This window comes from Kitasatospora sp. NPDC005748, assembly GCF_040630735.1.
Taxonomy (GTDB): Bacteria; Actinomycetota; Actinomycetes; order Streptomycetales; family Streptomycetaceae; genus Kitasatospora.
This window is the reverse complement of record NZ_JBEXYD010000059.1, coordinates 1-48,143: the sequence shown is the minus strand read 5'-3', so window position 1 is coordinate 48,143 and position 48,143 is coordinate 1. Positions and strand designations below refer to the sequence as shown.

The following is a 48,143-nucleotide window of genomic DNA, read 5'->3' as shown; positions in this document are numbered from 1 at the left end:
AGCTACCTCGCAGGCCTTCACCTCCGCGCCTCGATGATCTGGATAGACGACCTCGTACGACCGCTCCACTGATCACAACATCACACAGGCCCTAGGGCCGCCAGTCGCCGGCCAGGGCGGGGCCGAGCTGGTCGAAGTGACGGGTGATCAGCGCGATCATGCCCTCCAGGCCGGACGCCTCGTGGTCGGCGCTCCAGGACAGGTGGGCCGCGCGCAGCACGCTGCCGAAGACCGCGGCCATCACGGTGGGGCGCAGGTCCTCGGCCGGGTCGAGGCCCTCGCGGGCGGCCAGCACCTGGACCACCACCCGCTCCTGCTCGGTGACCCGGCGCAGGTGGGCGGCGAGCAGTGTGGGGGTGTCCTCGATCATCTGCATCAGTTCCAGCGCGCTGGTCACCGAGCCCGGGCCGGTCCGGTGCCGGGAGCCGAGGTCGTGCCAGGACTCGACGATCGCGGCCCGCAGAGCCTGCAGCGGGTTCTCGTCGGCGGGGCGGGCCCGTAGCCGGTCGATGAAGTAGTCCTCGGCGTCGGCCATGACGGCGAGGGCGACCTCGTCCTTGTTGGCGAAGTAGCGGAAGAAGGTGCGCTGCGAGACGTCGACGGCGGCGGCGATCTCGTCCACCGTCGTGCCGGCGAACCCCTGGCTGAGGAAGAGCCGGTGGGCGGCCTCGATCAGGGCGTCCCGGGTGCGCTGCTTCTTGCGCTCGCGCAGGCCGGGACCGGCGCCCTCGGCCGGCCGGAGGGCCGGGGCGGTGGCGAGGGGCGAGCGCTGAGCGGCCATGGCGGGGGCCTTCCGGACGGCGAGGCGGAGGGGGGTACTGGTGCACAACTGTAGCGGTCTGACAAATGTCAGTCCCCGCAACAAGGCAGAGTTTGCCAAATGTCAGTTGCTGACATAATCTCCGGAGCGTGGCGCCCCCAGGCCGGGTAACTCGTGGGGACGGGTGGGCCCGGGGCGCCACGACCACGTCTGTTCGCTGCCATGCCCCCGGAGGGCCCCAGATGAGCCAGTCCGTCGTCAAGAGCACCAAGGCGGACGACCCGCCGCAGCCCGACTCGTCCTCCGGGGGCGGCCTGAAGGGGCATCCCTGGCTGACCCTGCTGACCGTCGCCGTCGGCGTGATGATGGTCGCGCTGGACGGCACGATCGTCGCGATCGCGAACCCCGTCATCCAGGCCGACCTCAAGGCCGCGCCGTCCGAGATCCAGTGGGTGACCAGCGGTTACCTGCTCGCCCTCGCGGTCTTCCTGATCACCGCCGGCAAGATCGGCGACCGCTTCGGCCACAAGCGGACCTTCCTGGTCGGCGCGGCCGGCTTCGCCGCCACCTCGGCCGCGATCGCCTTCGCGGGCAACATCGAGACGGTGATCGCCTGCCGCGTCCTGCAGGGCCTGTTCGGCGCGCTGCTCCAGCCGGCCGCGCTCGGCCTGCTGCGCGGGGCCTTCCCGGTCGAGAAGCTCAACATGGCGATCGGCATCTGGGGCGGGGTGATCGGCGCGTCCTCGGCGGCCGGTCCGATCGTCGGCGGTCTGCTGGTCGAGCACGTCAGCTGGCAGTCGGTGTTCTTCATCAACATCCCGGTCGGCCTGCTCACGCTGGCCCTCGGCATCTGGATCCTGCGGGACGTCCGGGCCGAGAAGGCGGCCAAATCCTTCGACGTCCCCGGCATCGTGCTGCTCTCGCTGGCGATGTTCGCGCTGGTCTTCGGCATCATCAAGGCGCCCGAGTGGGGCTGGGGCGACACCAGCACCCTGCTCTTCCTGGGCGGCGCGCTGGTCCTGATGACGGCCTTCGCGCTCTGGCAGCGGGTCGCCCGCGAGCCGCTGATCCCGCTCAGCCTGTTCCGCTCCGTCCCGCTGTCGGCCGCCACGCTGCTGATGGTGCTGATGGCCTTCTCGTTCTTCGGCGCGATCTTCTTCGTGACCTTCTACCTGCAGAACGTCCACGGGATGGCGCCGGTCGAGGCCGGCGTCCACCTGCTGCCGATGACCGGCATGATGATCATCGGCTCGCCGGTGGCGGGGCTGGCCATCGGCCGGCTCGGCCCGCGGGTCCCGATCGTGGCCGGCATGCTGATCACCACCGTGGCGATGTTCGGGATGTCCACCCTGGACGAGGGCTCCGGCGCCGGGGTGATGTCGCTGTGGTTCGTCCTGATGGGCCTGGGCATGAGCCCGGTCATGGTCGGCGCCACCGAGGTGATCGTCGGCAACGCGCCGATGGAGCTCTCCGGCGTGGCCGGCGGCCTCCAGCAGGCCGCGATGCAGGTCGGTGGCAGCCTCGGCACCGCGGCGCTGGGCGCCCTGATGGCCGCCAAGGTCGGCGACGTGCTGCCCGGCAAGTGGGCCGAGGCCGGCCTGCCGCCGGTCCAGGGCGCCGAGGCCGAGGGCCTCAAGCAGGCGGCCCAGCTCGGCTTCGCCCCGCCCGCCCCGGAGGGGACCCCGGCCGAGGTGGTCGACGCGATGGCCGGCGCCGTCCACCAGTCCTTCCTCAGCGGGATGTCGCTCGCCTTCGCGGTGGCGTCCGTGGTGGCCTTCGCCGCCGCCCTGCTCGGGCTGCTCGCCCGCCGGGGCAAGGGCGAGGCCGGCCCGGCCGTCCACATCTGACCGCCCGCGCACCGCGAAGCCGGTGGCCCCGGACTCCCTCGGGAGTCCGGGGCCACCGGCTTCGCGCGTCGGCCTTCCGGGTCAGCCCGCCGCGCGGCGCAGCTCCACCAGCGGCACCACGCGCCCGGCCCGCGCCCGGTAGGCGGCGAACGCCGGCTGGGCGGCGATCTGGGCCGCCCAGAGGGCCTCGTACCGCTCGCCGCCGGTCACCGGGACGGCCAGCGCCGGGTAGCGCTCGGCGCCGAGCTCGACGGTGACCTCGGGGCGGGCGGCCAGGTTGCGGTACCAGTCCGGATCGGCCGGGGCACCGCCGTTCGAGGCGAAGACGACGGGTCGGCCGCCCTCCGTCAGATGGACCAGCGGGGTGGTGCGCGGCTCGCCGCTGCGCCGGCCCCAGGTGGTGAGCAGCAGCAGCGGGGTGCCCGCGAAGGAGCCGCCGACCGCGCCGGCCGAGGCCCGGAACTCGGTGATCACACCGCGGTTGTACGCGTTGCCGCCGACGGCGGGCTCGGGGTGGACGGCGTTCATGGGAGACCTCCTGGGGTGGTCCGGTTCGTCTGGGAACGACCCTAGGAGCTCACACCTGTGTGAGGTTCAAGGGGATGTGACGGAGGTCACGCCGGGGATCCGGCGGCGGGAACGGCGAAGGGCCGGACCTCCACGGAGGAGGTCCGGCCCCTGGGTTCACCGGTTCACCGGCTCACCGAGCGCTCAGGCGTCGCCGCCGGCGGCACCCGGGTCGGCCGCGGCCACGTCCAGCAGCTGGTAGCGGTCGATCGCGTCCTTCAGGGCGCTGCGGTCGATCTTGCCCTGCTTGGCGAGCTCGGTGAGCACGCCCAGGACGACCGACTGCGCGTCGATGTGGAAGAAGCGACGGGCCGCGCCACGGGTGTCGGCGAAGCCGAAGCCGTCGGCACCCAGCGACTGGTACTGCCCCGGCACCCAGCGCGAGATCTGGTCCGGCACCGCGCGCATCCAGTCGGAGACGGCGACGAACGGGCCCTCGGAGCCCTGCAGCTTCTGCGTCACGTAGGGGACGCGCTGCTGCTCCTCCGGGTGCAGGAGGTTGAACTCCTCGGCCTCCACCGCGTCGCGGCGCAACTCGTTCCAGGAGGTCGCGGACCAGACGTCGGCCTTGACGTTCCACTCCTCGGCGAGGACGCGCTGGGCCTCCAGGGCCCACGGCACCGCCACGCCGGAGGCGAGGATCTGGGCCGGGATCTGCCCGGCGGTCGCCGGGGCGTACCGGTGCAGACCCTTGAGGATGCCCTCGACGTCGACGTTCTCCGGCTCGGCCGGCATCTTGATCGGCTCGTTGTAGACGGTCATGTAGTAGAAGACGTCCTCGCCGTGCGGGAACTCCGCCGACGAGCCGTACATCCGCCGCAGGCCGTCCTGGACGATGTGCGCGATCTCGAAGCCGTACGCGGGGTCGTACGCGACGACGCCCGGGTTGGTCGAGGCCAGCAGGTGCGAGTGGCCGTCCGCGTGCTGCAGGCCCTCGCCGGTCAGCGTGGTCCGGCCGGCGGTGGCGCCGATCACGAAGCCGCGGGCCAGCTGGTCGGCCATCTGCCAGAACTGGTCACCGGTGCGCTGGAACCCGAACATCGAGTAGAAGACGTAGACCGGGATCAGCGGCTCGCCGTGGGTGGCGTAGGAGGAGCCCGCGGCGATCAGCGAGGCCGTGCAGCCCGCCTCGGAGATGCCGTCGTGCAGCATCTGGCCGGTCGGGGACTCCTTGTACGCCAGCAGCAGCTCGCGGTCGACCGACTCGTAGGTCTGGCCCAGCGGGTTGTAGATCTTCGCCGACGGGAACAGCGAGTCCATGCCGAAGGTGCGGTACTCGTCGGGCGCGATCGGCACGAAGCGGTTGCCGATGCCCTTGTCCCGCATCAGGTCCTTGAGCACCCGGACGAACGCCATGGTGGTGGCGATGGTCTGGTTGCCCGAACCCTTCTTGACCGCCTTGTACGCGTCGTCGCCCGGCAGCTCCAGCTGACGCGGCCGCACCTTGCGGGTCGGCACGTAGCCGCCCAGCTCCTTGCGGCGGTCGTGCATGTACTGGATCTCCTCCGAGTCACGGCCCGGGTGGTAGTAGGGCGGGTAGCCCTCCTCCAGCTGCTTGTCCGTGATCGGGATGTGCAGGCGGTCGCGGAAGCGCTTCAGGTCCTCGACCGTCAGCTTCTTCATCTGGTGCGTCGCGTTGCGGCCCTCGAAGTTGGGGCCGAGCGTCCAGCCCTTGACCGTCTGGGCCAGGATGACCGTCGGCTGGCCCGTGTGCTCGCGGGCCGCCTTGAACGCCGCGTAGACCTTGGCGTGGTCGTGGCCGCCGCGGCCCAGGTGCTGGATCTGCTGGTCGGTCATGCTCTCGACCATCTTGCGCAGCCGCAGGTCGCCGCCGAAGAAGTTCTCGCGGATGTACGCGCCGGTCTCGGTGGCGTACGTCTGGAACTGGCCGTCGACCGTGGTGTTCAGCTTGTTCACCAGGACGCCGTCGCGGTCCTGTGCGAGCAGCGGGTCCCAGCTGCGGTCCCAGACCAGCTTGATGACGTTCCAGCCGGCGCCCCGGAACTGGGACTCCAGCTCCTGGATGATCTTGCCGTTGCCGCGGACCGGGCCGTCCAGGCGCTGCAGGTTGCAGTTGACCACGAAGGTCAGGTTGTCCAGGCCCTCACGCGCGGCGAGCGACAGCTGGCCCAGCGACTCCGGCTCGTCCATCTCGCCGTCGCCGAGGAAGGCGTACACGTGCGAGGCGGAGGTGTCCTTGATGCCCCGGTGCTCCAGGTAGCGGTTCATCCGGGCCTGGTAGATCGCGCCGAGCGGGCCGAGGCCCATCGAGACGGTCGGGAACTCCCAGAAGTCCGGCATCAGCCGCGGGTGGGGGTAGCTGGAGAGGCCGTACGGGGCCTTCGACTTCTCCTGGCGGAAGGCGTCGAGCTGCTGCTCGGACAGTCGGTCCAGGAGGAAGGCGCGGGCGTAGATGCCGGGGGAGGCGTGACCCTGGAAGAAGATCTGGTCGCCGGACTCGCCCTCGGCGTCCTTGCCGCGGAAGAAGTAGTTGAAGCCCACGTCGTAGAGCGACGCGGAGGAGGCGAAGGTGGCGATGTGGCCGCCGACGCCGATGCCCGGACGCTGCGCCCGGGAGACCATGACGGCCGCATTCCAGCGGGTCGCGTTGAGGACCTTGCGCTCGATCTCCTCGTTGCCGGGGAAGAACGGCTCGTCCTTGGTGGCGATGGTGTTGATGTAGTCCGTGCTGCGCATCTCGGGCACGGCGACACGCTTCTCGCGGGCGCGCTCGATCAAGCGGAGCATCAGGTAGCGGGCACGCTCGCGCCCCCGCTCGTCGATGGCCGCGTCAAGCGACTCCAGCCATTCCGCGGTCTCCTCGGGATCGAAGTCCGGGACCTGACTCGGAAGGCCGCCAATGATGATCGGGTTGCGATCGGATCCGGAAGCCACGCTGTTCCTTCACTGTCGGTCGAAACTGAGGTGTGTCGCGCCGCCTCCATCGTGCTACCGCGCTCGGAGATCCGTCATCTCTACCGATCGGTAACCGCTGCGCCCGGTAGGCGGAGCGGTCTGGCGGCGCGCGGAGCAGGCGCTATTGCCTGCGCCCCGCACCACCGGGTGTTACGAACAGAGGTGGTCCGACCTGGTTGCCCGATCGTCCGATGGCGGGCGGTCGGGGTGAGGGCCAACAGGAGACTCTACGCCCGCGCACGCGCGGACCCGAATGCCGTTCGCATCTCGGGCACGCGTACGGCCTGTGGACCGGGGTCACCCGAAGCATCCTTGTCCCATGCAGAGAAGGGCAAATCGGTGTGATTCACGACACGTCGACCGGCGTGTCCCCCTGTGGCACGTCAACCTTTGGAGGGGATCGGGGGTCGGGTACTTGCGCGAACCGCCGCGCCCGTGTGGACTACGGCCACAGCCTCGGCATGGATGCCGAGCCGAATACTGGAGGTTATTCCCGTGAGCGCGACCGCGGACCCCGCGGACAAGTCCAACCCGGCCCACCGTCTCGGATTCGAGAAGGACCAGATCATCCAGGAGCTGGGGTACGACGAAGACAGTGACCAGGAACTCCGCGAGGGCATCGAGGAGATCACCGGGACAGATCTCGTCGACGAGGACTACGACGACGTCGCCGACGCCGTCCTGCTGTGGCACCGCGACGACGACGGCGATCTCACCGACACCCTCGTCGACGCCCTGGAATACCTGGCCGAGGGCGGCCTGATCTGGCTTCTGACGCCCAAGACCGGCCGGGACGGCCACATCGAGGCGTCCGACATCGCCGACGCGGCCCGGACCGCCGGCCTCTCGCAGACCAGCTCGATCGCCATCGCCAAGGACTGGGCCGCCACTCGGTTGGCGACCAAGGCCGCCAAGGCGGGCAAGCGCTGAGCGCCCCTCGCGCCTGAGCCGCGATCCAGGGCCGGGCCCCGTTGGAGCTTCCTCCAGCGGGGCCCGGCCGTTTCGCGTTCCGGGCTGGATCTCCTGCCGGGGGTGGCGTTCGCCGAGGGCGAAAGGAGGCGCCCCGAGCGCCGGCCGCCTCACCCGTTCGGCCGAATCGGGGTCGGCGAATGCAAGGATGGCGCTCGCCGCGCCCGCCGCGCGGCCCTGTCGCGTCAGAAAGGTCCCACCATGGCCATCGAGGTCGGCACCGAGGCTCCGGACTTCGAGCTGAAGAACCAGCACGGCGAGCTGGTCAGGCTCTCCGACTTCCGGGGCGAGAAGAACGTCGTCCTGGTCTTCTACCCGTTCTCCTTCACCGGCGTCTGCACCGGCGAGGTCTGCGCGATCCAGAAGGAGCTGCCGCGCCTGCAGAACGACGAGGTCCAGGTGCTCGGCGTCTCCAACGACTCGCCGTTCACCCAGCGCGTCTTCGCCGAGCAGGAGGGCCTGGAGTACCCGCTGCTCTCCGACTTCTGGCCGCACGGCGAGGTCTCCCGCGCCTACGGCGTCTTCAACGAGGAGAAGGGCTGCGCGGTGCGCGGCACCTTCGTGATCGACAAGGCCGGCGTGGTCCGCTGGAGCGTCGTCAACGACCTGCCGGACGCCCGTGACGAGCAGGAGTACCTGAAGGTCCTCGGCGCGCTCTGAGGCCCCCGCGCGCCCCTTCCCGGGGGCGCCCGACGGGCCCGGCGGGCTGCGGACGGACCGCGGGGCGGGCCCCCGCGCGGATTCGAACAGCCACGCCGGGCCCGTTCTCCGCCCAGGACGGGAACCCGGCACTACGATCGGTCCGTTGGCTGGTCAGAGGCTCGGCGCAATCCTCGCCGCACCTCCGACCGCACCACGGGGGCACCAGTGCGTGCCTCCCGAATCTTGGAGGACAAGTGGGTGTCAGCCTGAGCAAGGGCGGCAATGTCTCGCTCACCAAGGAAGCCCCCGGCCTGACCGCCGTGGTCATCGGCCTTGGCTGGGACGTCCGTACCACCACCGGCACGGACTTCGACCTGGACGCCAGCGCCCTGCTCTGCAACGACCAGGGCAAGGTCGACAAGGACGGCAACTTCGTCTTCTTCAACAACCTGAAGAGCCCCGAGGGCTCGGTCGAGCACACCGGCGACAACCTGACCGGTGCCGGCGAGGGCGACGACGAGGCCATCAAGGTCGACCTGGCGACCGTGCCGGCCGATGTGCAGAAGATCGTCTTCCCGGTGTCGATCTACGACGCCGAGAACCGGACCCAGAACTTCGGCCAGGTCCGCAACGCGTTCATCCGCGTGGTGAACCAGGCCGACAACAAGGAGCTGGCCCGGTACGACCTCTCCGAGGACGCCTCGACCGAGACCGCGATGGTCTTCGGCGAGCTGTACCGCAACGGCGCCGAGTGGAAGTTCCGCGCCATCGGCCAGGGGTACGCCTCCGGCCTGCGCGGCATCGCCCAGGACTTCGGCGTCAACGTCTGAGCCGGGCGGCGGGCCCGCCGGGCCTGACGGAGTACCACCGGGCCGGGGTCGGCCGCGGACGCGAGGGCGTCGGCGGCCGCCCCGGCTTCGTGCTGTCCGGGGCCGTGTCGCTCGGGTTCGTGCTGTGCGGCTTCGTGGCGCCCGGGGCGGGCGGCGGGTGGGGCCCGGCCGGGGGGCACCGGTTCGTGCGCCCCGGCTTCGAGCCGGTCCGGCGCACTGGAAGGATAGGAGTTCAGGAAGTTCAGCCGGCCGAAGGAGGCCGGGCGGGGCCACGGGGGAATAGACCTTGAGATGCGCCCCGGGAGGAAAAGGGAGGAAGGACAGCCATGAGTGTCACGCTCGCCAAGGGTGGAAACGTCTCGCTCACCAAGGCCGCGCCGAATCTGACGCAGGTCCAGATCGGTCTCGGCTGGGACGCCCGCTCGACCACCGGTGCGCCGTTCGACCTCGATGCGAGCGCGCTGCTCTGCTCGGGAGGCCGGGTGCTCGGTGACGAGTACTTCGTCTTCTACAACAACCTGAAGAGCCCCGAGGGCTCGGTCGAGCACACCGGTGACAACCTCACCGGCGACGGCGACGGCGACGACGAGGTCGTGCTGGTCAACCTGGACCTCGTCCCCCCGCAGGTGGACAAGGTGGCCTTCCCGGTGTCGATCTACGACGCCGAGTCGCGCCTGCAGAACTTCGGTCAGGTGCGCAACGCCTACATCCGGGTGGTCAACTCCCTGGACGGGCAGGAGATCGCGCGGTACGACCTGACCGAGGACGCCTCCAGCGAGACCGCGATGATCTTCGGCGAGCTGTACCGCTACGCGGGCGAGTGGAAGTTCCGCGCGGTGGGCCAGGGGTACGCCTCGGGTCTGCGCGGCATTGCCCTCGATTTCGGCGTGAACGTACAGTAACGGCGGCCCGAGACCCGCGTCCGACGCGGTCGACGTCCTCGGCGCCATGAACTCGAAAGGTAACCAAGTCCCGTGTTCCTCCGCACCTTCGGCTGGTCATTCGCGATCACCGTCATCGGGCTGATCGCAGCCGGCCTGCTCTGGGGAGCTGAAGGATTCGGCATCGTGCTGATCCTCTCCATCCTGGAGATCTCCCTGTCGTTCGACAACGCGGTGGTCAACGCCACGGTGCTGAAGCGGATGAACCCGTACTGGCAGAAGATCTTCCTCACCGTCGGCGTGCTGATCGCCGTCTTCGGTATGCGGCTGATCTTCCCGCTGCTGGTCGTCGGCCTCACCGCGCACCTCAGCCCCGCGACCGTCATCGACCTCGCGCTCAACTCCGACAAGACCTACGAGGGTTCCACCTACGCCCAGTACCTGGAGGCCGCCAACCCGGCCATCGCGGCGTTCGGTGGCGTCTTCCTGCTGATGATCTTCCTCGACTTCATCTTCGAGGAGAAGGACTACAACTGGCTGGCCTGGATCGAGCGTCCGCTGGAGAAGGTCGGCAAGCTGGAGGCCTTCTCGACGGTCGTCGCGCTGGTCACGCTGTTGCTGGCGTCCAACTTCTTCGCCGGGGAGCACGCCGAGACGGTGCTGCTCGCCGGAGTGCTCGGCCTGGTCACCTACCTCTCCGTCAACGGGCTCTCCTCGATCTTCGAGGCGGGCCTGGAGGAGGAGGCCGAGGAGGAGGAGGAGAAGTCCGGCAAGTCCGGGAAGTCCATCGTCCAGGTGGGCGGCAAGGCCGCGTTCTTCCTCTTCATGTACCTGGAGGTGCTGGACGCGTCGTTCTCCTTCGACGGCGTGGTCGGCGCGTTCGCGATCTCCAGCGACATCTTCCAGATCACCCTGGGCCTCGGCATCGGCGCGATGTACATCCGCTCGCTGACCGTCTACCTGGTCCGTCAGGGCACCCTCGACGACTACGTCTACCTGGAGCACGGCGCGCACTACGCGATCGGCGCGCTTTCGGTGATCCTGCTGGTCGGCATCGAGTACCACATCCCGGAGATCGTCACCGGCCTGATCGGTGTCGCCTTCATCGGCCTCGCCCTCGGCTCGTCGATCCTGCGCAACCGCAAGGAGGCCGCCGCGGGCGGCGGCGGGGACGACCACGAACTGGCGAGCGCCGGCAAGTAGCGCTCCGCACCCGGGGCCGTCGCCCCGGGGCCCGACGAGAACGGCCGCCCCCTCCGGTGAGGGGGCGGCCGTTCTGCGTGCGTGGTGCTCGGTTCGGTTGTCCCCGCTGCGGGAGGGTCAGCCGAGCTGCTGCTCGATGGCGCGCAGCTTGCGCTCCAGCGAGTCCAGCTTGGGCATCGACAGGGTGTCGTCGTCGGCCGTCAGGTCGATGGTCGAGCTGCGGTAGGAGGACGACGAGGAGCCGCTGCCGAGGTAGGACGAGTCGCCGAACGGGTCGGTCGAGGAGGACCCGACGGCGGCCCGCGGGCGGCGGCCGGCCTCCAGGGCGCTCAGCGAAGCGGGCTCCAGCACGGAGCGGCCGGTCTGGGAGGTGGCGTCGGCGTCAGCGGCTAGGGCAGGCTCCGAAGCGTTCGGGCCGTCTCCGGCAGCGGTGAGCGCGGGCACCTGACGGCCGCCGCGGGCCCGGGCCAGCATCCCGCTCTGGCGGGAGATGGCCTTGAGCTCGGCGCGCTCGCGGCGGTCGGCGCTGCGGGCACGCAGCTTGGCGGCCTCCTTCGTCTGGCGCTCCTCGCGGACCTCCTCGACCGCCTCGTCCAGGCTGCGGACGTTCTCCAGCAGCATCAGCGACCAGGCGGCGTAGGTCTCGCGGGGGGCGCGCAGCCAGCGGACGATCCGGATCTGCGGCAGCGGACGCGGGACGAGGCCCTGCTCGCGCAGCGCGGCCTTGCGGGTCTGCTTCAGCGCCCGGTCGAACAGGATCGCGGCCGAGATGGACATCCCGGAGAAGAACTGCGGGGCGCCGTCGTGGGACACGCCGCGCGGGGCGTGCACCCAGTTGAACCAGGCCGAGGCGATCGCGAACACCCAGACCAGCAGGCGCGAACCGAGCGCCGCGTCACCGTGGCTGGCCTCGCGCACGGCGAGCACGGAGCAGAACATCGCGGCGCCGTCCAGGCCGAACGGGACGAGGTACTCCCAGCCGTTGGACAGGCCCAGGTTCTCCTTGCCGAAGCCCACCAGGCCGTGGAACGAGAGCGCGGCGGCGACTCCGGCGCAGCAGAACAGCAGGACGTAGGAGGAGATTCCGTAGATCATCTCCTTGCGCCGGCGGCGCTCCTCGGTGCGCTCCCAGGAGTCACCCGAGTCCTCGTTCTTGGTCGTGTTCTTGAAGCGCAGCGTCGCCACCAGGATGGCGGTGAACAGCAGGGCTGCGCCGCCGATGACGGTCCAGACCAGCTGTATGGAGGTCAGGTTCATTGCGGGTCGGGCCTCGGGTTTCCGCAGGGGACAGGTCACAGTGCGACACAGACGATCAGATCCCGTCGCCGGGACAGGGCCTGACGGTGCGTCCTTGCCGCCGGGCGCCCACCGCGCCCGGGCAGGGGCGGTCGGGACACCTGTGCGGCTAGACGATATCGCGTCCGAAGGGGCGGCATGTTACGGGAGGGGACCTTCGTCCCGCCAGCCGACCCGCCGTCGGCTCCCGGCCGCCGTCGGGTGGTCGGCCGGTGGTCGGCCGGTGTCCCGCCGGTGCACCGTCGGTGTCCGGTTCACGTGGCTGGGTAAGCAGTTCGGGTACCCGGCGGGCGGGCTGATGCCGGATCATTGAGCGACGGACCGCCGGACCGACCGGCGGCCCTGGGGGAGGACTGGGATGGCCTCGATTTGGGAGTACCTGCGCGGGGAGCGGAACACCCTGGACCCGGGCGGGCAGCACAAGATCACACTCACCAAGTCGACGCCGCAGCACGCGATCACCGGGGCCGCGGCCACCACCGGCTACCTCTACGTCAACCTGCACTGGACCACCCGGATAGGAGCGCCGCGCTCCTCCGGCCGGGACGCGCTCAAGCGCTGGTTCAGCCCGCGCATCCTCAGCCCGGTGGAGCCGGACACGCAGCAGGGCGCCCAGCTCAACGTCGACCTCGACCTGGCCTGCATGTACGAACTGTCCGACGGCAGCCGGGGCGTGGTGCAACCGCTCGGCGGCTACTTCGGGGACCTCCAGCGCGCGCCCTTCGTCAAGCTCAGCGGCGACGACCAGTACGGGGCGCCGTCCGGCGAGACGATGTACGTGAACCTGGAGAAGAAGGACCAGTTCAAGCGGCTGCTCATCTTCGTCTACATCTACGACGGCACACCCGCGTTCGAGCAGGCCAACGCGGTGGTGACGATCGTGCCGCAGACCGGTCCGCGGATCGAGATCAAGCTGGAGGAACGCGCCCCGGCCGCCCGTTCCTGCGCAGTGGTGCTGATCGAGAACTCCGGGGACAACCAGCTGACGGTGCGCCGCGAGGTGCGCTACGTCAACGGTTTCCAGGCGGACATCGACCGGCTGTACGGCTTCGGGATGCAGTGGCAGCGCGGGTACAAGGGCCCGTCCGGGCCGGAGTAGCGGCCCCGCGCGGCGGTCAGCGGGGCTGGAACTGCGGGCCCTGCGGCGGCAGCGCGAACTCCTCGGGGGCGGCCGGGGGCTGCGGGGCCGGCGGCGCGGGCTGCTGGGCCTGCTGCTGGGACGGCGGCGCGGTGGCCGACTGGGGGTAACCGTAGCCGCCCTGCTGCTGCGGTGCGGGCTGCGGCGGGTACCCGTAGGTGCCCTGCTGCTGCGGGTAGGGCTGCTGCGGTGCCTGGTGGGCCGGCTGCGGGTAGCCGTACCCGGGGCGCGGGGCCTGCTGGGGATAGCCGTAGCCGCCCTGCTGGGGGCCGGGCTGCGGGTACCCGTACCCCGGTTGCCGGGCCGGGGGCGCGGGCGGGACGGTCGGCGCGGTGGTCGGCATCGCGGGCGGCGCCTGCGGCGGCGGGGGAGCGTGGGCGGGTACGGCCGGGGCCGACGCGGGCGGCTGCGGGGCGGCGGCCTGCGCGGCGCCGAGCGGGACGGCGGGCGCCAGGGTGTACGTGCCCGGCTCGGGGCGGGCGACGGGGCGCGGGTCCGGCACGGCGGCGCGCGGGTCGGCCGGACCGGCGCCGCGGGCGTCCGCCGCGCCGTCCTCGACGGTGATCCCGAAGTCGGTGGCCAGGCCGATCAGCCCGGACGCGTAGCCCTGGCCGACGGCCCGGAACTTCCACGACCCGGCCCGGCGGTAGAGCTCGCCGGCGACCAGCGCGGTGACGTCGTCGTTCTCGGGCATCGCGAACTCGGCGAGAGCGGCGGCGCCCTCTCCGGCGCCGGCGTCGAAGAGCAGCAGGCGCAGCCCGGTCACGGAGCGGAACGATCCGCCCTCGGAGGAGCCGGCCAGCACCACCCGGTCCACCTCGGGCGGCAGCTTGGCGAGCTCCGCCTCCACGGTGTCGGCGATCTCGGCGCCGGCGGCGGTCTGCTGCTTGGGCAGGTGGCGCACCAGGCCCGACGGGTGCCTCGGCTGGTTGTAGAAGACGAAGTCGGCATCCGAACGAACCCTGCCCTCGGCGCCGAGGAGCAGCGCGGAGGCGTCCACGTCCGGCGCACCGGGCGTGGCGCTCCAGCGCAGCACGGCGCGGACCGCCGCCACCGGCAGTGCGATGTTGGCGCCCTTGGCCATCACGTGCGTCATAGCGGACCATCCTGCCTGTTCGCCACCCCTTCGGACAACGTGACCGGAGGGGGCGCGGCCATCGGACTTTGCCAATGCTTGCGGTTTGTGAAGCGGAGGGTAATCTTCCGAGAATTCGATGTTTCCGAATCGCATTCGACCGGAAGTCGTCCGTACGATAGGCGGCCAGAGGGCCCCGGGGGGTTCGGCGAGGGGGATCAGCAGCGCGCGCCCGGGAACCACCGGGCCCGGTGGACCGGTTAACCATCGTGACGCCCCGCGCCCCGCAACGGTGCCCGACGGCCGCACTCCGACCTCCCGCAGCCCGACTCCCCACCTGATCGCGGCACCCCCCGAGCCGCCTCCGCACCCCCTCCCGGCCCCCTTCCGCACCCCCGAGCACCGCCCGCACCTCCCTGAGCACGAACCCCGCACGCCCCTGAGCACGAACCCCGCACGCCCCTGAGCACGAACCCCGCCGGGACCGGCGGCCGCAACCCCTGAGGAGAGCACCATGCGCCATTTCGGCCACCTCGCCGACGACGTACGCGGCCGGCTCTTCCTCGAACAGCCCAGGGCCTTCTCGGCGGAGAGCGACGCGGCCGTCCTCGCCACCGCGCTGGGCGCGACCCTCTACAGCCCCGCCACCCGGCCCACGCTGGGTGAGGACATCCGCAAGCAGGCGGGTCGGGGCGTGGTCTCGATGGTGCTCTGCCTGGAGGACGCGATCGCCGACCACGAGGTGACCGCGGCCGAGGCCAACCTGGTGGTGCAGCTCGGCGAGCTCTTCGCGGAGCCGCACGGCGGGCTTCCGTCGCGGGGCGGGGCACCCGGCGCGGCCGGGGAGGCGGCGGTCCGCGACGACCTGCGGGCGCGTGGCGAAGTGCGTCCGGAGATGCCCGGCGGGTGGCTCGGGGAGGTGCGGGGAGTGACGTCCGAGCCGGTCGAGGCCACCGAAACCTCCACCGCTCGCACACAGGATCTGCCCCTCCTCTTCATCAGGGTCCGAGCCGCCTCCCAGATCACCGACCTGGCCGGCCGGCTCGGCCCGGCGATCGGGCTGCTCACCGGTTTCGTCCTGCCGAAGTTCACCGACGAGAGCGGCGGCGAGTTCCTGGAAGCGCTCGCCGGCGCCGAGGCGGCCACCGGCCGCCGGCTGTTCGCCATGCCCGTCCTGGAGTCCCCCGAACTGGCCCACCTGGAGACCCGCCGCGAGCAGCTGTTCGGCATCGCCCGGCTCCTCGACAAGCACCGCGAGCGCGTCCTCGCCGTCCGGCTCGGAGTCACCGACCTCTGCTCCGCGTACGGGCTGCGCCGCTCGCCCGACCTGACCGCGTACGACGTCGCGCTGGTCGCGTCGGTGATCGGGGACGTGGTCAACGTGCTCGGCCGGGCCGACGGCACCGGGTTCACCGTGACCGGTCCGGTCTGGGAGTACTTCCCCGTCCAGGAGCGGATGTTCAAGCCGCAGCTGCGCCGCACCCCGTTCGCCGAGGCGGAGCCCTCCGGGGTGGCCGTGCGCCAGCGGATCATCGACCACGACCTGGACGGCCTGATCCGCGAGATCGAGCTCGACCGGGCCAACGGACTGCTCGGCAAGACCTGCATCCACCCCAGCCACGTCCCCGCCGTGCACGCGCTCTCCGTGGTCACCCATGAGGAGTACAGCGACGCGCGGGACATCCTGGACCAGGAGCGCGGCGGCGGCGGGGTGCTGCGTTCGGCGTACACCAACAAGATGAACGAGGCCAAGCCGCACCGGGCCTGGGCCGAGCGGGTGATGCTGCGCGCCGAGGTGTTCGGGGTGGCGAGGGAGGACGTCAGCTTCGCGGAGCTGCTCTCGGCCTGCCTCTGCGGCTGACCGCGGGGGCTCGTGGCTCGTGGCTTCGGGTCTCTTCCGCTTCTCGTACCGCCTGCGCTACTCGCACTACCCGCACTTCTTGTACCTCTCGTACCTCTCGTACCTCTCGGACTTCTCGGACCGACCGCACGACTCGCACCATCGAAGGCAGGACCAGTAGTGACAGCACAGCAAGAGTGGACCGGTCGCTGGGTGGCCGACCGGGCGGGCGTCGGTCTGACCGGCTCGGACCGCCTCCCCGACCTGGTCGGCCTCGCCCTGCGCGAGAACCCCAAGCGCGCCCACCTGCTGGTCTCCACCGTGCTCGGCAAGCACGTCCCGCAGCGCCCGTCCGTGGTGCACGGCGCCGGTCTCGACCTCGGCCGCCTGGTGCGCGAGCTGCTGGGCGAGGAGGCGGCCGCCCGTGCCGTCGTGCTCGGCTACGCCGAGACCGCCACCGGCCTGGGCCACAGCGTCGCCGACGCCCTGGACGCTCCCTACCTGCACTCCACGCGCCGCCCGGTGGCCGGGCTGACCCCGGTCGGCGGCTTCGAGGAGGAGCACTCGCACGCCACCTCCCACCTGCTGCTGCCCGCCGACCCCGCGCTGCTGGCCGGTGACGGCCCGCTGGTCCTGGTGGACGACGAGTTCTCCACCGGCAACACCGTGCTCAACACCGTCCGCGAGCTGCACGCGCGCCACCCGCGCGCCCACTACGTCGTGGTCGCCCTGGTCGACCTGCGCGACGAGAGCGACCGCCGCCGACTGGTCGACACCGCCGCCGAACTCGGCACCCGGCTCGACCTGGTCGCCGCGGCCGGCGGCGGCGTCGAGCTGCCGCCCGACATCCTCGCCCGCGCCGCCGAGCTGATCGCCGAGGTCGGCCCCGCGCCGGAGCCGCCCCCGGCCGCCCCCGCCCCGCTGGTCCGGGTCGCCCTCGACTGGCCCGCGGGCCTGCCGGACGGCGGACGGCACGGCTTCAGTGCCGCGCACCGGGCACAACTCGAAGAGGCGCTCCCGCAGTTGGCGTCCCAGCTGGCCGCCGCGCTGGAGCCGGGCGACACCGGCCCAGCGGCGGGAGAGGGCCCAGTGGCGGGAGAGGGCCCGGCGGCGGGCGAGGGCCGGGAGTCCCGCGCGGCCGGCTCCGGCCGGGTGCTGGTCCTCGGCTGCGAGGAGCTGATGTACGCGCCGCTGCGCCTCGCCGGCGCCCTCGCGGACCACCTCCCCGACGGCGAGGAGCGGGTCCGCTACTCCACCACCACCCGCTCGCCCGTCCTCGCGGTGGACGACCCGGGCTACGCCATCCGCACCCGGCTCTCCTTCCCCGCCCACGACGATCCGCAGGACGGCGGTTCGCGCGAGCGCTTCGTCTACAACGTCGCCCCCGGCGCCGACCCGGCCCGCCGCTTCGACGCGGTGGTGCTGGTGGTCGACGACGTGTCCGACACCCCCGAACTGCACGACGGCGAACGCTCCCTGCTCGCCCAGCTGCGGCAGGTCACCGACCGGGTGGTGCTCGCCGTGCTGCCCTCGCACCGGCCGGTCCCGGCCGTCCGGCCGGAGCGGAGCGCGCTGCCCGCGCCGCTGCACGGCCCGGAGTTCTCCTCCTACCGCGCCGACGAGGTCTCCTGGCTGCTCAAGGACCTCTCCGACGTCCCGCTGGAGGCCCCGACCGAGGAGCGCGAGGAGGCCGTCCAGAACGGCGGCGCCCACTACGCGGAGTCCCTGCCGGTGGAGTACCAGCCCAGCCCCGAGTACCAGGAGCTGTTCCACCAGGCCCTGCGGATCTCCGCCCGCCGGATCGCGCTCGCCGTCGGCACCGTCGCGGAGACGCTGCTCCGCGAGCGCGGCCGCGGCCTGGTGCTCGCCTCGCTGGCCCGGGCCGGCACCCCGGTGGGCGTCCTGATTCGCCGCTGGCTGGCCTTCGCGCACGGCCTGGACACCCCGCACTACGCCGTCTCGATCATCCGCGGCCGCGGCTTGGACCCGGTCGCCGTCCGCTACCTGGACGCCCACCACCACGCCCCCGACGTGGTGTTCGTGGACGGCTGGACCGGCAAGGGCGCGATCACCCGCGAACTCGCCGAGGCCCTGGCCGGCACCGCCTTCGACCCCGAACTGGCCGTCCTCGCCGACCCCGGCCGCTGCGTGCGCACCTACGGCACCCGGGACGACTTCCTCATCCCCTCCGCCTGCCTCAACTCGACCGTCTCCGGCCTGGTCTCCCGCACCGTGCTGCGCGCCGACCTGATCGGCCCGGACGACTTCCACGGCGCCAAGCACTACACCGAACTGGCCGGCGGAGACGTCTCCGGCGCCTTCCTGGACACCGTCGCCGACCACTTCGCCGAGGTCCTGGACGAGGTGCGGACGGCGGCCGACCGGCTCGCCGCCGAGGACCGCACCCCCGACTGGGCCGGCTGGGCCGCCGTCGAGCGGATCAGCACCGAGTACGGCATCGACAACGTCAACCTGGTGAAGCCCGGCGTCGGCGAGACCACCCGGGTCATGCTGCGCCGCGTCCCCTGGCGGGTGCTGGCCCGCCGCGGCACCGGCGCCGACCTCGATCACGTCCGTCTGCTCGCCGCCCAGCGCGGCATCCCCGTCGAGGAGGTCGACGACCTGCCGTACTCGTGCGTCGGCCTGATCCACCCCCGCTACAGCCGGGGAGCGACCGGCGCCTCCGGCACGGCCGTCCTGGTGAAGGAGTCCTGAACCCGATGAGCAGCCCCAGTGGTTTCCTGGTCGCGAGCGACCTCGACCGCACCCTGATCTACAGCAACCGCGCCCTCGCCCTGGACGTGCCCGACCGGCTCGCACCGCGGTTGCTCTCCGTCGAGGTGCACGACGGCAAGGCGCTCTCGTTCATGACCGAGCAGGCCGCCGGGCTGCTCGTCGAACTCGCCCGCGAAGCCCTGCTCGTCCCCGCCACCACCCGGACCAGGACGCAGTACGAACGGGTCAACCTGCCCGGCCCGACGCCCGGCTGGATCCCCGCCTACGCGATCTGCAGCAACGGCGGCCGGCTGCTCGTCGACGGCGTCCCGGACGAGGACTGGCAGGCCGAGGTGGCCGGCCGGCTGGCCACCGCGTCGGTGCCGCTGGCCGAGGTGGTCGAACACCTGGCGCTCTGCGCGGACCCGGAGTGGACCCACAAGCGCCGGGTCGCCGACGAGCTCTTCGCCTACCTGGTCGTCGAACGCGCCGAGTTGCCGGCCGGCTGGCTCGACGAACTCACCGGCTGGTGCGCCGAGCGCGGGTGGACGGTCTCGCTGCAGGGCCGCAAGGTCTACGCCGTCCCGGCGCCGCTGAGCAAGAGCGCGGCGCTGGCCGAGGTCGAGCGGCGCGTCGGCGGCGCCACCGTGCTGGCCGCCGGCGACTCGCTGCTCGACGCGGACCTGCTGCTGGCCGCCGACGCCGCCTGGCGCCCCGGGCACGGCGAACTCGCCGACAGCGGCTGGACGGCCCCCGGGGTCACCGCGCTCGACCAGGTGGGCGTGGCGGCGGGGGAGGAGATCATCCGTCAGTTCCTGGCCCGTGTCCGGGGCGGGGCAGGCGTGGGTGTGGGTGCGGCTGCGGGCCCGGAGGTTCCGCGGACCGTCGGTGCGGAGGTCTCGCGGACCGCCGACTCGGACGGCGGGCCGGAGGCCGGCTCGCTGGAGTCCGTGGCCAAGGGCTGAGGCCCGGCGCCGCCGGCCGTTCCGCGCTCAGGTCAGCCGCTCCCCGTGCCCGCCGGCCGTTCCGCGCTCAGGTCAGCCGCTCCCCGTGCCCGCCGGCCGTTCCGCGCTCAGGTCAGCCGCAGCAACCGCCGCCGCAGCAGCCGCCCCCGCCACCGGACGGGGCCTGCTGCGCGGCGCCGCCGGACGCGCCGCCGGTGACGGCGACGGCCGACAGCAGCTTCACAGTGTCCTCGTGCCCCTGGGGGCAGACCGCAGGATCGTTGGCCTGCGCCATCGTGCGGCGGAGTTCGAAGGTGGCCCCGCAGGAGCGGCAGCGGAAGTCGTAGCGTGGCATACCCGCAGGGTAGCCCGGCGCGGGCCGGCGGTGCAGGGGGCCCGCACGATCCGTGGGGGCCGCCAAGGTCGCCGGGGTCCCCGGGGCTGCCGGGGGCGGCTCGCGCTACCGGTGGCCGCCCAGGTCCTCGCGGATCAGCTCCACCACCTGCGCCGCTGTCTCCCGCACCGCCGCCAGCTCGGTCAGGAAGTGCCAGTAGTCGGGGTGCCGGCCGGCCGTCTCCAGCGCCTCGACCGCCCGGTCCAGCCGGCCGACCGCCGCGTCCAGCGGAGCCGCGTGCCGCGGGTCCGGCGCCTGCCGCCCCGCCATCGCGAGCCGCTGGGCGTCCCGGAGCGCGAAGCGGGTCCGCTCGATCTCCCGGTTCGGATCGTGCTGCACCTCGTTCAGCTGCCGCAGCCGCTCGTTCACGGCCACCACCGAGCCGTCCGCGGTGTCCAGCAGCGCGCGCACCGTGCCGAGCGCGCCGGTCGCGTCCGGCCAGCGCTGCTCGTCGCGCGCCCGCGCCGCCTCGGCGAGCTTCTGCTCCGCCGCCCGCCCCGCCTCCGCCACCTGGTCCGGCACTCGTTGGAGGTCCTGCCAGCACGCCGTGGCGAACCGCCGCCGCAGCTCGCTCAGGGCCGGCTCCACCGTGCCGGCCTTGGTCTCCAGCGCCTGGATCCGGGTCCGCAGGCTGGCCACCCGCCGGTCGATCTCCCGGGCCCGCTCCGGCAGGTGCTCCGCGTCCGCCGTGATCGCGTCGGCCCGCTCCTTCACCCGCTCCGCGCGCTGCAGCGTCGCCGCCACCCCGTGCCGACCCGCGCCCTCGTTCAGCCGGCCCAACTCCGGGCTCAGCTCCGCCAACCGGGCCGCCAGGTCGTCCGCCTTCAGCCCCGCGCCGCGCACCGCCTCCAGCGTGGTGGTCGCGGTCAGCAACGACCGCTTCGCCCCCTCCACCGCCGGGGTCACCCGCATCAGCTGCGACTCGGCGTGCTGCAGCACCGGCTGCAACCGCTGCAGGAAGCCGTCCAGCTCAGCCTGCGCCGACCCGAGCTGCCCCTTCACGTCCTGCAACTGGTGCCGGGCCCGCGCCGCGGTACCGGACTCCAGCTCCTCGGCATCCAGATCGTGCGCGTCCAGCGCCGCCAGGTAGTTCACGGTCACCTGGTCCACCCGGCCGGAGATCGCCTCGAAATCCGCCGCCGCCCGCTGCGCCGTCACGCCGTCCTCCGCCGCCCGCACCGTCTCCACCGCCAGTCGCACCTCGCGCTGGGTGGAGTCCAACTCGTAGAACGCCTGCTGCGCCGCGTCCCGGGCCGCCTTCGCGTCCGCCCGCACCCCCTCGCCGCCGCGCCGGCCCCACCAGCCCCCGCCCGTACCGAACGACGCCGCCCCGGCGGCGCCCAGCGCGCCCGCGATCACCAGCGGCAACACCAGGGCCTCGGCCACCGCACTCCCCGGCCGCCGCCCCCACCCACTCCCGTCGGCCACCCTCACTGCGCGCTCCCTGTTCCGACCGCTGATCCACTGCCCATTGTTCCCGATCGCCCCACCACACCGGCACCCCCACCCGTCCCACTCCCCGAGCACCCGCACCACACCACCCCCCGGGACCAGGTACTCTAGGCAGTCGTCGTGCCCCCACCGGGCCGCGACGGGGGGCGCGTAGCTCAGTGGTAGAGCGCTGCTCTTACAAAGCAGATGTCGGCGGTTCGAAACCGTCCGCGCCCACAGTAGAGAAGGGCCAGTTCGGAGGAGTGATCCTCACGAACTGGCCCTCGGCCGTTTTTGCGGCCCTACTCGTCCCGTGCCACTGGCGTGCCAGATGCTGGTGCGGGGTACCTCTTGGCCAGCCATTCCTCGACCGCAGTCCGGGACGTGTATCCGTGCTGGCGGAGGAGATCGACGATGTCGCGGCCACAGATCAGGACTACCGGGTGCTCATCGTCACGGATCTCCTTCTGCATCTGCTGGTTGAAGTAGGACGTCGTGACGAGGACCCCGAAGTTTCGGTGTCGGAGCCGTGAGATCAGTCGGCTTCCTTCCTTCACGCCGACGGCCTGGTCGGGCGACTTGCACTTTGCTTCCAGGGCGAAGTCGATGGCGATCCGGTCCGTCGGAGGGCCCAGGTAGTACTGCCCCACGGCGTCGCGCCCGCCATCGCGGCTCCGACGGGTCACCTCGACCTGGCCGGTCGCCGGCGCGAGAAGGCGCCACAGTTCCACCGCGCACGGCTCGAAGTCGTGTTCCCGGCCACGGAAGTGCTCGCGGATTGTTGCCAGGATCTCCTGGGAACTCGGGTCAGAGGGCAGCTGCTCCGCCTGGCTGCGGATGACGGTCGTCGCCGGGGCAGTAAGCGGAAGGTAGGAGCGGGTTTCGACCCAGGTCCGCCACGCGTCGGGGCAGTCGCCCTCCAGAGGGTCTCCACCCTTGATGAGGTGCTGGATCCACTTGCGTGTAATGGCAGCCTGGTCCAGCACGGTGAACCGGGCCCGGTAGTTCTGGAAGCGCTCACCGCCGGTGGTGCGCCAAATGGCAGCGAGTTCGTCATCGGAGGTGAGAGCCGGGCCTCCCGGCGCGAGCAGTCCGCGGAACCGGACGCCGCGGCCGGTGGCGCCAGCCTTCTCGAAGAGGAGGAACGGAGGTATTCGCCGCCGCTCCTCCGGACCCGCATGGGAGGCAGCGAAAACATCCCGTAGGAGGAGGTTGCCGCCGGGATTCGTCCCGTGCAGTTCGTGCCCCGGCTTCCTGTTGTCCCCGTAGTAGGTGAACGTTCCGGTCTGCGGATCGAGAGCATCCGGCCAGTCGGGCTCCCGGCCGGTCGTGTAGAGGACGGCCAGGCGGACGTCCTGATTCCAGGGTGAACCGGCGAGCCGGAAACCTCCCTGATTGCCCACCTTCGGGACCAGCTTGTTGATCGGGTCGTCCGAGATGTTGCCTTTGGTGCCACCCGGATAGAACGCGTCAAGGTGAAGATCGACATCGGTCAGCTCATCGAACGCGGCTGCGGGCTGATCGGTCTGTGATGAGGGTGCACTGGCGGCAGGCACGTGCTCAGGCTCCGTTCTGGGCGACTGGCAGTACGTATGTACGAATGTGGAGTTTCTCTCGGGTCCGATCGCTCGCTGACACTGGGGCGCGATCGCAGCGGAGAAAGAAGCGAGGCCGGTCCGAAGTAGGCCGGACCGGCTGCGCTGAGTGAGCCGGCTACTGGCTGGCTTCTGTAGCCGGGTTGTCGCGCTGGAGCGCTTGGCGGACTGCCTCGCCCATCCGGTCGGCAATGGCCCGGTCCCGGTCGCTGGTCATGTGCTGGTAGATCAGCGCGGCCCTGGTGCTGCTGTGGCCCATCCTGGTCATGAGCTCGCGGGTGGGCCCCGTTCTGGGGGGCGAGGGTGTTCCCGGTGTGGCGTAGGTCGTGGAAGTGGGCATCCTCACTCAACCCGGCCGCGGTGCGGGCCCGGATCCAGTCGTCCCGGAAGTTGCTCCGGCGGAGCTTGCCGCCGCGGGGGCCGATGAAGAGGTGTCCATCCGGTCCGGCGCCAGCGAAGTGGTCGAGGTGATTCGCCATGTCGGCCACGATCTCGGCGGGGAAGGCCACCGGCTGGAGGCCGGCGCGGCTCTTCGGTGCCTTGTCGTACAACCGTCCGGTGGTCAGCTCTGCCTGGTTGCGCTGCACCTGGACGAACCGGCCATCCAGATCGACGTGCCTGCGGCGGAGCGCGGCCAGCTCACCGAAGCGCAGCGTAGTGAACGCGGTCAGCAGGACCAGGGCCCGCCAGCGAGGGCCGATCGCCTCGGCCACAGCGAACACCTCGGTGACGGAGAGGATGGGGCGCTCCAGGGTCGTACGTGTCGGAGCCGTTCCTCATCGGCCTTGCCGACGGCGAGGAAGAGTCCGGCGATCTCGTCCATCAGGACCACTATCGGCACCGGCCGGACCTTGGCGGGCAGACCCCAGATGTCGGCGGTCACATTCCTCAGCAGCTACCGAGCCGGGGACAGCCTGATGAGCGCGGATCAGGTCGTAACGGCCCGGACGATCGTCGGCCCAGGTCGGGACGGTTGTTCTGGGCTGGGCCGCAGGCGTTTGCGGGGAGGGGGCGGGTGGGCGGATTGATCATCGGAGGAGCGGGTAGCCCCGGGGCATGATCGGAGGTGATCGCTGATGGGCGGACAGACTTCGGCCGAGGTGGCCGGGGAGGCTGACGGGCCGGCGCAGGGTGAGAGTCGGGCCGAGCTGTCGTCGCGGCTGAACTGGTTGCGGGCGGCTGTGCTCGGGGCCAATGACGGTGTGGTCTCGACGGCGGGGATCGTGACCGGTGTCGCCGGGGCGTCGGGTTCGCGGACGGCGCTGGTGGTGGCGGGGGTGGCGGGTCTGCTGGCCGGGGCGATGTCGATGGCGGCCGGGGAGTACGTCTCGGTCAGCACGCAACGTGACACCGAGCAGGCCGCGTTGGCGAAGGAGCGGCGCGAGCTGGCGGAGGATCCGGAGGGGGAGCTGGACGAGTTGACCGACTTCTTCCGGGGTGCCGGGCTCGACGACGGCCTGGCCCGTCGGGTGGCCGTGGAGCTCACCGAGCGGGACGCGCTGGCGGCGCACGCGCACACCGAGCTGGGGATCGACCCGGAGGCGCTCACCAACCCCTGGCAGGCGGCGTTCGCCAGCGCCGCCGCGTTCACGCTGGGGGCGCTGGTGCCGTTGCTCGCCGTGCTGTTGCCGCCGGAGTCCTGGCGGCTGGGCGTGACGGTGGCGGCCGTCCTGCTGGCGCTCACCGCGTCGGGCTGGGTGAGCGCCCGGCTGGGCGGCGCGGGGCCGCTGCGGGCAGTGCTGCGGAACGTGGCGGGCGGCTCGCTGGCGATGGTCGTCACCTACAGCGGCGGTGTCCTGCTCGACCGGGTGACGGGCGGCTGACCGGCACCTGACCGGCGTCCGAGCGGGTGCGGGGCCAGGGAGGCTGTGTTTGTGTGAGCGCAGACTGCTTGGGAGAGGTGAACCACGGTGACCATGCCCCCGTTCGGATCGAGCGATCCGTTCTCCGACCTGCTCAGCCGGTTCTTCGGCATGAGTCCGACGGCCTCCCCGCCCGCCGTGCAGCGGGTGCCGATCGGGCGGCTGCTGAGCGAGTCCTCGCAGGAGTTGCTGGCGCTCGCCGCGCGACGCGCCACCGAGGACGGGAGCAGCGACCTCGACACCGCTCATCTGGTCTGGGCCGCCACCAAGGTGGAGGCCTCGCGGCGGATGCTGGAGCGTGCCGGCATCGACCCCGAGCAGCTCGCCGAGGACCTGGGCAGGGAACTGCCGTCCGGGGGCGGGGCGCAGACGCCGGGCGGCCGCCCGGCGCTCACGCCGTCCGCCAAGCGCGCGCTGCTCGCCGCGCACGCCCGTTCCCAGGAGGCCGGCGCGTCGTACATCGGGCCGGAGCACATCCTCGGCGCGCTGCTGGACGAGGAGCGCTCCGGCGCCGGCACGGCGCTGCGCAACGCGGCGCCCTCGCCGGAGGCGCTGCGCACGGTGATGGAAGGGCGCGGGACGGGTGGTGAGCGCAGCGGCACCGGCGCGCGCCCGAGCCAGACGCCCACGCTGGACGAGTACGGCCGGGACCTGACCGAGGAGGCGCGGGCGGGCAGGCTGGATCCGGTGGTCGGCCGGGCCGAGGAGATCGAGCAGACCGTCGAGATCCTCTCCCGCCGGACCAAGAACAACCCGGTGCTGATCGGCGAACCCGGCGTCGGCAAGACCGCCATCGTGGAGGGTCTGGCGCAGCGGATCGTCTCCGGGGACGTGCCGCAGAGCCTGCGCGAGAAGCGGGTGGTCGCCCTCGACCTCACCGGGCTGGTGGCGGGTTCCAAGTACCGGGGCGAGTTCGAGGAACGGCTGAAGAGCGTGATCGACGAGGTCACGGCGGCCGAGAAGAGCGTGATCCTCTTCCTGGACGAGCTGCACACCGTGGTCGGCGCGGGCGGTGGCGGCGAGGGTTCGATGGACGCGGGCAACATCCTCAAGCCGGCGCTGGCCCGCGGCGAACTGAGCGTGGTGGGCGCCACCACCCTCGACGAGTACCGCAAGCACGTGGAGAAGGACGCCGCGTTGGAGCGCCGCTTCCAGCCGGTGCTGGTGCCGGAGCCGAGCGTCGAGGAGACGGTCGAGATCCTGCACGGGCTGCGTGACGCCTACGAGGCGCACCACCAGGTGCGGTTCACCGACGAGGCGCTGGACGCCGCCGCGAGCCTCTCCGACCGCTACGTGAGCGACCGCTTCCTGCCCGACAAGGCGATCGACCTGCTGGACCAGGCCGGTGCGCGGGTGCGGCTGCGCAGCCTGAGCGGCTCCACCGAGGCGATGCCGGTGCAGGACCGGATCACCAAGCTGCGCCGGGAGCTGGAGGAGGCCGTCGCGGACGAGGAGTTCGTGCGGGCCGCCAACCTCAAGACCGAGCTGCGGCAGACCGAGGACGAGCTGGCCGCGGTCAGGGAGTCGCGCGAGGAGGTCGTCGCGGTCACCGCGGAGGACATCGCGCAGGTGCTCTCGGGACGGACGGGCATCCCGGTCGCGGAGCTGAACGCGACCGAGCGCGAGCGGCTGCTCCAACTGGAGGAGCACCTGCACCGGAAGGTGATCGGGCAGGACCAGGCCGTCACGGCGGTCGCCCAGGCGGTGCGGCGCGGCCGGGCCGGGATGGGCGACCCGGAGCGGCCGACCGGGTCCTTCCTGTTCCTCGGGCCGACCGGCGTCGGCAAGACCGAACTCGCGAAGGCGCTGGCCGAGCTGCTGTTCGGTGACCCGGACCGCATGATCCGCTTCGACATGAGCGAGTTCCAGGAGAAGCACACCGTCTCCCGGCTGGTCGGCTCGCCGCCCGGGTACGTCGGCTACGAAGAGGCGGGGCAGCTCACCGAGGCGGTCCGCCGCAAGCCGTACAGCGTGCTGCTCTTCGACGAGGTGGAGAAGGCGCATCCGGACGTCTTCAACCTGCTGCTCCAGGTGCTGGACGACGGGCGGCTGACGGACGCCCAGGGGCGTACGGTCGACTTCCGCAACACCGTGGTGATCATGACCAGCAACATCGGCTCGCAGCGGATCCTGGAGCACGCGGGCGACGTGGACGAGATCAGGGACGACCTGATGGGGGACCTGCGGACGCACTTCCGGCCGGAGTTCCTCAACCGGATCGACGAGGTGATCGTCTTCCACGCGCTCTCCCGCAAGGACCTCCTCAAGGTGGTCGACCTGATGCTGGAGCGGAGCCGGCGCCGGCTGAAGGCGCAGAACATCGACCTGGAGATCACCGACGGGGCCAAGGAGTGGCTGGTCAACCGGGGCTACCAGCCGGAGTTCGGGGCGCGGCCGCTGCGCCGCACCATCCAGTCCGAGCTGGACAACCGGATCTCCAACCTGCTGCTGGACGGCACGGTCCGGGAGGGGGACACGCTGATCGCGGAGGTGGACGCGGGCGAGCTGGTGGTGGCGCTGGCCCGGCCGGAGCCGTCGGCGAAGGCGGAGGACGCCTGGGCGAAGGCCGCCGATCCGCAGTAGCGCGGTGCGGTCGGCTTTGCCGGTGCGGACCAGGTCGGACCGGTCAGCGAGGTTCGGGCGTACTCCCGCGGGAGTACGCCCGAACGCCACCCCGGGGTGACGCGGTGGGCCGGGCCCGGGGTCTAGCCTTCCGGGCATGACGCCGCGTACACCCAAGCCGTCGCGGGCGCACCCCGGGCCGTCGTCGTCGGAGGTGCCGCCCGTGTCGGGAATGCCCCCCGGGGCGGGAGAGCATCCCCGGCCGGGGTCCGCCATGCCCGAGGGCGGGCGGGCCGAGCCCTGGCGCCCGCCGTGGGTGCGGGCGGCGAAGGCCGGCTGGCCGGTCGCCACCGCGCTGGTCGTCGCGGCGGTGCAGGTGGTGGGGTCCACGGCGGCCGCCGGCCACCAGAGCGGACGGGTCCAGCTGGACCCGTTCGGCTACCTGCTGCTGCTCCTCGGGCCCGCGTTGCTGGTGCTGCGCCGCCGGTGGCCGGTGGCGGCGGTGACGGGCAGCTCGGCCGTCACGGTGCTGTACCTGGCCGCCGGCTATCCGTACGGGCCGGTCTTCGCCAGCTGGGTGATCGCCTGCTGCGTGGCGGTCGCCTCCGGGCACCGGCAGGCCGCCTGGGCGGGCCTCGGCGGGGTCTACCTCGCCCATGTGCTGATCACCTTCGTGGTGCCGGCCGACTGGCTGCGTACGGAGCCGCAGCAGATCGCCTGGTGGCAGGAGCTCGGGCTGGTGGCCTGGCTGCTGCTGGTGCTGTCGGTGGCCGAGATCGTCCGGTTCCGGCGGGAGCAGCTCGCCGCCCACCGCGAGTACCGCCAGCAGCAGGAGCAGCGCCGGGCGGACGAGGAACGGCTGCGGATGGCGCGCGAGTTGCACGACATCCTGGCGCACAGCCTGTCGCTGATCACGGTCCAGGCCGGGGTCGCGCTGGAACTGATCGACAGCAGGCCGGAGCAGGCCCGTACGGCGCTCACGACGATCAAGGCGACCAGCAAGGAGGCCCTCGGCGAGGTCCGCCAGGTGCTGGGGACGCTGCGCGGGCCGGGTACGGCCGCGCCGCGCGGTCCGGCGCCCGGGCTGGCCCGGCTCGACGAGCTGACCGAGCAGGCGCAGCGGGCCGGGCTGGCCGTCGAGGTGCGCGAGACGGGTGACCGGCGCGCACCGGCCGCCGGCGTCGACCTCACGGCGTTCCGGATCGTCCAGGAGGCGTTGACCAACGTGATCCGGCACTCGGTGGCCCGGCGGGCCACGGTCGGTCTGGACTGGTCGGACCCGACCGCGCTGGTCGTCACGGTCGACGACCCCGGTCCGGCCGCGCTCGGCGACGCGGGTGGCACCGGCAGCGGGCTCATCGGCATGCGGGAGCGGGCCGCCGCGTTCGGCGGCGCCATCACGGCGGGGCCGCTGGTCGGCGGCGGATTCCGGGTCCGGGCGACGCTGCCCACGACCGGTGCGGAGGACGAGTGATCCGGGTACTGCTGGCGGACGACCAGTTGCTGGTGCGGGCGGGCTTCCGGGCGCTGCTCGACCAGCAGGACGACCTCACGGTGGTCGGTGAGGCGGACGACGGCGACGCCGCCGTCCGGCTCGCCCGCGAACTCCGCCCGGACGTCGTCCTGATGGACATCCGGATGCCTCGCACGGACGGGCTGGAGGCGACCCGGCGGATCGCCGCCGATCCGGCCCTGACCGAGGTGCGGGTGGTCGTGCTGACCACCTTCGAGCTGGACGAGTACGTCTTCGAGGCCCTGCGATCGGGGGCGGCCGGCTTCCTGGTCAAGGACACCGAGCCGGCCGAGCTGCTGCGTGCCGTCCGGGTCGCGGCCGCGGGGGACGCGCTGCTCTCGCCGGGGGTGACGCGCCGTCTGATCGGCGAGTTCGCCGCCCGCTCCAAGGCGCCGGAGCAGACCCCGGCGGGGCTCTCGGACGTCTCGGCGCTCACCGAGCGGGAGCGGGAGGTGCTGGCGCTGGTGGGTCTGGGGCTGTCCAACGCGGACATCGCCCGCCGACTGGTGGTCAGCCCGCTGACCGCCAAGACGCACGTCAGCCGGGCGATGGTGAAGCTCGGTGTGCGGGACCGGGCGCAACTCGTCGTGCTGGCCTACGAGTCGGGGCTGGTCCGGCCCGGCTGGCTGGGCTGAGCGCGGCTTCCGGCGGGTGGGGGCACGGGTCTGGACGACGTCCCGGCCCGGGCCTTCTCGTACGCCCCGGGCCTCTCGTATGCCCTGGGCCGTCCCGCACGCCCTGGGCCGGCACGTCGTACACCCCTACCCCGTGCCTGTCCGCTACTTCCCACGCGCGGCTGCCGGGCCGTCCGTACTCCCGCGGGAGTACTTCAACGGCCGCTGCCCGGAGGACGCGGGAGCAGGCTCCCCGGCGGGACGCTCTAGGTGTTTCGGGACGCACCCCGAAGCGGCTGAAGCCCACCGCCGAGGAGATGAACCACCATGTACACGCTGCTGGCCGACCACGACGGGCATTGGCCCGGTCCCTGGATCCTGCTGATCCCGCTCGCCTGGGCCGCCGTGGTGTTCCTTGTGATCGTCGTGCTGCGCCGGACGGTCTGGCGCCGCGGCTGCGGTGCCGGGGCGGACCACCCGCTGGCCGTCCTCGGCCGCCGGTACGCCGAGGGCGCCATCGACGCGGAGGAGTACCGCGCCAAGCGGGCCGTCCTCACCGAGAGCCGGCGCGGGCGCGAGCAGGGCCGAGGGGGCGCGGGGAAGTGAGCACACTCGATGTCGTACGCGACACCGCCGCGCGGGTCGTCGACGCCGTGAAGGTCTACGGCGTCGGCGACACCGTGGTCCGGGCGCTGGACCACGTCACGGTCGACTTCCCGGCCGGGGGGTTCACCGCGATCATGGGGCCGTCCGGTTCGGGCAAGTCCACCCTGATGCACTGCGCGGCGGGCCTCGACACCCTCACCGCGGGCCGGGCCTACATCGGCGGTACCGAGCTCGGCCCGCTCGGCGACCGGCGCCTCACCCTGCTGCGCCGGGAGCGGATCGGCTTCGTCTTCCAGGCGTTCAACCTGGTACCCACACTGACCGTCCGGGAGAACATCACCCTTCCGCTCGACCTGGCCGGCGCCGCACCCGACCGGGGCTGGCTGGACGCGCTGATCGACATCGTCGGCCTCGGCGACCGGCTGCACCACCGCCCGAGCGAACTCTCCGGTGGCCAGCAGCAGCGCGTCGCCGTGGCCCGGGCGCTCGCCGGGCGGCCCCAGGTGGTCTTCGCCGACGAGCCGACCGGCAACCTCGACTCCCGCACCGGCGGCGAGGTGCTCGGCCTGCTGCGCCGGGCGGTCGACGAGATGGGGCAGGCCGTCGTCATGGTCACCCACGACCCGACCGCGGCGGGGTACGCCGACCAGGCCCTGTTCCTCGCCGACGGCCGGCTGGTCGACCGGATGGAACAGCCGAACGCCGACCGGGTGCTGGACCGGATGAAGGCCTTCGAACGGGGGCGGTCATGAGTTCCACGACGGCCGCCGCGACCGCTGCCGCCCGGCTCAGCCTGCGCTCGCTGGGAGCGCACAAGCGGCGCCTGGTCGGCACCTTCCTCTCGATCCTGCTCGGGGTCGCCTTCCTGGCCGGGACGATGGTGCTTGGCGACACCCTGCGCTCCAACTTCGACACGCTGTTCGCCGACGCCAACGCCGGCACCGACGTGGTGGTCCGCAGCGCCGACGTCCTGGACTCCCCCGGGACGCCCGGAGGTGTCCGGGCACCCGTCGACACGGCGCTCACCGAGCGGCTGCGGGCCGTCCCCGGGGTGGCCGCCGCCGAGGCGTCGGTCCAGGGCGCCGGCCAGCTGGTCGGCAGTGACGGCAAGCCGGTCGGCGGGCAGGGGCCGCCTACCCTGGCCGGGAACTGGCTCACCGACAGCCGGCTCAACCCCTACCGGCTCGCCGAGGGACACCCGCCGCAGGCGCCCGGCGAGGCCGTGGTCAACCGCGGTGCGGCGAAGGCCGGCGGGCTGCACATCGGCTCCACCACCGTGCTGCGCACCCCCGACCCGGTGACCGTCACCGTCGTCGGCATCGCCACCTTCGGGGACAGCGCGGACGGGATGGGCCCGAGCACCTTCACCGCACTCACGCTGGCCGACGCCGAACGCCACCTCACTCCCAAGGGCGCCGGTCAGGCCGGCTCGATCCAGGTCCGGGCGGCGGACGGGATCTCCCAGCAGAAGCTGGTGAGGAGGATCGCCCCGGAGCTGCCCGGCGGGGTGGAGGCGATCACCGGTACGGCGGCCACCCAGGAGAGCACCGCGATGGTCTCGGGGCGGTTCCTGACGATGTTCACCACCCTGCTGCTGGTCTTCGCCGGGATCGCCCTGCTGGTCGCGACCTTCACCATCCACAACACCTTCGCGATCGTGGTCGCCCAGCGGACGAGGGAGAACGCCCTGCTGCGGGCGCTCGGGGCGGTGCGGGGCCAAGTGCTGGGGGCGACCCTGGCGGAGGCGCTGGTCGTCGGTGCGCTCGCCTCGCTCGGCGGGCTGCTCGCCGGGATCGGCGTGGCCGCAGGGCTCAAGGCACTGTTCTCGGCACTCGGCTTCTCGCTGCCGACGGGCGGCATGGTGATCAGTACGGCCGCGGTCGTGCTGCCGCTGCTCGTGGGCACGCTGGTCGCGGTCGGCTCGGCGCTCCTGCCGGCCGTCCGGGCCGGGCGCACCGCGCCGCTGGCGGCGCTGCGCGAGACGGGAGTGGATCGGGCGGCCGAGGGGTGGTCCGGCAGGGCTCGGGTCGGGCTCGGCGGGCTGCTGGTCGCGGTGGGTGTCCCGGTCACCGTTCTCGGCGCGACGGACGGGCCGTCGGTCGCCCTGACCACCGGGGGCGGGCTGGCCGTCCTGGCCGGCGTGGTGGTGCTCGGTCCGGTCGCCGCGGCACTCGCCGTCCGGGCGCTGGGCGCGCCGCTGCCACGGCTGCGCGGGGTTTCCGGCACGCTCGCCCGGCGCAACGCGGCCCGCAACCCGCGCCGCACGGCGGCCACGGCGAGTGCCCTGATGATCGGCGTCGCGGTGGTCACGCTGTTCACGGTGTTCGGCGCCTCGGTCAAGGCCACCCTGGATTCCACGGTGAGCTCGTCCTTCGCCGGTGACCTCGCCGTCACCGCGCCCTCCTTCGGTGCGGGCGGCAGCGGGGTCAGCCCCAAGCTGGCGGACGCGCTCGCCCAACTGCCGGAGGTGCGGCAGACGGTGGGCCTCGGCCGGGGCGTGGCGCGGATCGACGGTCACGGGCGGGTCCTGGACGTCACCGACCCGGCGCGACTGGCCGGAATCGTCGACCTCGGCCGCGTCGACGGCGCCCTCGACACGCTCGGCACCGACGGCCTGGCGGTGGCTCGCAGCGAGGCGGAGCAGCGCGGCTGGCGGCTCGGCCAGAGCGTGACCGTCGCCTTCACGGACGGCGTGAGCGGCCCCTTCACGATCCGCGCCCTGTACGACGAGAGCGGTCTGGCCGGGGACTACCTGATCACCCGCCAGGCCTGGGCGCCGCACCGCGGGCAGGACGCGGACACCATGGTCGCCGTCGGGCTCAAGGCCTCCGTGCCGCTCGCTGCGGGCCGGGCCGCCGTCGAGAAGGCCGCCGCCCCCTTCGGGAACCCACAGGTGCAGGACCGGGCGCAGTACGCGGCGAGCGCGGCCGGCGGGGTCGACATGATGCTCTCGGTGGTCTACGCGCTGCTGGCCCTGGCGGTGCTGATCGCCCTGCTCGGCATCGCCAACACCCTGACCCTCGCCGTGCACGAGCGGACCAGGGAGCTGGGGCTGCTCCGGGCGGTCGGCCAGACCAGGGCGCAGCTGCGGGGCATGGTGCGCTGGGAGTCCGTCCTGGTGGCGGCTTTCGGGACGGTCGGCGGGCTCGGTCTCGGGGCGTTCCTCGGCTGGGCGCTGGTGCGGGCCTCGGACAGTGCCGGGACGGGCTCGTTCGCGATCCCGCCGGGACAGCTTGCGGTGGTGCTGGTTGCCGGACTGGCGGCGGGCGCGGTCGCGGGCCTGCGCCCGGCAGGCCGGGCGGCGCGGCTCGACATCCTCAGGGCGATCGCGACGGAATGAGGAGGTGCGGCATGAGGAGGCACGGGGTGACAGGACGACGAGGTGACGGCCGTCGAGGCGGCAGCGGGGTGAACGCAGGGTGGGTGAGCCGACGGGGCGTCACGCGCCGTGGGCGCACCTGGCCCACCTGGCCCACCTGGCCCACCCGGCCCCCCGGCCACCGGTCCGAGCCGGCGCTGGCTCGGACACCCCGGCCCGACCGGCACCCTGTCCAGCGGACACCGGGGTCGCCCCGGTGCCCGGCCGGGCGGATCCAGCCCGGCCGGGTCCGGTGCTCGGTCGAGCTAGGGGAACACCTGACGCAGCAGCGGGTCCGGCAGGCCGCGGCGGCGCCACTCGCGGGGGTAGCCCAGCGAGACCTCCTCGAAGCGGACGCCGTCGTAGTTGGTCACCCGAGGGATGTGCAGGTGCCCGTAGATCATCGCGGCGGTGTTGAAGCGCCGGTGCCAGTCCGCCGTCAGCTCGGTGCCGCACCACTGGGCGAACTCCGGGTACCAGAGGATCTCGGTGGGCTGGCGGACCAGCGGGTAGTGGTTGACCAGGACCAGCGGCAGCTCCGGGTCGCAGGCCGCCAGGCGCTTCTCGGTGAGCCGGACGCGCTCGCGGCACCAGGAGTCGCGGTCGGGGAACGGGTCCGGGTGGAGCATCCGCTCGTCCGAGCAGACCACACCGCTGTTGTACGCGGCTTCCAGGGACTCCTTCTTGGTGGTCGTACCGGGAGCCCGGAAGGTGTAGTCGTACAGCAGGAACAGCGGCGCGATGGCGACCGGTCCGCCGACGCCCTCCCAGACCGGGTACGGGTCCTCGGGGGTGACGACACCGAGTCGGCGGCAGAGGTCCACCAGGTACTCGTAGCGGGCGACACCCCGCAGCTGCACCGGGTCGTCGGGGTGGGTCCAGAGCTCGTGGTTGCCGGGAGCCCAGATGACCCGGGCGAAGCGCTCGGCGAGCAGGCTCAGGGACCACTCGATGGTGGTGCTGATCTCGGCGATGTCACCGGCGACGATCAGCCAGTCGTCGGGCGAGTCGGGTTGCAGCTTCGCCACCAGGTCGCGGTTCTCCTGGTAGGAGACGTGCAGATCGCTGACGGCGAGCAGCCGGCCGGCCCGTCCGGGGCCTCCCGTCCGCCCCGACTGCGCGTCACTCTGGTACTCGGTCGTCACTCCAGCCCCCATGTCGTCACCCGGCCGATGCCGCCACAGTACGGGGACGGACGGGCTTCGCGCCGCAGGTTGGCTGGATCAGTCGTTCGAGCGGCTCGGTTCCGCCGTTGGGACGAGGGTGACCGGAGTGACCGGAGTGACCGGAGCGGCCAGGGCGGCCAGGGCATCCAGGGCGTTCGAGGGCCGAGGGGGCCGCCAGGGCGCCGGAGCCGCTGGGCTGTCAGGGCGCCGTGACCGGCGCCGAGGTCAGTCGCCGATCTGCCAGAGCACGCCGTGGCTGGTGGCGGTGGTGACGGCGAGGACGACCAGCGCGGCGACGCCGAGGACGATGCCGAGCAGGGCGCGCCCACGGCGGTGGGTGCCCCGGACGAGGGCGAGCGTGCCGAGGGTGATGGCCAGGGGGCCGAGAACGATGTTGAAGAGCAGCAGGCCCGGCAGGCCGAGCAGGAAGGAGGCGACGGCCAGGTTGTCGGCCTCGGCGGTGCGGTGGCGCCGAACAGCGGCGCCGGTGCTGGTGGCGGTGGCGGTGTTCATGACGGCGGGTGTCCTTCCGGGACGGTGGTGTGGCGAGGGGGTCAGCGCTGACGCAGGCGGGCGATGCCCTCGCGGGCGCCGAACGCGAGCAGCCAGGCGGCGATGGCAGCGGCGGCGGTGAGGAAGACCGGGAGCGTGGTGTGCGCGGCGGCGCCGATGAGGACGCCCATGGCGACCAGGGCGGTGAGCAGGATCATGGCGGTCCCTTCCGGCGGCTTCCACCGCCTTGGGTTTACAAGTGTTCGCTGAATCCTCTGTCACTCTACGCGGGCTGGCCATTTTCGGCAAACGATTGTTTACTGAATGGCGTGAGTCACACCGTTGGGGCCAGGCAGGCCCAGAAGCAGCAGAGTCGGCGCGCGTTGCTGGACGCGGGGCTGCACCTGCTGGCCGATCAGAACCTCGCGAGCGTCGGCGTTCGCGAGGTCACCCGGGAGGCGGGGCTCTCGCCGGCCGCCTTCTACCGGCACTTCCCGGACCTCGCCGCCCTCGGGGTGGCCCTGGTCGAGGAGTCGCTCGCCAGCCTCCATGTGATGATCCGTTCCGTACTCGCCGGTGCGGGCGGGTCCGACGAGCTGATCGACCGGACGGTGGACGTCATCGAGCAGCATGTGCGTGACCATCGGCCGCACGTCCGCTTCCTGGCGCGCGAGCGGCACGGGGGAGTGCGGCAGGTGCGGGAGGCGATCGACGTCGAACTCGGTCGCTTCGCCACGGAGGTGGGTGCGGCGCTCGCGCTCCAGCCGGTGTCGCAGGGATGGAGTGAGGAGGATCTGCGGATGCTCGCCGAGCTGTACGTCGACCACATGGTCTCCACGGCCGCCGCCCTCCTGGAGGCGCAGGAGGTCGACCCGGAGCGCGAACGGCACATCGCCGCCACCGCCCGACTGCAGCTGCGTCTGATCAGCCTCGGTCGCCGCCACTGGCAGGGCGGCTGACGGTAGCCCTGGTCGGCGGTGCCAGCCCCACCCGGGGCGCGCCGCCCGGCACCGCCCGCGCGCCGGGCTCGGTCCCGCGCCCCACTGCCGCGCCCCACTGTCGCGCCCCACTCCCGCCGCTCCGCGCCCCGGTCCTCATCCCGCTCCCCGGCCCCCGAGGCCTCCCTCTGTCTGACCTCCCCTCGTGGTGGACCCTTGACAACTCGTCATGTCCGCGCCAGTTTTGGTGCACCCCCACAACGAGAGGTCTCTCATGAAGAAGCCGCTCATAGGCACGTTCGCCGCGCTCCTGTTCGCCGGGGCGACCGCCCTGGCCGGCGCCCCCGCCGCCGTCGCCTCGTCGCCCGCGGACGCGCGGACCGCCCCCGCGGCCGCGACCGAGGCACAGGTCGCGGCCCAGACCCTGGCCGACCCCCAGCTCCAGGCCTCGTCCCAGGACCAGCAGGCCCGGGCTGCCGTGAACTTCGCCGGGACGGTGGCGCTCAGCAACTGTTCCGGTTCGCTCGTCCGGCTCCCGGCCTCCGCCGCGACGGACCCGGCGCTCATCCTCTCCAACGGCCACTGCCTGGAGACCGGGTTCCCCGGCCCCGGCCAGGTGGTCGTCAACCAGTCCTCCAGCCGCACGTTCTCGCTGCTCAACGGCACCGGCTCCAAGGTCGCCACGCTGCGCGCGAACAAGGTGGTCTACGGCACGATGACCGACACCGACGTGTCGATCTACCAGCTGAACACCACCTATGCCGCGATCCAGTCGAGCTACGGCATCGCCCCGCTGACCATCTCCGCGAGCCACCCGGTGCAGGGCACCTCCATCAAGGTCGTCTCCGGGTACTGGAAGAAGACCTACTCGTGCTCGGTCGACGGCTTCGTCTACCGGCTCAAGGAGGGCTCCTGGACCTGGAAGGACTCGGTCCGTTACACCTCCAGCTGCAACACGATCGGCGGTACCTCCGGCTCCCCGGTGATCGACACCAGCACCGGCCAGGTCATCGCCGTGAACAACACGGGTAACGAGGACGGCGAGCGCTGCACGGACAACAACCCGTGCGAGGTCGACCAGAACGGTGTGGTGACCGTTCGCCAGGGCATCAACTACGCCCAGGAGACCTACGGCATCCCGGCCTGCTTCGCCGCCGGGAACCGCCTCGACCTCACCCGGGCCGGCTGCACCCTGCCGCGCCCCTGATCAGCACATCTTTCCCCGGTGGGCCATCCGCGATCCCGCGGGTGGCCCACTCGGCCGTCTACCGGACGGCCGATCGTCCGGCAGTCGGGCGCCGATTGCCGGAGAGTGTCGAACAGTTCCATTGACCCGATGGAGAGTTGATGTCCACCAAGCTCAGAAGGCTGCTGGTCGCCGTTCTGCTGATGCCGCTGCTCGGCCTCGGTCTGGCGACGCCCGCCCTGGCGGCCGGCGCCGACGCGTCGGCCGGCCCGGTCTCGGCCGCGGACAACCCCGCGGCCGACATCAAGGACCGCCTGGTCGCGATCCCGGGGATGACCGTCACCGAGGAGAAGCCGACCACCACCGGTCACCGCTACTTCCTGCTCACCTACACCCAGCCGATCGACCACCTCCGCCCCTGGCTGGGCACCTTCCAGCAGCGGCTGAGCGTGCTGCACCGGGGGTACGACCGCCCGACCGTCTTCTACACCAACGGCTACACGCTCGGCACCAACCCCTCGCGCACCGAGCCGACCCGGCTGACCGACGGCAACCAGGTCTCGATCGAGTACCGCTACTTCTCGCCGTCCCGCCCGGAGCCGGCCGACTGGACCAAGGCCGGCATCGAGCAGGCCGCCACCGACTCGCACCGGATCATCACCGCGCTGAAGCGCGTCTACCACCGCGCGTGGCTGTCGACCGGGGCCAGCAAGGGCGGTATGTCCTCGACCTACCACCGCCGCTTCTTCCCGGACGACGTGGACGGCACCATCGCGTACGTCGCGCCGAACGACGTCGACAACCGCGAGGACTCCGCCTACACCGAGTTCTTCCGGACCGTGGGCACTCCGGAGTGCCGGGCCACGCTCGCCGCCGCGCAGCGCGAGCTGCTCGTCCGCCGCGACCGCCTGGAGGCTCGCTACGTGGCCGACAACGCGGCGGCCGGCTCCACCTTCGCCACCACGGGCAGCGCCGACCGGGCCTACGAGGCGGGCGTGCTCGACGTCGTCTGGGCGTTCTGGCAGTACAGCACCGAGGCGGACTGCGCCGCCGTCCCGGTGGCGGCCACCGCCACCGACGACGAGCTGTACGCGTGGTTCGACACCCAGTCCGGCATCACCGGCAACAGCGACCAGTCGCTCGCCCAGTACACCGCGTACTACTACCAGGCGGGCACCCAGCTGGGTTCGCCGTCCTTCGACGTCTCGCACCTGAAGGGCCTGCAGCACTACGACTACAAGGAGCTGTACTCGCCGCGCACGTACGTGCCGAAGAACATCCCGATGCGCTTCGACGCGTCCGCGATGCGCGACATCGACCGCTGGGTGAAGCACTCCGCCGAGCGGATGATCTTCGTCTACGGCCAGAACGACCCGTGGGGCGCCGAGCCGTTCCGGCTGGGCCGGGGCAGTGAGGACAGCTACGTCTACACCGTGGCCGGCGGCAACCACGGGTCCAACATCGGCAAGCTGAAGGCCGACGAGTCGGTCCAGGCCACCGCCAAGGTGCTGGAGTGGGCCGGCCTGGCCGACCCGGCCGCCGCCAAGTCCCTCGCGCAGTCCCACCAGATCCCGCCGTTCGGGCCGCTGGACGAGGAAGGCCTCAAGCTGGAGCACCACCGGCTGTAACGCGCCACGGCTGTCACGCGTCGCCGGCCGTCACGCATCACCGAGTGTCACGCGTGAGCCGACCGACCCACCGGGGCCACCCGTCGCCATCGCGACGGGTGGCCCTTCGGCGTCCCCGTCCGACGCGGAACCTCCGCCGCACGTGGAATCGTCCCCGGACGCAAGCCCCCGCTGGACGCGGAGGACGCCGCGTGCCCCCTCCCCGAAGCAATGAATCGGTGCTTCAATACTTTCATGGCCTATCGACGCACCCCCGCCGTACAAGCCCGACTGGACGCCCAGCGCGAGGCGGTCCTGCAGGCTGCGGTCGGGTTGCTCGCCGAGCGCGGCTACGGCGGCTGCTCGATGGCCGCCGTCGCGGACCGCGCCGGGATCGCCACCGGCAGCCTCTACCAGCACTTCGCCAACAAGGCCGAGCTGTCGGTCGAGCTGTTCCGCCGGGTGGTCAACCGCGAGATCGCCGCGGTGACGTCGGCCGTCGCCCGCCACGAGACCCCGCAGCGGCGGATCGCCGCCGTGGTCGAGACCTTCGCCGCCCGCGCCCTGCGGGCGCCCAGGCTCGCTCACGTACTGCTGGTCGAGCCGGCCGACGCCGTCGTGGACGCCGAACGGCTGGTGTTCCGGCGGGCGTTCCGCGATGTGATCGCCACCGAGATCGCCGCCGCCGTGGCGGCCGGCCAACTGCCCCGGCAGGAACCGGAGCTGACCGCGGCCGCCCTGGTCGGCGCGGTGGGCGAGGCGCTGGCCGGTCCGCTCGCCGCGGCCCACGCACCCGTTTCCGGGGACACCCCGCCCGAGGTGGTCCCCGCCCTGGTCTCCTTCACCCTGCGTGCCCTGGGAGGACGCGATGACAGCGACGCCTGACACGACCACGCCCGACACGACCACGCCCGACACGACCGCACCCACTCCGGTGGCCCCCGTTCCGGTGTACGCGCCCTCCCGGACGCACGAGGTCACCAACCAGGTGCCGCTGCCGTACGGGCACGACACCGCCGCCGACCCGACCCTGCTCGCGGGCCTGCACCGGGCCGGCGCGGGCTGGGCCGAGGCCGAGCTGCACGAGCTCGGCCGGCTGGCCGGCTCCGAACAGGCCGCCGACTGGGGGCGGTTGGCCAATGAGCACCCGCCCGTGCTGCGCACCCACGACCGGTTCGGTCACCGGATCGACGAGGTCGAGTTCCACCCGTACTGGCACGAGCTGATGCGCACCGCCGTCGGCCACGGTCTGCACGCCACGCCCTGGCGGGACGGCCGGCCGGGCGCGCACTCCGCCCGCGCCGCCAAGTTCTTCGTCTGGGGCCAGGTCGAGGCCGGTCACACCTGCCCGATCTCGATGACCTACGCCGCCGTCCCCGCCCTGCGCGCGAACCCGGCGCTGGCTGCCGAGTTGGAGCCGCTGCTGGCCGCGACCGAGTACGACTTCGGGCTGCGCGAGCCGCACGGCAAACGGGGACTGATCGCCGGCATGTCGATGACCGAGAAGCAGGGCGGCTCGGACGTCCGCACCAACACCACCACCGCCGCTCCGCAGGCGGACGGCACCTACCGGCTGACCGGCCACAAGTGGTTCACCTCGGCGCCGATGTCGGACCTCTTCCTGACGCTCGCCCAGGCTCCGGGCGGGCTGAGCTGCTTCATGCTGCCCCGTGTCCTGCCGGACGGCACCCGCAACCGCCTCCACCTCCAGCGGCTCAAGGACAAGCTGGGCAACAAGTCCAACGCCTCCGCCGAGCTCGAGTACGACGGCGCGGTCGGCTGGCTGGTGGGGGAGGAGGGCCGGGGGGTCCGGACCATCATCGAGATGGTCAACATGACCCGTCTCGACTGCACCGTGGGAGCCGCCTCCGGCATGCGCCTGGGGGCCACCCGGGCGGTCCAGCACGCCCTGCACCGGCGGGCGTTCGGCAAGGCGCTGGTCGACCAGCCGCTGATGCGCAACGTGCTCGCCGACCTGGTGGTGGAGTCCGAGGCGGCCACCGTCGTGGCGATGCGCCTCGCCGAGGCCACCGACCGGGCGCTGGCGGGGGACGGGACCGAGACGCTGGTGCGCCGGCTGGGGCTGGCCGTCGCCAAGTACTGGGTCTGCAAGCGCGGTCCGGCGCACGCCGCCGAGGCACTGGAGTGCCTGGGCGGCAACGGCTACGTCGAGGAGTCCGGGATGCCCCGGCTCTACCGCGAGGCGCCGCTGGTCTCGATCTGGGAGGGCTCCGGCAACGTCGCCGCTCTGGACGCGCTGCGCGCCATGGCCAAGCACCCGGAGACCGTCGAGGCCTTCCTCGGCGAGCTGGACGCCGCCGCCGGCGCGGACCGCCGGCTGGACGCCGCCGTCGCCGAACTCCGCAAGCAGCTCACCGATCCGAGCGATCTGGAGTACCGGACGCGCCGACTGGTCGAGGCTATGGCGCTGGCCTTCCAGGGATCGCTGCTGGTCCGCCACGGCGACCCGGCGGTGGCCGACGCCTTCTGCGCCTCCCGCCTCGGCGGCGACCACGGCGCGGCCTTCGGCACCCTGCCCGCCGGCCTCGACGCCGGGGCGATCATCGACCGTGCCCGCCCGGTGCCCGCATGAGCGCGGACGACGCGGCCGAGACCGCCGAGACCGCCGAGACCGCCGAGGTGGCCGAGGCGGACACGGCGACCGAGGCCAGCCAGGCAATCGAGGCGAACGAGGCAATCGAGGCGAACGAGGTAGACAAGGCAACCAAAGCGGACGAGGCCGCTGCGGTCCGCGGCTTCTGGCAGGCGCTCGGCCTCCCCGGCCTGATCGACGTGCACACCCACTTCATGCCGAAGAACGTTCTCGACAAGGTGTGGGCGTACTTCGACCTGGCCGGTCCGCTCGTCAACCGGCCCTGGCCGATCACCTACCGCGTTGCCGAGGCCGAACGGGTCGAGCGGCTGCGGGAGTTCGGCGTCCGGGCGTTCACCTCCATGCTGTACCCGCACAAGCCCGGGATGGCGGCCTGGCTGAACGCCTGGGCCGCCGACTTCGCCGCCCGCACCCCGGACTGCCTGCACACCGCGACCTTCTTCGCCGAACCCGAGGCGCCCGGCTACGTGGCGCGGGCGGTCGAGGACGGCGCCCGGGTGTTCAAGGCGCACCTCCAGGTCGGCGGCTACGACCCGACGGACCGCCGGCTGGACGCGGTCTGGGGGCTGCTGGCCGAGACCGGTACGCCGGTGGTCACCCACTGCGGATCCGGGCCGGTGGCGGGCAAGTTCACCGGCCCCGGCCCGATCGGCGAGGTCCTGGACCGGCACCCGGGGCTGGTCCTGGTGGTCGCCCACCTCGGCATGTCCGAGTACCGGGACTTCCTCGACCTCGCCGAGCGCCACCCGTCCGTCCGGCTGGACACCACCATGGCGTTCACCGACTTCGTCGAGGCCGACGACCCGTTCCCGCGCAGCGAACTGCCCCGCCTGCGCGCGCTCCAGGACCGCGTCCTGCTCGGCAGCGACTTCCCCAACATCCCGTACCGGTACGTCCACCAGCTGGAGGCGCTGGCCGGGCTGGGACTGGGGGAGGAGTGGCTGCGGGCGGTCTGCCACGACAACGCGGCCGCACTCTTCGGGCTCACCCCGAAGGGCTGACCCCGAAGGGCTGACTCCGAAGGGCTGACCCCGGCGGGCCGACCGGTGGCGGGCTGACTGGCGGCAGGCCGGCCCTGGCCCACCCCGCCCGGTGCCCGGCCGCCCGGCCGGGCACCCACCGCGCCCCGGTCACCGCACGGTCCGCAGCACCTCCACCAGGGCCGGGTGCAGCCCGGGCGCGGCGGCGAGGAAGCTGTCCGAGCCGGGTGTCCAGGCCGCCCCGGCGGCGTCCGTCACCGTCGCGCCCGCCTCGGCCGCGATCAGGGCGCCCGGCAGCAGGTTGCCCGCGTCCGCCCCGTACTCCCAGAACAGCGTCAGGTGTCCGGAGCCGACCTGGGCGACCTGCAAGGAGGTCGGGCCGAGGCAGCGGACCGCCAGGACCGAGCCCAGCACCGCCGTGAGCGACTCGCCCGCGCGGCGCAGCGCCACCGGGTCCGCGGCCACCAGCGGCGGCTGCGCCGTCCCGGCGACGGCCACCGCCGGGTCGCGCTCCAGCGGTGCGACGGGCCGCCCGTCCAGTTCGGCGCCGCCGCCGTGGACCGCGCGGTACGTCCGCCCGCCGAGCTCGGGGGTGTGCACCACGGCCAGCACCGCGACGCCGTCCCGGACCAGCGTGGCGGTGACCGCCCACTGCTGCTGGCCGAGCAGGTACTGCACGGCGCCGTCGGTCGCGTCGCAGAGCCACCACTCGCCCTCGGCCGGTAGCGTGCCCGCCGGTTCGTCGCTCACCCAGCCGGCCTGCGGACGCAGCGCGCCCAGCCGGGCCCGCAGGCGGGCGGCGACCGGGTCGTCCAACTCGGCGAAGCGCGCGGTCAGTTCCCCGAGCGTCCGCCCGGGGGTGGGCCAAGCCGGCCGCGCCGCCGCCAGCGCCGCGCCGACCTCGCGCACCGCCGCCTCGACCCCGGGCAGCAGCTCCCTGAGCGCCCGTACCTCGTCCATGGCCGTCCTCCGATCCGTCGCGGGCCGGGAGGGGAACTCCCGGCCGTCGGATACCAGGGGTACCGTCGGTGCTGCCGAACAGGACGGACGGCCGGGTGGTTCCGGCGGAGATCGGACTTCATGGACCTCTCGACTGCTGATCCGGACAGCGTGCTGGACGCGCTGGACCGCCGCCTGGTCTGCGCGCTGCAGGTCGACGGCCGAGCCGAGACCGGCCGGATCGCCGAGGTGCTCGGCGTCTCCGCGCGGACGGTCACCCGCCGGCTGGCCCGGCTGCAGCAGACCGGGCTGCTGCGGGTGGTCCGGATGCCCGACGTCGAGGACGCCGCCGTCGGTGCGCTGCTGCTGCGCGTCCGGGTGCTGCGCGGCAAGGCCGACACCATCGCCCAGGCCCTGGCCGACCGCCCGGACGTTCCCTTCGTCGACGTCATGCTCGGCGGCCAGGAGATCGGTGCGGTGATGCTGGGCGAGGCCGGTGGGCGGGAGCAGCTGCTGTACGGGCGGTTGCCCGCCACCGCGGCGGTCACCGAGACCACCGCGCACGCGGTGCTGCACGCCTTCTCCGACGCGGGGCAGTGGCGGGCCGGCTACCTGGACGAGGCCGAGGTGGCCGCCCTGACCCCGCCGCCCGTCGCGACCGCCCCGGAGAAGCGTCCGCTCGACACGCTGGACCACGCGCTGCTCGCCCGCCTCGGCGTGGACGCCCGGCAGTCCCACGCCGCCCTCGCAGCGGCCGTCGGCGCTCCCGAGTCGACCGTCCGCCGCCGGTTGCACCGGCTCGCCGGCGCCGGTCTGCTGCGCACCCACGCCACCGTCGATCCACGGCTGCTGGGCATGGCCGTGGACGCCAACCTCTGGCTGGACGTCCCGCCGGGCCGGCTCGCCGAGGTCGGTACGGCGCTGGCCCGCCACCCCCAGGTGCACGGGGTGTTCGCGACCAGCGGTCCGGCCAACCTGGTGGCCACCCTGTTCTGCGCGGACCACGGCGGTCTCTACCGCTTCCTCACCGGAACACTCGGCCCGCTCGGCGTCGACCGGGCCGAGACGGCGATCGTCGCCCGCGCGGTGAAGCGGGCGGGCGTCCCGGTGCGGCGTCCGCGGCCACGGCCCTGAACCGGCTCGCGGCACCGGGCGCGCGGCAGCGCCCCCGCGCCGGTATCCCCCGCGCCGGTATCCCCCGCGCCGGTATCCCCCGCGGCGGGGCGGCCGCAGGTCAGGCGCCGGTGGTCGAACCGGGCCGGATGACCATCAGGACGACGACCACGGCCCAGAGCAGGTTGAACACCCCGGCCGTCATCGGCAGCAGCCGCAGGCCCTGGACGGCCTTGCCGTGCTCCGGTGCCCCGGCGTCGAGGTCGAGCGCGTTCACCGCGGCCTGCTGCGCGGGCAGTACGAACAGCAGCAGCGCGAGCGCCGACAGCGCGGTGAGCACCATGGAGACGATCAGCCAGGACTGCCCGAGCACGTCCATCACCTGGGCGACGCCGATGCCCAGGATCGGGACGGCTATCCCCAGCAGCGCGTAGACCTGGGTGATCCGGTGCAGCAGTCGCAGGGTGCCGGCCTCGGCGGCCCGCTCCGGTCCGCCGGCCAGTGCGGCAGCGGCCCGGCGCGGGAACATGCTGACGGCCACCGCCACCGGGCCGATGAACAGCACCGAGGCGAGGACGTGCAGGCTCAGCAGGAACTTGGCCATGGCGGGAACACCCTTTGATCCAACGGGGGCTGCGCGCCGGGGACGCGGCGCGGGCAGCCGGGGCGTTCGGTTTCCGAGCCCCGAGCAGGCACGCTAACACCGCTTATCCGGGCCCCGGCCGCGCGGGTGGGACCACGGTTCCTGGGGCGGGCGGGCCGTGGGTCAGCCGGCCGGCGGCGTCAGCACCACGACCCGGGGGGCGGCGGTGCTGGCGACCGAGACGGCCGCTCCCTGTCGGACGTCCGCCCAGTCGAGCAGGTGGAGGTCCTGGTAGCGGCTGTGCAGCGGCTCGCCCGCCGGCACGTCGAGCGGCAGTGCGGAGAGGTCGACGCCGGCCAGGGTGTCCAGGCTGGCCCGGCCGAGCTTGATCAGCGACTCCTTGCGCACCCACAGGCGCAGGAACGCCCGCCCGGGCTCCGGGTGCGCCTCGACCTGCCGCAGCTCGGCCGGGCTGAGCACCCGTGCGGCGACGTCGAGGAGCGAGCCGCTCCGTGCCGTCAGCTCGACGTCGACGCCTACCGGCTGGTACCCGGCGGCGGCCGCGACGACGCCGCGGGTGTGCGAGAGGCTCACCTGGACGTCCGGGTGGTCCGGCAGGTAGGGCCGGCCGTGGTCGCCCTTGCCGCAGTCGGGGCAGTTCTGGGCCAGCGTCAGCCCGGCCGCCGGTACGCCGAGCAGCCGGGCGGCGCAGAGCCGGACCAGGATGTGCGCGGCGGTGAAGTCGACCCGCCCCGACTCGTGCCGGAAGCGCGCGGCGCGTTCGTGTTCGAGGGCGGTGAGCAGGTGGTCGCCGGCTTCGGGGTGCCGCAGGACGTCCGCGCTGGCCGAGACGGCGGCGAGCGGAGCCTGCGGGTCCTGGTCCTCGGAAGTCATGGTCCCAACCTAGCGGGGCCGCCCGTGGTCGTGGCCGCCCGCGGGCGTGATCGGCGCCCGCCCGGACTGCTTGGGATCGATCCTGACGGTCTGTAGGGTGTGGTTCGTCCGATTTAGTGTTGGATGTACCGTATCTGTCGTGTATCAGATGGGATCTACTGAAACGTGGCGGGTTGTGCGACCCGCCACTCTCTCTGTGCGGAGGAATGTGTCGATGGATCAGGGCATGGGTTCGCCGGAGCGCGGGACGGCCGCCGACCGGAGGCCGTCGGCCGTCCGCGGACGCCGGGCGGTCCGACTGGCGGTGGCGACCGCCGTCGCCGCGCTCCCGATGGCCGCGGTGCTGACGGTGGGCTCGGCCGCACCACTGGCCCCGCCGCTGGGGGCGTGCTCCGGGCCCGACTGCCCGGCGGTCTGGCCGACGCCGCCGCACAACGGGGACTTCGCCGGGCGGGACGCCACGATCAACGTCTTCACCGGCGGCGACTACACCGTGAACGGCCGGGCGGCCGAGGTCGAGGGCAAGATCGTCACCCTGGGGGACCTCACCGTCGACAAGAGCCAGGGCGGCGGCGCCTTCAACATGGGGGTGGTCGGGGTCGGTTCGCGGGTGGTGCCACCCAACGGCAGCGACTTCGTGACCGTCGGCGGCGCCGTGGACGTCAAGGCCGGCAACCGGATCCTCATCGGCGGCAGCGACTCCAAGGGCGCGGCCTTCGGCAACCTCCGTCACGCGGGCACGGTCACCGGCACCGTCGACATCGACCCCACCGGCCGGTCGATCGCGGATCCGGACGCCGCCGCGCCCTACCGTTCGGTGCTGAACCAGATCGAGGAGGTCTCCGCCTGCGTCGCCAGGGCGACCGCCACCGGCACGGTCACGGTGACCGGCAGCGAGGCCACCTTCGCGGGGGACGGGACCAGCATGAAGCAGGTCTTCAACGTCACCGGGAACCTGGGCTCGACCACCCGGCAGATCGGCCTGGTCTTCACCGGCGTCCCGGCCGGCGCCACCGTGGTCGTCAACATGCTGGCGGCCGACCCGGTCATCAACACCTACACCGGTACCGGCCTCCCGGGGGACCAGACCACCGAGATGCGTTCCAGGCTGATGTGGAACTTCCCCACGGCCACCGACGCGCGGATCCTCGGCGGCGCCCAGTTCCAGGGCTCGGTCATGGCGGGCAACGCGGGGGGCACCACGACCCTCGCCCAGCCCGGCATGAACGGCCGGGTCTACCTGGCGGGCAATCTGATCCAGACCGGCAACGGCGGCTACGAGATCCACGCTTACCCGTTCGACGGGGACCTGCCGGACTGCGCCGTGACGCCCAGCCCCTCGCCGACCTCGCCGAGCCCGTCGCCGACCTCCCCCAGCCCCACGCCGACCTCCACCTCGCCGTCCCCGACCTCGGCCTCACCCTCCCCGACGTCGCCGACCGCCACGTCCAGCACCCCGGCCCCCACGTCGTCCGGCCCCGCTCCGACCGGTCCGAGCGAGCACCCGACCAGCCACCGGCCCAGTAGCCACCGGCCGACCAGCCATCTGCCGGCTCCCGGCTCGTCGACCGGCGGGGGCGGGCAGCTGCCGTCGACCGGCGCGGGTGACGGCCCGGTCGTGCTCGGCCTGGCCGGTATCGCCCTGCTCGGCCTCGGCGGCCTCGCCGTCCTGGTCGCCCGCCGACGCGGACGCCACAGCTAGCCCGCAGGGCCTGCAGGTCCCACCAGACCCGTGGGCCCCACCGGACCGAGGCGCCTGACCGCCGAGGCGCCGGAGCTCCGTCGGGTCGCCCGGTCACCCGACCGGGCGGCCCGACCCGCGACCGGCCCCGTTGGCCGGGGCCCCGGTCCGGGAGCTGCCCTGCGGTGACCTGCGGTGATCTGAGCTGACCACCGGATCGACCGGCCCCGGGCAGGCCCGCCCTGGCGGGTGGGGACCCGTTCGGCCGGCACGAACGGGCGTGCGCCGCACCTGCTCAGCTTGGCGTTTATCCTCGTCGGCCTTGATGTTCCTTGATCGAGTCTGCTCGTTTGGCCGTCTTGCCGACGTTGTGGTGTGGGGCCCGTTGCTTG

40 protein-coding genes, 1 tRNA gene and 1 pseudogene are annotated in these 48,143 nt (G+C 72.7%); 26 read left to right on the top strand and 16 right to left on the bottom strand.

Annotation, left to right across the window (positions count from 1 at the left end):
* Window positions 1-91 precede the first annotated feature (91 nt).
* Complete coding sequence (locus ABZ495_RS30210) at window positions 92-781, bottom strand: TetR family transcriptional regulator (RefSeq protein WP_359839065.1); 690 nt, start codon at window positions 779-781, stop codon at window positions 92-94.
* A 221-nt stretch (window positions 782-1,002) separates the two neighbouring features.
* Between ABZ495_RS30210 and ABZ495_RS30205 the strand changes: the two genes are divergently transcribed.
* Entirely contained in the window at window positions 1,003-2,607 is a 1,605-nt protein-coding gene (locus tag ABZ495_RS30205; protein WP_329487479.1) for an MFS transporter, read from the top strand.
* Between the two features lie 81 nt (window positions 2,608-2,688).
* Here the strand turns inward: ABZ495_RS30205 and ABZ495_RS30200 are convergent, their stop codons facing one another.
* Window positions 2,689-3,135 (bottom strand): nitroreductase/quinone reductase family protein, encoded by a 447-nt coding sequence (locus ABZ495_RS30200; RefSeq protein WP_359839064.1) that lies wholly within the window; start codon window positions 3,133-3,135, stop codon window positions 2,689-2,691.
* Between the two features lie 183 nt (window positions 3,136-3,318).
* Window positions 3,319-6,069 carry a pyruvate dehydrogenase (acetyl-transferring), homodimeric type gene (gene aceE, locus ABZ495_RS30195; RefSeq protein ID WP_359839062.1) on the bottom strand — a complete coding sequence of 917 codons (2,751 nt, stop codon included), beginning with the start codon at window positions 6,067-6,069 and terminating at the stop codon, window positions 3,319-3,321.
* Between the two features lie 516 nt (window positions 6,070-6,585).
* Between aceE and ABZ495_RS30190 the strand changes: the two genes are divergently transcribed.
* From ABZ495_RS30190 to ABZ495_RS30170, 5 genes are all read left to right on the top strand, one after another.
* Window positions 6,586-7,020, top strand: coding sequence for a DUF3052 domain-containing protein (locus ABZ495_RS30190; protein WP_359802906.1), 435 nt, complete (start codon window positions 6,586-6,588; stop codon window positions 7,018-7,020).
* Window positions 7,021-7,260: 240 nt separating this feature from the next.
* The gene (locus ABZ495_RS30185; RefSeq protein WP_329487475.1) at window positions 7,261-7,719 is read left to right on the top strand and encodes a peroxiredoxin; all 459 of its coding nucleotides are present in this window, start codon (window positions 7,261-7,263) and stop codon (window positions 7,717-7,719) included.
* 236 nt (window positions 7,720-7,955) lie between these two features.
* Window positions 7,956-8,531 carry a TerD family protein gene (locus ABZ495_RS30180; RefSeq protein WP_329487474.1) on the top strand — a complete coding sequence of 192 codons (576 nt, stop codon included), beginning with the start codon at window positions 7,956-7,958 and terminating at the stop codon, window positions 8,529-8,531.
* 326 nt (window positions 8,532-8,857) lie between these two features.
* Window positions 8,858-9,433, top strand: coding sequence for a TerD family protein (locus ABZ495_RS30175; RefSeq protein ID WP_329487473.1), 576 nt, complete (start codon window positions 8,858-8,860; stop codon window positions 9,431-9,433).
* Between the two features lie 72 nt (window positions 9,434-9,505).
* Entirely contained in the window at window positions 9,506-10,615 is a 1,110-nt protein-coding gene (locus tag ABZ495_RS30170; protein ID WP_359802904.1) for a DUF475 domain-containing protein, read from the top strand.
* A 117-nt stretch (window positions 10,616-10,732) separates the two neighbouring features.
* Here ABZ495_RS30170 and ABZ495_RS30165 read toward each other — a convergent pair whose 3' ends face one another.
* Window positions 10,733-11,872: a DUF2637 domain-containing protein gene (locus ABZ495_RS30165; RefSeq protein WP_329487471.1), complete on the bottom strand. Its 1,140-nt coding sequence runs from the start codon at window positions 11,870-11,872 to the stop codon at window positions 10,733-10,735.
* Window positions 11,873-12,269: 397 nt separating this feature from the next.
* On the opposite strand from ABZ495_RS30165, the gene ABZ495_RS30160 reads away from it, so the two are divergent.
* Window positions 12,270-13,010 (top strand): Tellurium resistance, encoded by a 741-nt coding sequence (locus tag ABZ495_RS30160; RefSeq protein WP_329487470.1) that lies wholly within the window; start codon window positions 12,270-12,272, stop codon window positions 13,008-13,010.
* A gap of 16 nt (window positions 13,011-13,026) precedes the next feature.
* Here ABZ495_RS30160 and ABZ495_RS30155 read toward each other — a convergent pair whose 3' ends face one another.
* On the bottom strand, window positions 13,027-14,145 hold the full coding sequence (locus tag ABZ495_RS30155; protein ID WP_359839060.1) for a TerD family protein: 1,119 nt from the start codon (window positions 14,143-14,145) through the stop codon (window positions 13,027-13,029).
* Between the two features lie 493 nt (window positions 14,146-14,638).
* Here ABZ495_RS30155 and ABZ495_RS30150 point away from each other — a divergent pair, with 493 nt between their 5' ends.
* The 3 genes from ABZ495_RS30150 to ABZ495_RS30140 all read left to right on the top strand — a co-directional run bounded on the left by ABZ495_RS30150 (window position 14,639) and on the right by ABZ495_RS30140 (window position 19,644).
* Complete coding sequence (locus ABZ495_RS30150) at window positions 14,639-15,985, top strand: HpcH/HpaI aldolase/citrate lyase family protein (protein ID WP_359839058.1); 1,347 nt, start codon at window positions 14,639-14,641, stop codon at window positions 15,983-15,985.
* 159 nt (window positions 15,986-16,144) lie between these two features.
* On the top strand, window positions 16,145-18,679 hold the full coding sequence (locus ABZ495_RS30145) for a phosphoribosyltransferase (protein ID WP_359839056.1): 2,535 nt from the start codon (window positions 16,145-16,147) through the stop codon (window positions 18,677-18,679).
* A 5-nt stretch (window positions 18,680-18,684) separates the two neighbouring features.
* Window positions 18,685-19,644, top strand: a complete 960-nt coding sequence (locus ABZ495_RS30140) for an HAD family hydrolase (RefSeq protein WP_359839054.1) — start codon at window positions 18,685-18,687, stop codon at window positions 19,642-19,644.
* 112 nt (window positions 19,645-19,756) lie between these two features.
* Here ABZ495_RS30140 and ABZ495_RS30135 read toward each other — a convergent pair whose 3' ends face one another.
* On the bottom strand, window positions 19,757-19,978 hold the full coding sequence (locus tag ABZ495_RS30135; protein WP_329487465.1) for a zinc ribbon domain-containing protein: 222 nt from the start codon (window positions 19,976-19,978) through the stop codon (window positions 19,757-19,759).
* Window positions 19,979-20,083: 105 nt separating this feature from the next.
* Window positions 20,084-21,403 carry a hypothetical protein gene (locus ABZ495_RS30130; protein ID WP_359839052.1) on the bottom strand — a complete coding sequence of 440 codons (1,320 nt, stop codon included), beginning with the start codon at window positions 21,401-21,403 and terminating at the stop codon, window positions 20,084-20,086.
* Window positions 21,404-21,613: 210 nt separating this feature from the next.
* Between ABZ495_RS30130 and ABZ495_RS30125 the strand changes: the two genes are divergently transcribed.
* Window positions 21,614-21,685, top strand: a tRNA-Val gene (locus tag ABZ495_RS30125).
* Between the two features lie 65 nt (window positions 21,686-21,750).
* Here the strand turns inward: ABZ495_RS30125 and ABZ495_RS30120 are convergent.
* From ABZ495_RS30120 to ABZ495_RS30110, 3 genes and pseudogenes are all read right to left on the bottom strand, one after another.
* Window positions 21,751-23,004 (bottom strand): restriction endonuclease, encoded by a 1,254-nt coding sequence (locus ABZ495_RS30120; RefSeq protein ID WP_359839051.1) that lies wholly within the window; start codon window positions 23,002-23,004, stop codon window positions 21,751-21,753.
* A gap of 157 nt (window positions 23,005-23,161) precedes the next feature.
* On the bottom strand, window positions 23,162-23,311 hold the full coding sequence (locus tag ABZ495_RS30115; RefSeq protein WP_359839049.1) for an integrase: 150 nt from the start codon (window positions 23,309-23,311) through the stop codon (window positions 23,162-23,164).
* A gap of 94 nt (window positions 23,312-23,405) precedes the next feature.
* Window positions 23,406-23,756 (bottom strand): annotated as a pseudogene (locus ABZ495_RS30110) (site-specific integrase); the annotation flags it as partial.
* A 363-nt stretch (window positions 23,757-24,119) separates the two neighbouring features.
* Between ABZ495_RS30110 and ABZ495_RS30105 the strand changes: the two are divergent.
* The 7 genes from ABZ495_RS30105 (at window position 24,120) to ABZ495_RS30075 (ending at window position 33,540) form a co-directional block, all read left to right on the top strand.
* Window positions 24,120-24,866 (top strand): VIT family protein, encoded by a 747-nt coding sequence (locus tag ABZ495_RS30105; protein ID WP_329487463.1) that lies wholly within the window; start codon window positions 24,120-24,122, stop codon window positions 24,864-24,866.
* An 87-nt stretch (window positions 24,867-24,953) separates the two neighbouring features.
* Window positions 24,954-27,488 (top strand): ATP-dependent Clp protease ATP-binding subunit, encoded by a 2,535-nt coding sequence (locus ABZ495_RS30100; RefSeq protein ID WP_359839047.1) that lies wholly within the window; start codon window positions 24,954-24,956, stop codon window positions 27,486-27,488.
* Window positions 27,489-27,741: 253 nt separating this feature from the next.
* Entirely contained in the window at window positions 27,742-28,941 is a 1,200-nt protein-coding gene (locus ABZ495_RS30095) for a sensor histidine kinase (protein WP_359802893.1), read from the top strand.
* The gene (locus tag ABZ495_RS30090; protein ID WP_359802891.1) at window positions 28,938-29,615 is read left to right on the top strand and encodes a response regulator transcription factor; all 678 of its coding nucleotides are present in this window, start codon (window positions 28,938-28,940) and stop codon (window positions 29,613-29,615) included. Before ABZ495_RS30095 ends, ABZ495_RS30090 begins: the two co-directional genes overlap by 4 nt.
* A 306-nt stretch (window positions 29,616-29,921) precedes the next feature.
* Window positions 29,922-30,200: an SHOCT domain-containing protein gene (locus ABZ495_RS30085; RefSeq protein ID WP_329487459.1), complete on the top strand. Its 279-nt coding sequence runs from the start codon at window positions 29,922-29,924 to the stop codon at window positions 30,198-30,200.
* Window positions 30,197-30,952, top strand: coding sequence for an ABC transporter ATP-binding protein (locus ABZ495_RS30080; RefSeq protein WP_359802890.1), 756 nt, complete (start codon window positions 30,197-30,199; stop codon window positions 30,950-30,952). The genes ABZ495_RS30085 and ABZ495_RS30080 overlap by 4 nt, the downstream gene beginning before the upstream one ends.
* On the top strand, window positions 30,949-33,540 hold the full coding sequence (locus tag ABZ495_RS30075; protein ID WP_359839045.1) for an ABC transporter permease: 2,592 nt from the start codon (window positions 30,949-30,951) through the stop codon (window positions 33,538-33,540). The genes ABZ495_RS30080 and ABZ495_RS30075 overlap by 4 nt, the downstream gene beginning before the upstream one ends.
* A 284-nt stretch (window positions 33,541-33,824) precedes the next feature.
* On the opposite strand, the gene ABZ495_RS30070 is transcribed toward ABZ495_RS30075, so the two are convergent.
* The 3 genes from ABZ495_RS30070 to ABZ495_RS30060 form a co-directional block, all read right to left on the bottom strand.
* Window positions 33,825-34,703 carry a metallophosphoesterase gene (locus ABZ495_RS30070; RefSeq protein WP_359802886.1) on the bottom strand — a complete coding sequence of 293 codons (879 nt, stop codon included), beginning with the start codon at window positions 34,701-34,703 and terminating at the stop codon, window positions 33,825-33,827.
* A 246-nt stretch (window positions 34,704-34,949) separates the two neighbouring features.
* Window positions 34,950-35,237, bottom strand: a complete 288-nt coding sequence (locus tag ABZ495_RS30065) for a DUF4190 domain-containing protein (RefSeq protein WP_329487455.1) — start codon at window positions 35,235-35,237, stop codon at window positions 34,950-34,952.
* A 41-nt stretch (window positions 35,238-35,278) separates the two neighbouring features.
* Window positions 35,279-35,434, bottom strand: coding sequence for a hypothetical protein (locus ABZ495_RS30060; protein WP_329487454.1), 156 nt, complete (start codon window positions 35,432-35,434; stop codon window positions 35,279-35,281).
* A gap of 111 nt (window positions 35,435-35,545) precedes the next feature.
* On the opposite strand from ABZ495_RS30060, the gene ABZ495_RS30055 reads away from it, so the two are divergent.
* The 6 genes from ABZ495_RS30055 to ABZ495_RS30030 all read left to right on the top strand — a co-directional run bounded on the left by ABZ495_RS30055 (window position 35,546) and on the right by ABZ495_RS30030 (window position 42,562).
* Window positions 35,546-36,175 carry a TetR family transcriptional regulator gene (locus ABZ495_RS30055; RefSeq protein ID WP_359802885.1) on the top strand — a complete coding sequence of 210 codons (630 nt, stop codon included), beginning with the start codon at window positions 35,546-35,548 and terminating at the stop codon, window positions 36,173-36,175.
* A gap of 253 nt (window positions 36,176-36,428) precedes the next feature.
* Window positions 36,429-37,361 (top strand): serine protease, encoded by a 933-nt coding sequence (locus tag ABZ495_RS30050; protein WP_359802883.1) that lies wholly within the window; start codon window positions 36,429-36,431, stop codon window positions 37,359-37,361.
* 140 nt (window positions 37,362-37,501) lie between these two features.
* The gene (locus tag ABZ495_RS30045) at window positions 37,502-38,968 is read left to right on the top strand and encodes a S28 family serine protease (RefSeq protein WP_359839043.1); all 1,467 of its coding nucleotides are present in this window, start codon (window positions 37,502-37,504) and stop codon (window positions 38,966-38,968) included.
* Between the two features lie 234 nt (window positions 38,969-39,202).
* Window positions 39,203-39,832, top strand: coding sequence for a TetR/AcrR family transcriptional regulator (locus tag ABZ495_RS30040; protein ID WP_359802879.1), 630 nt, complete (start codon window positions 39,203-39,205; stop codon window positions 39,830-39,832).
* Window positions 39,816-41,540 (top strand): acyl-CoA dehydrogenase family protein, encoded by a 1,725-nt coding sequence (locus ABZ495_RS30035; protein ID WP_359839041.1) that lies wholly within the window; start codon window positions 39,816-39,818, stop codon window positions 41,538-41,540. Before ABZ495_RS30040 ends, ABZ495_RS30035 begins: the two co-directional genes overlap by 17 nt.
* The gene (locus ABZ495_RS30030; protein WP_359839039.1) at window positions 41,537-42,562 is read left to right on the top strand and encodes an amidohydrolase family protein; all 1,026 of its coding nucleotides are present in this window, start codon (window positions 41,537-41,539) and stop codon (window positions 42,560-42,562) included. The genes ABZ495_RS30035 and ABZ495_RS30030 overlap by 4 nt, the downstream gene beginning before the upstream one ends.
* Before the next feature lie 129 nt (window positions 42,563-42,691).
* Here ABZ495_RS30030 and ABZ495_RS30025 read toward each other — a convergent pair whose 3' ends face one another.
* Entirely contained in the window at window positions 42,692-43,501 is an 810-nt protein-coding gene (locus tag ABZ495_RS30025) for an inositol monophosphatase family protein (protein ID WP_359839037.1), read from the bottom strand.
* 120 nt (window positions 43,502-43,621) lie between these two features.
* On the opposite strand from ABZ495_RS30025, the gene ABZ495_RS30020 reads away from it, so the two are divergent.
* Entirely contained in the window at window positions 43,622-44,614 is a 993-nt protein-coding gene (locus tag ABZ495_RS30020; protein WP_359839035.1) for an Lrp/AsnC family transcriptional regulator, read from the top strand.
* 100 nt (window positions 44,615-44,714) lie between these two features.
* Here the strand turns inward: ABZ495_RS30020 and ABZ495_RS30015 are convergent, their stop codons facing one another.
* Window positions 44,715-45,197 carry a DUF2269 family protein gene (locus ABZ495_RS30015; protein WP_359839033.1) on the bottom strand — a complete coding sequence of 161 codons (483 nt, stop codon included), beginning with the start codon at window positions 45,195-45,197 and terminating at the stop codon, window positions 44,715-44,717.
* Between the two features lie 162 nt (window positions 45,198-45,359).
* Window positions 45,360-46,070, bottom strand: a complete 711-nt coding sequence (locus ABZ495_RS30010; RefSeq protein WP_359839031.1) for a 4'-phosphopantetheinyl transferase superfamily protein — start codon at window positions 46,068-46,070, stop codon at window positions 45,360-45,362.
* 214 nt (window positions 46,071-46,284) lie between these two features.
* On the opposite strand from ABZ495_RS30010, the gene ABZ495_RS30005 reads away from it, so the two are divergent.
* Complete coding sequence (locus ABZ495_RS30005) at window positions 46,285-47,772, top strand: choice-of-anchor A family protein (protein WP_359839030.1); 1,488 nt, start codon at window positions 46,285-46,287, stop codon at window positions 47,770-47,772.
* Window positions 47,773-48,143 lie beyond the last annotated feature (371 nt).

Coding starts and splice junctions, on each gene's coding strand:
- ABZ495_RS30135 (WP_329487465.1), bottom strand. CDS start 19,978: ATGCCACGCTACGACTTCCGCTGCCGCTCCTGCGGGGCCACCTTCGAA.
- ABZ495_RS30210 (WP_359839065.1), bottom strand. CDS start 781: ATGGCCGCTCAGCGCTCGCCCCTCGCCACCGCCCCGGCCCTCCGGCCG.
- ABZ495_RS30095 (WP_359802893.1), top strand. CDS start 27,742: ATGCCCGAGGGCGGGCGGGCCGAGCCCTGGCGCCCGCCGTGGGTGCGG.
- ABZ495_RS30165 (WP_329487471.1), bottom strand. CDS start 11,872: ATGAACCTGACCTCCATACAGCTGGTCTGGACCGTCATCGGCGGCGCA.
- ABZ495_RS30025 (WP_359839037.1), bottom strand. CDS start 43,501: ATGGACGAGGTACGGGCGCTCAGGGAGCTGCTGCCCGGGGTCGAGGCG.
- ABZ495_RS30085 (WP_329487459.1), top strand. CDS start 29,922: ATGTACACGCTGCTGGCCGACCACGACGGGCATTGGCCCGGTCCCTGG.
- ABZ495_RS30010 (WP_359839031.1), bottom strand. CDS start 46,070: ATGACTTCCGAGGACCAGGACCCGCAGGCTCCGCTCGCCGCCGTCTCG.
- ABZ495_RS30050 (WP_359802883.1), top strand. CDS start 36,429: ATGAAGAAGCCGCTCATAGGCACGTTCGCCGCGCTCCTGTTCGCCGGG.
- ABZ495_RS30200 (WP_359839064.1), bottom strand. CDS start 3,135: ATGAACGCCGTCCACCCCGAGCCCGCCGTCGGCGGCAACGCGTACAAC.
- ABZ495_RS30155 (WP_359839060.1), bottom strand. CDS start 14,145: ATGACGCACGTGATGGCCAAGGGCGCCAACATCGCACTGCCGGTGGCG.
- ABZ495_RS30030 (WP_359839039.1), top strand. CDS start 41,537: ATGAGCGCGGACGACGCGGCCGAGACCGCCGAGACCGCCGAGACCGCC.
- ABZ495_RS30075 (WP_359839045.1), top strand. CDS start 30,949: ATGAGTTCCACGACGGCCGCCGCGACCGCTGCCGCCCGGCTCAGCCTG.
- ABZ495_RS30160 (WP_329487470.1), top strand. CDS start 12,270: ATGGCCTCGATTTGGGAGTACCTGCGCGGGGAGCGGAACACCCTGGAC.
- ABZ495_RS30115 (WP_359839049.1), bottom strand. CDS start 23,311: ATGACCAGGATGGGCCACAGCAGCACCAGGGCCGCGCTGATCTACCAG.
- ABZ495_RS30020 (WP_359839035.1), top strand. CDS start 43,622: ATGGACCTCTCGACTGCTGATCCGGACAGCGTGCTGGACGCGCTGGAC.
- ABZ495_RS30060 (WP_329487454.1), bottom strand. CDS start 35,434: ATGATCCTGCTCACCGCCCTGGTCGCCATGGGCGTCCTCATCGGCGCC.
- ABZ495_RS30185 (WP_329487475.1), top strand. CDS start 7,261: ATGGCCATCGAGGTCGGCACCGAGGCTCCGGACTTCGAGCTGAAGAAC.
- ABZ495_RS30040 (WP_359802879.1), top strand. CDS start 39,203: ATGGCCTATCGACGCACCCCCGCCGTACAAGCCCGACTGGACGCCCAG.
- ABZ495_RS30045 (WP_359839043.1), top strand. CDS start 37,502: ATGTCCACCAAGCTCAGAAGGCTGCTGGTCGCCGTTCTGCTGATGCCG.
- ABZ495_RS30005 (WP_359839030.1), top strand. CDS start 46,285: ATGGATCAGGGCATGGGTTCGCCGGAGCGCGGGACGGCCGCCGACCGG.
- ABZ495_RS30150 (WP_359839058.1), top strand. CDS start 14,639: ATGCGCCATTTCGGCCACCTCGCCGACGACGTACGCGGCCGGCTCTTC.
- ABZ495_RS30035 (WP_359839041.1), top strand. CDS start 39,816: ATGACAGCGACGCCTGACACGACCACGCCCGACACGACCACGCCCGAC.
- ABZ495_RS30015 (WP_359839033.1), bottom strand. CDS start 45,197: ATGGCCAAGTTCCTGCTGAGCCTGCACGTCCTCGCCTCGGTGCTGTTC.
- ABZ495_RS30065 (WP_329487455.1), bottom strand. CDS start 35,237: ATGAACACCGCCACCGCCACCAGCACCGGCGCCGCTGTTCGGCGCCAC.
- ABZ495_RS30105 (WP_329487463.1), top strand. CDS start 24,120: ATGGGCGGACAGACTTCGGCCGAGGTGGCCGGGGAGGCTGACGGGCCG.
- ABZ495_RS30175 (WP_329487473.1), top strand. CDS start 8,858: ATGAGTGTCACGCTCGCCAAGGGTGGAAACGTCTCGCTCACCAAGGCC.
- ABZ495_RS30205 (WP_329487479.1), top strand. CDS start 1,003: ATGAGCCAGTCCGTCGTCAAGAGCACCAAGGCGGACGACCCGCCGCAG.
- ABZ495_RS30140 (WP_359839054.1), top strand. CDS start 18,685: ATGAGCAGCCCCAGTGGTTTCCTGGTCGCGAGCGACCTCGACCGCACC.